Here is a 50,110-nt window from a genome sequence, read left to right on the forward strand (position 1 = left end):
TTCGTGAACTGAACCTGACCTGACAGACCACCGTCAGAAAAACCGGTAACTGTCAGATCAAGTCTGAACTACTACACCTCATACACTGTCGTGCTCAAACAGCACTAAATCCTTGCTAACGATATGGGCAGAAAGGATTTTAACTACTAGTGCCCTCCCCTGCTCCGACTTGAGGAAATCCACGACTGCACCCTGTAACTCCTGTTTGTCCATCCTTTTCTCGCCTGTATGAAAATTCAGTTATATGGGCGGCATAACCGACCTCTATCGGCTGTAATATCCCTGGGCAGGTGGCGCATTTACAGGTAATCTGCAAGTGCTAACCAATAGCTAACAAGGGAATAGTTATGTTCAACATCACATCCGCCGATAGCACTCTGTTTAAAACTCACAGACTCCGCCTTGAGCGCAATTCATCTGAAGTGGTTCGTATAGAAGTTCGCGAAACACTCCAAAATGGTAAGTCCGCCAACCCACCTAAATTTACGGCACACGTTATCGATGCAATGGGGCTCCCGAGCAAAAAATTCATGTCTATAGGGAATACCCTTAAGGAAGCTGTTAACCAATTACTTCCTCAGGCCCAGTCTCTACCTATTGACGTGTTATGCCCCCCAATAAAATAAGCGACTGATCTATATCTATCTAATTTAGCTATTCCAGGCGCTGCAAAATCAATCTGTCCATCAGCGCCTGGCCCTCTTTCGACTTGGCAAATTCCGTGACCTCGCCCTTCTCCCTTGCTTATTCACCTTCCCCCCCTGTATGGATGCCCACAACTGGTGGTTGATTGAGCGGCACTCTCCTTACCCCTATAATCAGCATCTCGGCTGGCAGTAAGCACTGTGGCTGCTGCATTCTTCTGCCCTTCCAGCAATGGACCAAAAATATTCGGGCGTAGGCCATACAAAGTTGAGGTTCCTATTTGTCACTTTATTCAGCTATTGCTTCAGCCAGCTTAAAAAGGCAAGGAACCATAAGACTGCTGCTGTTAGCTCGCTGAATAAGAGGTCGTGCCGCCGCTTTCATTGGCTTCAAGTTCTCTAATACTGGTTCGCATCAAATTTGCCTCCGGAAAGCGCAGCCAAGCATTCGGCATACTTTGTTTCACTGGTGTACTCAGTTCGTGACAGTCGCTCGTTGGTAACCCGCTCAACGGTTTCTCAAGTAAGGGGTTCCTCTTCGCGCAGTACACCCAGTGTCACCGCCTGGCAGTGCTAAGCTTAGTACACTGTGCTGTGTGGATCTATAATCACCGCGTACACATTCCACACTAAACCAAACATGGCGATAATCACTCCAAGCATCTGCAGCGTAACCGCTCATTCTACGGAGTCGTTGCCCTAGCCATAGATGTCTGATCGCAGAGGCTTACTGACAAACTTTTCTTTTCACATCCGCGGTGTCAGATCCGCAACTTCTTTGGCTGGGTACTGCCCAATGCGCAGCAATACATCCGTGAGATAGGTGTACGGATTGATATCATGCAGCTTGCAGGTGGTGATCAGTCTCTGGATGACGCCCACGTGTTCCACCCCCAGCTCTGTCCAGCAGAACGCGCTCCAGGTGATTGGTTTCCAGCGGTAAATCCGGGTCTTCCAGGAACACTCTGAGTTTGTGCTCCCAATGGAAAACTTAATCGAGTGCTTTGGCGAGCGGGTTGGAGGGAACCAGGTCTGTGCGCTGTAGTTGGGTTTGGCACCACTGGAAGAACTGATCCACTACCGGTTTGCTGTGGGCGAGTCGATAGGCGCATTTCTTGTCACCAGTGAGCTTTGATGCGCGGATCGCCTTAACTGTACTGACACGACTGCGCAGCACTGTAGTGCCCCAAATGCGCGCGCCAGCCGGTGGCGAGCGATGGCGGCCACGGTGCCGTATAAAGCCACTTTCCTCGATTCCCTCCGGTAAAACCCTCGGTCGCATTTTGTCTAGCCTTAAGGTGTATCCCGCTGAAACACCGGCTCTATGGCCAACCCTGACCTCGTGCTGATCCTCAATTGCGGCAGCTCTTCACTCAAATTTGCCGCACTCGACCCCGGTTCCGGGAAAGAATTCCTGTGCGGCCAGGCGAACGCCCTGGGGGGGGCTGCGGCGAAGCTTATCTGGCGCTACCGAGCGCAGAATGGTGCACAAAAACTATCTCGGGATGACGACGACACCACCGTGATCCGGGCACTTGTCGACCGGTTCGATGGACAGTGGTCGGAGTTGAAAAACCGGCTGATTGCCATAGGTCACCGGGTGGTCCATGGCGGAGAGCTTTTTGCCAGTTCCGTTCTGATTGACGAGGAGGTGTTATCCGCCATCCAATCCTGCTGCGAACTGGCCCCATTACACAACCCTGTCGCCTTGCAGGGCATTCAAGCAGCCCTTGCCGCCTTCCCCCAACTGCCACAGGTTGCCGTGTTCGATACCGCCTTCCATCAGAGTATGCCGGACTACGCTTACCTGTACGCGCTCCCCTACAGGCTTTACCAGGAGCACCATATCCGCCGCTACGGGATGCACGGCAGCAGCCATCGCTATATCAGTGAACGCAGTGCCCAACTGCTGGGCAGGCCCACCCCGGAGGTCAACATTATCTCGGCACACCTGGGCAACGGCGCCTCCATCGCTGCCATCAAAGGTGGCTACAGCGTGGATACCAGTATGGGGCTGACCCCGCTGGAAGGGTTGGTCATGGGCACGCGCTGCGGTGATCTGGACCCAGGCCTACTGCTGTATTTGGGGCGGACACTGAACTATTCCCTGGGCGAAATCGAGCAACTGCTGAATCGGGAAAGCGGCCTGATCGGCCTCTCCGGGCTCAGCAATGACTGCCGTGCGCTGGAGCAGGCCGCTGAAGACGGGCATACCGGCGCACGCCTGGCCCTGGAGGTATTTTGCTACCGGCTGGCAAAATACATTGCCGCCTACACCATTCCCCTGCACCGGGTCACTGCACTGGTATTTACCGGAGGTATCGGCGAGAACTCCGCCTGGGTGCGCGATCGAACCACCGCCTGGTTAAATGGCCTCGCCTATCAATTGGACCCGGCGCTGAATGAAAAAATACGCTTTGGTGCCGAGGGGCGGATTTCACGGCAAAATACCCCGGAAGTTCTGGTGATCCCCACCCGGGAAGACTGGGTTATCGCCAAAGATACCGCCCAATTGGCGCGAGGGGGAGACTAAGCATGCCGCACAATGCCCGTACCCTTATGCTGGTTCCTGTGGGTGCGGGCGTGGGCATGACCTCGGTCAGCCTCGGTCTAGTCCGCGCACTGGAACGCAACCGGGTGGAAGTGCAGTTTTTCAAGCCTGTCGCGGAACCCTCCCCGAACGGCACCACAGAGCGCACCACGAAAATACTGCGACACAATGCCAACCTGACCAGTCCCAGTCCCTTCAGCGCACAATATGCCGAGACCCGGGTATCCACCGGGAAAATGCCCGAGCTGTTGGAAGAGATACTGGCGCGCTACCGCAGTGGCAGCAGACACGCGGATGTGATTGTGATTGAAGGCATTCTACCCAGCAGCAATAGCCAATTCTCCAACCAGCTCAACTACCAGATTGCCAAAACCCTCGACGCAGAGGTGGTACTGGTGGCCTGCCCCCCAGGCGGCGCCACCAAACAGTTAAAAGAGCGGCTGGAGTTTGCGGTGCGCGCTTTCGGCGAAGGGGATTCCAACCGGGTGGCGGGCTGTATCATCAATAAACTCGGCGCCCCTTTCCGTTATTCGGATACTCCCGGCGCCCACGCCGGCATGACCGCCCAAGGGGAGGCCCCCGCGGAAAGCGCCGCCTCCATCACCAAAGAGGCCCTTTACCAGCAGGTCCCCCTGCGGATTGTGGGCTGCATTCCCTGGAATGCAGATCTGCTCGCACCGCGGGCTCTGGATCTGGCCCGACACTTCGATGCACAGATCATCAACCGCGGGGAACTGGAAACCCGGCGACTACGCAACGTGACCTTTTGCTCCCGCTCCCTGGCCAATATGCTCAGACGCTTTACACCGGGGGCCATGCTGGTGACCTCTGCGGACAGGCCCGATGTTGTTACTGGCGCTTGTCTGGCGGTGATGAATGGGGTGAAGATCGGCTGTCTCTTGCTCACCGGCGGTTACCAGCTGAATCGTGAATTGTTCAAAATCTGTACCCCAGCAATGGAAACCGGTTTACCGATCCTCCTCGTGGGCGCCAATACCTGGCGAACTGTGATGGATTTGCAGACCTTCAACCAGCGCACCCCGGCAGACGACCGGGAGCGGGTCAACCGGGTGCAGGATTTTTTTGCCAGCCACCTGGACGAAAACTGGGTACACTCCCTCAGCCAGGTTTCCAGCCGTCCCCGGCGTATGTCACCTTCTGCCTTTCGCTATCACCTCACCGAGCTGGCGCGCCGTTCGCTAAAACGCATTGCCCTGCCGGAAGGGGAGGAGCCGCGCACCATCAAAGCCGCACTGACCTGCAGCGAGCGGGGTATTGCCCAAACAATACTGCTGGGGAATGCCAAAACCATCCAGAGGGCTGCAGAGCAACAGGGGCTCAAGCTTTGTGACAAGGTGCAGATCATCAATCCGGCAGAGGTGCGGGACCGCTATGTGGAGCCCATGGTCACCCTGCGCAGGAAAAAGGGCTTGGCCCAGGTAGTGGCGCGGGAACAACTGCGGGATAATGTGGTACTGGGCACCATGATGCTGGCACTTGACGAGGTGGACGGCCTGGTGTCCGGGGCCATACACACCACCGCCAACACCATCCGCCCCGCCCTGCAGCTGATCAAGGCCGCCCCCGGCGAGCCACTGGTCTCATCCATATTTTTTATGCTGCTGCCGGATCAGGTGCTGGTATACGGGGACTGCGCCATCAATCCGGACCCCAACGCGCAACAGCTGGCCGCTATTGCCATCCAGTCCGCGGACTCGGCCGCAGCCTTTGGTATCGAGCCGCGTGTGGCCATGATCAGTTACTCCACCGGAACCTCGGGTAGCGGTTCGGATGTCGACAAGGTGCGCGAAGCCACCAAAATTGCCAGGCAACAGCGACCCAAGCTGGTTATCGATGGGCCCTTGCAATACGACGCCGCCCTCATCAAAACAGTAGCCGCACAAAAGGCACCGCACAGCCCGGTGGCCGGGCGCGCAACGGTATTTATTTTTCCCGACTTGAACACCGGCAATACAACCTACAAAGCTGTGCAGCGCAGTGCGGATCTGGTGAGCATTGGACCCATGCTGCAGGGATTGCGCAAGCCGGTCAATGACCTGTCGCGCGGCGCCCGGGTGGATGACATCGTCTACACCATCGCCCTCACGGCCATCCAGGCGCAGCAGCGGAATCAATAGCCGGCTACTCCCAGCACAGAGGCCGCCTCGTATCGACAAAATCCCGCAAAGCGGCAGCAACCACATAGGCTTCCAGGCGGTGTTCGTAAGTTTCGGTGTGATCGTAGCCCATGCGCGCCAGACAGCGTTGGATATACTCCGCACTCTCGGATTTGTCGTGCCAGACTCTCCGTCCCCGGATGACAGCCATCAACATGTGCCACCAACGCCGGTCCGCCGCTTTTAGCTGCTGCAATGCCACCGCGAGCAGGGCCTCTTCACTGGTAAAATCGGTACCCAGGGGGTAATAAGGCAGCATTGCCAGACATTTTTTATTTGTGAAAACTTTGGCGATATGCCCAGGCGTATTGTTGTTGTACTCTGCGGGAAGAAGAAATTCTTTTTCAATTTTACCTGCCTGCTTGGCCTGTTCCAGCAGCACTGCCTGGAAACGGACATCGCAGATACTGAGCATGGATACCATCACATCCCGATCCGTCTTGCCGCGCAGGTCCACAGCTCCGTACTCGGTGACCACCACATCGCGCAGGTGTCTGGGGATGGTGGTATGGGGATATTCCCACACGATATTGCTTACACAGATGCCATCGCGGTTTCGGGTGCTGGGCAAGGCGATAATCGAGCGTGCACCGGGCAGTTCAAACGCCTGGGCAACAAAGTTATACTGTCCCCCCACACCGCTCACCACCTGGTTGTCCACAAGGCCATCGGAGACAACCGCGCCACCCAATGTCACCATCATGGCCGAGTTCACGAAACGCGCCTGCCTGCGCTGGACCCGCTTCAATGTCCGCTGGTACTGCAAGTCATTGGTGAAATCGATTCCGGTCATATCAATGCCGGCCCGCTCCCTGGGGGGCAGGTCGCGAAGCTCTCGATACATCAATTCCGGCCCCAGATAGAATCCACCGTGCAACCAGGTTCCCCCCAACAGCTTCCTGTTGAGGCACTCTCCTATCAAGCGCCTGCGGCCGTGCTCACTGTGCAGATCACACTCTTCTTCCTCCCCGTCAGGGGTCAGCAACTTGTGCCCGCGCCAGCTGTAGCTGGCATCGACAATGCCAAAGCGCTGTAGGAACTCGGTATCTTCCGGGGTCAGGGGGGAAGAGATGCGGCCGCATTTCTTCAGCGCCAACAGGGTCTCCTCGTTCACCGTATGGGTAATTTCATCCCGATCCAGCAGGGCTTGCAGAGCGGCATCGGCATAGACTTCCCGGGTAAGAATACCGGCCCGGCGCAGGTGCAAAAATCCATGGGGAAGCATTTCGCTGACAGCGTAGAGCCCCTGTTGAAAGGGTTCCGCCATGGGTGTCAGTGCTTCGCCGCAGGCCGGGGACTTGTGGCGGTTCAGTTTTTCGATCAAGCGCCGATAATGTCCATTCTCTAAATGGCGCAAACGCAGGGCATGGCATACCGCATCTCCGAGCGCGCCAATACCCAGCTGCAGGGTGCCACCATCTGCGATCAGGCTGGCGATATGCATGCCAATACTGTGTTCAGTAAAACTCACCGGCATCGCCTGAGCCGCAAACAGCGGCGTATCAAAAGTGTCTCCCTCCAGCAAAAAATCAAACTCGATTGCATCCAGCTCGCTGGTGCCGGTGATATAGGGCAGCTGTGGGTTGACCTCGCCTACCAGAATCAATGGATGGTCATCGCAGGTGTTGCTCAGTTTCAAAAACGGCAGCGTCAGATCGGGGTTACAGCTCAAACTAAAACGCACACCATCCTCGACTGGCGACACCATCTGGGCAATCACATTCACACCGCTTCTCAAAAGCGCTTCGGGCACCTGAGTGTAATTAACACTGGCATAATGCTGCTGTGCATAGTCATTTCCCAGCAGTGCACCCGGTGCCATAAAAAACTCGATCACCTCGATATTGCTCGGCAACTGTTCCCTGCGGCGGGCGGAAGCGTAAGCGAGATCCTGATAGTGACCATAGAGGCGATCCAGTAAAGGCTGGATAAAACGACGCAATATATCGCTGTTCCCCTTGGGGCGCTCCAGGGTAAGGGCGGTGAATATGGTCAGGGAAATCGATGGATCGGCAACCGCACGAGCGTAGAGGGCATTGGCAAAGTGGTTCGCCTTGCCGATCCCCAGGGGCAGGCCCAATACGATTTCCTTGCCCACTTTTTCCAACAGCGCATCAATACAGGGCTCAACGGTGCTAAAACGCTGGGGGGTTTTTCTGGAAGGGGTTTGCATGGATATCTACAACCGTACACCTTTAGCCCGAGCGGCCGATATGCTCCCCCAAGTGCTCAAAGTGATCAACCTGAATCGCACTATCCACTGCATCCGCGGCTTCCCGCAGGGCACTTGCTTCCCCATCGCTGATCAGGTTGCGCTGTAAACCTTCCTCTACCGATTCCCTGCTCAACACGCGTATCCCGCCTTTTTTCAGCTTGGCACGTGCGTGCTCTGTAGCACAAACCTTAATGAAAGCCTGCTCGACAATATCAACTCCATCGCCGGGATTGCCGGGATAGACACCACAAGTCAGCCTGTCTCGGGTTGTCGACGGGGCCAGCAGGAGCTCGGCGCACGCGCGCGCCTGACGGTCCGAAGCCGTATGGACACTGTGGCCCCAGGGCATGACCAAAAACCGCATTAACTGTCCGAAGAATGGCCGCGGGAAATTCTGGAAAACTTCCAGCAAACTGACCTCAATTTTATGCAGGCCATCGCGCATGGCGAATTCCAGTAGGGGCAGGTCATCCTTGGGGTTATCATCGTCATAAAAACGCTTCAGGGTACAGCTCAATAAATAGAGTTGGCTGAGTACATCCCCGAGGCGGGAAGAGATCAACTCCTTTCTCTTCAGCTCCCCCCCCAGGGTCATCAGGGAGATTTCTGTAACCAGGGTAAGTACTGCAGAATACCGGTTCAGCTGTCGGTAGTACTTGGCAGCAACACCGACATCACGGGGGCTGCTGGCAAACAGGCCCACCGTCCAGCCGTGGAATACACCGCGAAACAGGGTTTTTATCTGGAACCAGAAGTGTTTTGGCAGAAGCGTATCAAGCTGGTCCAGCCCCTCGCCGGTATCGGGATTTTCTGCCGCGAGTATCTCATCCAGCAAATAAGGATGACAGCGTATGGCACCCTGACCGAATATCATCAAGCTGCGTGTCAGCAGATTGGCCCCTTCCACGGTAATCGCTACGGGGATAGCCCGGTAGACATTGCCAAGGTAATTGGAGGGTCCGTCCATAATGGCCTTGCCCGCATGGATATCCATGGCGTCGTTGATCGCCCGGCGCAATGCGGAGGTGGCATTGGCTTTCATAATTGCGGTAATGACCGCGGGCTTGCGGCCCTCATCCAAAGCCCGCGTTGTCGTCTTGTGGGCGCTATCCAGTACAAAGGCAATAGAGGCAATTTCTGCCAAGCGCCGTTGCACTCCCTCAAAGCGCCCCACGGGCACATTGAACTGCTCTCGCACGCGCGCATAGGCCCCGGTGGTCCGGGCAGCCATTTTCGCGCCCCCCATTGACAGCGAAGGAAGAGAGATGCCGCGCCCGGCGGCAAGCGCGCTCATCAACATTTCCCAGCCTTTGCCCACATTCTCCCTGCCGCCGATAATCCACTCCATGGGGATAAACACATCTTTGCCCCAGTTGGGGCCATTCTGAAAGGACTGCATGGCTGGCAGGTGGCGCTGACCGATGGTGATTCCCGGGGTATCGGTGGGGACCAGGGCAACGGTGATACCAAGCGCTTCCTTGTCCCCGAGGATATGCTCGGGGTCATAGAGTTTAAAGGCCAGACCCAGTACCGTGGCAATGGGGCCCAGGGTGATATAGCGTTTGTGCCAGTTGACGCGCATACCGAGGACTTTCTCGCCCTCGTGCTCCCCGTAACAGACCTCACCCCGATCCACCATGGAGGCAGCGTCGGAGCCCGCCTGGGGGCTGGTGAGAGCGAAACAGGGGATATCGGTGCCATCGGCCAGGCGGGGAAGATAGTGATCCTTCTGCACCTGGGTCCCGTGGGAGAGCAGCAGCTCTCCAGGCCCGAGGGAGTTGGGCACCATGACGGTCACTCCCACGCAGGTGCTGCGGGTAGAGATTTTAGTGACTATTTCTGCATGTGCCGAAGGAGAAAAGCCAAGGCCACCGTATTTCTTGGGAATAATAATGCCGAAAAAGCGGTGTTTGCGCAGGAAATCCCATACATGCTCGGGGATGTTGTAGTCCACGAAGCTGATTTGCCAATCGTTCACCATATGGCAGAGCTCTTCCACCGGGCCATCCAGAAAAGCCCTCTCTTCTGCATTCAATTCCGGGGGCCCCATGTCCAGCAGTTGATTCCAGTCCGGTTTTCCCGATAGTAACTGGGCGTCCCACCAAACTTCCCCGGCTTCCATCGCCTCGCGCTCAGTGGCGGAAATCGAGGGGAGAACCCGCTTGATGGTTTTCAAAAGCGGTGCCGTAAAGAATTTCTTGCGCAATTCGCCCATATTTACCTTCCATGGTGGTCGCGACAGCGAAATATCCTGCCATTTCCCCCGGGTCATTGAGTGGTATCACAGGACAATGATAGGTGACGATTTCTTCTACAGTTTGACTGCCGGAGGGAATGAGCGACTGGACCGGGTTGGCGCTACAAAGGCGGTATTGCGGACAGGGGAAGGTATTCTTGCGCTAAGAACCGCCTGCCGCGTTCTCCACCATAGAGGTTCAGACTCAGCCCGGAATGACAGTCTAGCCTGAGGCCAGTGGGGGGATCACAGCGAAGGTTCAGAGCAGCGACTGTGTGGCGACAATAATGCCATTGTTGTCCGCGTAGAGATAATGGCCTGGATAGAAAGTCACACCGCCAAATGCCACTGTGATCTCTCTCTCACCAACGCCCTTCTTTTCCGTTTTCATGGGGTGGCTGCCCAGAGCCTGCACCCCCAGATCCAGCGCCGATATTTCGTCCACATCGCGGATACACCCAAACACTACAATGCCTTCCCAGGCGTTGCCCACCGCCTGCGCAGCGAGTCTATCCCCCAGGCAGGCGCAGCGCATGGAACCACCGGCATCCACCACCAGTACTTTTCCCTGACCCGGCTCCGCCACCAGATCGCGCACCAGGGAGTTATCCTCAAAGCATTTGATGGTAACGATTTGTCCACCGAAGCGCTCGCGACCACCATAATTAACAAAAAAAGGCTCAACCACCTGCACATCTTCCCTGTGCGCATCGCACAGATCGGGCGTCGAAACTGACATAAAGTATCTCGTTACTATCAGATGAAAAATAATAGTAACCTGACTGGGACAACAGTAGCAGCGATGTCAACAAATACCGGGCATCACCTCTTTGGATAATGCCCGGTCAAACCTTCGCTGTCGCAAATCTTGTCATCGGGTGACACGAACCGGTGTGCCGACACGCACATGCCGGTAAAACTTTCTCGCCATATGCGGCGGCATACGCACGCAACCATGCGATGCTGGATAATTGGGCACATGGCCGGATGCGTGCATGCCGATACCGCCATTAAAACGAATATAGTTATTCATTCTGGCACCGCGATAAACGGCGCCGGCGGGGCGGCGATGCCTGCGGGTATTCACATTGGATCTCACCACTCTTCCGGTGCGCTTACTGACAAAGCTCCCATAAATGGTCGAGCGATGATACGGATGTTTTGAAAGTACGCGGAAAGACCCCGGGCGGGTACCGTAGCCACGCTTGCCGGAAGAGACTTTGGAAACCCCTACCAGCCTGCCACCTTTGTACAAATAGGCGCGCTGCTCGCTCAAATCAATTTTAATTGAGGGACCACCGCCTCTGGCTGCGGCCCGGTCATCGAACCAGTTGACACCCCGTGGTTTCGCCATTGCCGGGGGCACCGCCAAAAATACCATCAGGCACAACACCATAAAGAGGTGTAGTATGGGGATTTGTAGCTGTCTACTTGTGTGCATGGCTCACCTCACCAACTCTCTCCGCTTTGATCCAACGGGTGGACAGTCGAAAAGTCCAACCAAAACCGCTTGAAGTTCATCGGCGGCGGAGTCCTCTCTTTGCGATGACTCAGCTTCAGAGCAAAATGCGCAAACTCTTTCTCCAAATTACGCACAGCCCCAAGACCCTTTCGATTCTATTGAGGCCGCCGCTGACAGTTAGAATGAATTCTTCTCTAGGCAGGCGGTGATAGTGGAATGGATTTTATCGGTAGTGTGTGATGGCAAAGTCTCACACAAAAAATGCAGGAAAAATTCTGGCAATTTCAGCGCAAACTGCAACAACCTTCTAAATTATCAGCAGAACAGATCATTGTTTTGTGAAAAAAACTGTCGGGGAAATACGGTTCTCAGAACGAAAAAGCGGCCCAAAATGGCCGCATAAAAAAATTTTAATCTTTTTTATTGGCCAAATATAGCCAGGTGTCCACAGCGGTATCGGGGTTCAGGGAAATACTGTCTATCCCTTCGTCCACCAGCCAGCGTGCGAAGTCTTTGTGATCGGACGGGCCTTGCCCGCAAATTCCCACATATTTCCCGGCTTTCTTGCAAACCTGTATGGCGCGGGACAACAATACCTTGACCGCGGGGTTGCGTTCATCGAACAGGTCCGCCACCAGACCGGAATCCCGATCAATCCCCAATGTCAACTGGGTCAGATCATTGGAACCGATGGAGAAACCATCAAAGTGCTGTAGGAACTCCTCCGCCAACAGGGCATTGGAGGGCAATTCGCACATCATCATCACTCGCAGACCGCCTTCGCCACGGCGCAGGCCATTCTCCGCGAGTAGGCCGATGACCTCCTTTGCCTCCTCGGGCGTACGCACGAAAGGTACCATGATTTCCACATTGGTCAGGCCCATTTCGTCGCGGACTTTTTTCAGAGCACGACACTCCAGTGCAAAGCACTGGGAGAAGTCCTTGGAACGGTAGCGCGCAGCACCGCGAAAGCCCAGCATCGGGTTTTCTTCGCTGGGTTCATACAGCTGCCCTCCCACCAGGTGGGCGTATTCATTGGATTTGAAGTCCGACAGACGCACGATCACGCGATTGGGTGCAAAGGCCGCAGCCAGAGTGGCAATCCCTTCCACCAGTTTCTCCACGATAAAGTCCTTCGGGGATGGGTAGCCACCGATGCGCTCACGGATTTTTATTTGCAGATCCTGCGGCAGACTGTCCAGCTCCAGCAGCGCTTTCGGATGAATACCGATCATACGGTTCAGAATAAACTCAAGGCGCGCCAGACCGACACCCCGGTTGGGTACGCGACTGAAGGCAAAGGCACGATCCGGATTGCCCACGTTAAGCATAATTTTAAAGGGCAACTTGGGCATATCTCTGACTTCGGCCTCTTCACGCTCAAAGTCCAACTCACCGGACATGACAAAGCCGGTATCCCCCTCAGCACAAGACACAGTGACCGGAGTCCCGTTTTCTAAGATCTCAGTGGCATTGCGGCAGCCCACCACCGCTGGAATACCCAGCTCCCGCGCCAGAATCGCCGCGTGGCAGGTGCGGCCACCGCGATTGGTCACGATGGCACCCGCCTTTTTCAGTATCGGCTCCCAGTCCGGATCGGTCATATCGGTCACCAGGACTTCACCGTCCTGCATCTCCGCCATCGCCTTGGCAGAATTGAGTTTGCGCACGCGCCCGGTACCAATACGCTGGCCGATGGCACGGCCTTCGCACAGCACTTCACCGCGCTCTTGCAGGCTGTAGCGCTCAATGCTGGTGCCCTGGTCGCGGGAGCGCACTGTTTCCGGACGCGCCTGAAGGATAAACAGCTTGCCGCTATCCCCGTCTTTGGCCCACTCAATATCCATAGGGCGACCATAGTGCTGCTCAATCTTGCGGGCCTGCAGCGCCAGGCTGGTCAGCTCCTCATCATTGAGGGAGAAACGCTGGCAATCCTCTTGTGCCACCTGAACCGTCTGCACCGAATGGCCGAACTCACCACGCTCGCCATAGACCATTTTGATCGCCTTACTACCCCGGTTGCGGCGCAAAATCGCCGGACGACCCGCATCCAGTGCGGGCTTATAGAGATAGAATTCATCGGGGTTTACCGCACCCTGTACCACAGTTTCCCCCAGGCCAAATGCCGCGGTAATAAAAATTACATCGCGGAAACCACTCTCGGTATCCAGAGTAAACATAACACCAGCGGAGCCGGTTTCACTGCGCACCATATGCTGGATACCCGCACAAAGCGCCACCCCCACATTCCCATATCCGGTGTGCTCCCGATAGGCGATGGCGCGGTCGTTATACAGGGAGGCAAATACCCCTTTCACCGCCTGCAGCACCGACTCGACACCGCGGATATTCAGGAATGATTCCTGCTGACCGGCAAAAGAGGCGTCCGGCAGGTCCTCCGCAGTGGCCGAAGAGCGCACCGCAACGGCGGTCCCGCCACCGCCCAGGCCCTCATAGCCTGCGCGGATTTCCTTCTCCAGTTGCGCGGGGAGCGGCGTTTGCAAAATCCAGTTGCGGATCTCCTCACCAACCCGAGCAAGGGCAGTGACATCGCTGACATCCAGCCCCTTCAGGCGCTCGGCAATACGCTGTGCCAACTGCCCCTGGGCAAGGAAAGCCCGGTAAGCTTCCGCGCTAGTGGCAAAGCCCCCCGGTACACTGACACCGGCACCGGTGAGCGACGTAATCATCTCACCGAGCGATGCGTTTTTGCCGCCGACCTTGTCGACATCATCCATACCCAGTTTTGCGAAGTCGATGGTGAAGTTCGTCAAGTGAAGGCCCTCTAAAATCCGGTGTCAGTGGCGGCTGATTATAAGGATGCGGCTTGTAAAAAATAGCCCGGAAACAGCAGCGGACTTGTTGTAAAATTTCTACAGAAATATGTGCAACCTGAAAATAAAAGCCCCTTGGCAGCACGCCTCTCATTATACTAACGCCCCTGAACCTGAACCCCCGCAACAACCAGAGAAGAGATGTGGCAAAAGACAAGCGCACCGCCTTTTTTATGTCCGATGGAACCGGGCTCACCGTGGAGGCCATTGGCCACAGCCTGCTGGCGCAGTTTCAGGACCAGCATCTCGAACAGGTCACGCTGCCCTATATCGACTCCGCCGGTAAGGTACAGCAGGCTCTTCAGCGCATAGAAAAGGCCGCCAGCGAATCGGGTTTACAGCCCATCATCATCACCAGCATCGTATCCGACCAGATTCGCCAACAGCTACACCAGAGCCCGGCCCTGATGCTGGATATCTTCGAAAACTATCTGACGCCTCTTGCCGGTCTATTCAACCGGGACCCCGCCCAGACGGTCAACGTCTCGCGCGGAATCGCCGACAATCACCGCTACAGCGACCGTATCAATGCAGTACACTTTGCCATGGACAACGACGACGGGCGCCGCACCAGCGGATTCGAGCAGGCGGATGTGGTACTCCTCGGTGTCTCCCGCACCGGCAAGACCCCCACCTGCCTGTACCTGGCCCTGCAATTCGGCCTGCGTGCAGCCAACTACCCAATTACCGAAGAGGATATGGATTCCACCAATCTACCGCGAATACTACTCCCCTACCGCCACAAACTATTCGGACTGACCATAGATCCGACCCGGCTGATGCAGATTAGGCAGGAAAGACGCGCCAATAGCCGCTACGCTTCTAAGGAGCAGTGTGATTTTGAGGTGCGCCAGGTTGAACAGATGCTGAAGCGGGCCCAGGTGCCCTTCCTCGATGCCACACAACTCTCGGTGGAAGAGCTTGCCACCCGCCTCATGTCTCAGGCCGGCATTGAACGAAGAATTGACTAAAGTGCCGCCCGGCCTTTTCTAGCCGCCGCAAACTGTGTAGTGTGCGCCGTCTGACGGAAGGCCGTGTTGTAAAATGAAAATTGTCTCCCTGCCCTACTCGCTTAACTCCGCAGCCGCTTTCGGCGCAGTGGCCGATCTGCCGGCACCGGTCTGGCTCGACAGTGGCCGGCCACTCAGCTGCGGCGGTCGCTTTGATATTATCAGCGCCGACCCACTGAACACCCTGGTACTGAGTGCCGACAGCCCGAGGCCATTTACCCAGGTGGATGACCTGATACGCGAACTCTGCCCACAGGACAGAAGCTCGCAACTGCCGTTTTGTGGCGGAGCCATCGGCTACGCCGGCTATGAACTGGGGGTGGAGGGCAACTATCTGCCGGCAGATCCCCGCTCAACCGATCTGCCCGCAGGTTTTTTCGGACTTTACTGTTGGGCTTTTATTGCGGATCACCAGTTGGGCAGCAGCCACCTGATATTCCACCCCGCCTGCCCGCCCCGGCAGGTGCGAGAGTTGATCGGCCGGTTTGAATCCGTACAGTGGCAAAAGCCCCCGGCGCCCGGCGAATTCCGCCTGCTGGAACCCTTCGAACACGAACTCAGCGCCGCGGATTACCACGCGCGCATCGAACGGATTCTGGCGTATATCGCTGCCGGCGACGTGTATCAGGCGAATTTTACCCAACGTTTCTGCGCTCCCTACGAGGGCGACCTCTTCAGCGCTTACCTTGCCCTGCGCAAGCGGGCTGCAGGGCCTTTTTCAGCCTATATGGCGCTGCCCCAGGGCAGCCTGCTGAGCATGTCACCGGAGCGCTTTATTCGCGCCGATGGCTGCAGCCTGCGCAGCGAACCCATCAAAGGCACTGCCGCCAGGGCGGCCGATGCGCCCCGGGATCAGCAGGCGGCCTCAGCTCTGCAGAAGAGCCCGAAGGACCGCGCTGAGAACCTGATGATTGTGGACTTGCTGCGCAACGATTTCAGCAAGCGGTGCCGTAGTGGCAGCGTGCGCGTGCCCGAGCTGTTTCAGCTGGCCAGCTTCGCCAATGTGCACCACTTGGTCAGTGTTGTTACCGGAGAAATGCCTGAAGACACCGCTTACAGCGAGCTGCTGGCCGCCTGTTTTCCCGGTGGTTCCATCACCGGGGCGCCGAAACGGCGCTCTATGGAAGTGATCCGCGAACTGGAGTCAAGCCCGAGGGGTATCTACTGCGGCAGTATCGGTTATATCAGCAGCTGTGGTCGTGCCGACACCAACATTGCCATCCGCACCTTTAGCGCCAGCAAAGGCCGTATGACCTGCGCGGCAGGCGGTGGTATTGTTGCTGATTCCGAGCCGGCAGCCGAACACCGGGAGTGCCTCGCCAAGGTGCACCTGCTGCTGGAGACCACTGAGCAGTTTCTCAGCTGACACAGCGGGACCGCTTCGCGTTCGCGGCCAGGGCCTGCCTCTCCTTTGGACAACCCGCTTTTTTAGGATGCCGTCACAGCGTTTGGTTATAAAAATATCAGAGATTGATATTTCATTATTATTAAGCATGCTGATAAATTCCATGCCAATAGTGCCCTTTGGCCTTGAACTCACATCAGGGAATTTATCGTGAAAATCACACTGGTCAAAAAAGTGCTCGCCGACGGCTCTCTCTGCAGAAAATGCCGCGACGTACAGGCACGACTGGAAGAAAAAGGGCAGCTCAGTCGGATTGACCGGACGCTGATCGCAGATGTACGCGACCCCCAAAGTGCCGGCATTAAAATCGCCCGGCAGTACAAAGTGGAGCGCACCCCCTTCTTTATTGTGGAGCGGGAAGGTCGAGAGGCAGAGATCTATACGATTTACGCCAAGTTTGCCAAAGAGGTTTTGCAGCCAGCGGGCCAGATCGAGCCCTGCTAGGTTCCACTCTTTTCACCCCCCGATTGCGAGCCCACTCAATAGACCGGCAGTTCCAGGCTCGAAAAGAGGGCGTCCACCTCTGCGCGGGAAGTGGCGTGCGCGGCCTGCTCTACCAGCTCGCGGGTGAGATGCGGGGCAAACTGCTGAATAAAATCAAACATAAAGCCGCGCAGGAAAATCCCCTTGCGAAAACCGATTTTTGTCACACTGGGCTCGAAAAGCCTGCTCGCATCCAGCGCCACCAAATCCTCATCCTCACCGTCCACGGCCATATCCGCGACAATGCCTATACCCAGGCCAAGACGTACATAAGTCTTGATGACATCCGCATCTGCAGCGGTGAAAACCACTTTCGGGGACAACCCTTTTTCCATAAAGGCCTCATCCAATTTGGAGCGACCGGTAAAGCCAAAGACATAGGTCACAATAGGGTATTTGGCGACATCATCCAGTTCCAACTGGTCAACCTGGCACAGAGGGTGCCCTTTGGGCACCAGCACACAGCGATTCCAGCGGTATACCGGCATCATGACCAGGTCACTGAACAATTCCAGCGCTTCGGTAGCGATGGCAAAATCCGCCGTGCCGTCCGCGGCCATCTCTGAGATTTGCATCGGCGTACCCTGGTGCATGTGCAGTGACACCTCCGGATAGCGGGAGATAAACAACTTGATCACCGGTGGCAGTGCGTAACGGGCCTGGGTGTGGGTGGTGGCAACGGCAAGGTTGCCTTTTTTGTCGTTGTTGAACTCCTGGGCAACCTGCTTGATATTCTCCACCTTGCGCATAATCTCGCCGGCAGTCTTGAGGATGGCTTCACCAGCGGGTGTCACCCGTGTGAGGTGCTTGCCGCTCCGGGCGAATATTTCTACGCCAAGTTCATCTTCAAGTAAGCGGATTTGCTTACTGATTCCCGGTTGGGACGTGTAGAGGCTCTGCGCTGTAGCAGAAACATTGAGCTCATGATGCGCCACTTCCCAGATATATCGCAACTGCTGCAGCTTCATAGGTCCTCCCTGAGTGATCAATCACCCCGCCCCTAGGCGAGCGCCACGTTGACAGATAAATTGTTTGTTATAAAGAACATCAAAAATTATGCGCAAAAAGAATAGCAGTGAAACCCACCCCAGACCAACTGACGGATGAATATCCAGTGTAGAGAGGCGGGTGTCAATCGGATTTGGGAAATCCGTACCATTCTGTGGGGCTGCTGCGCTCAGGCTTCGATATTGGCAATGCCATGGGGGACATGGCCTGTAGCCACATGCTCAGCGGCTGAAGCACAGTGGGCGGGCTGGTCGTCAAAAAAGACATCAGCGCCAAAAGCGCGCAGAAACGCGCCCTTGGGTAACCCTCCTAGAAATACGGACTCATCCACACGTATGTCCCAGGCTCGCAGTGTGCGGATTACCCGCTCGTGCGCCGGTGCTGACCTCGCCGTGACAAGCGCGGTGCGGAGAGGGCAGGCATCGGGCTCGAACTCCGCCTGCAATTTGTGCAATGCTTCCAGAAACCCTTTGAAGGGGCCGCCACCCAGCGGTTTCTGTGCCGAAGCACGCTCCACCTCGGTGAAAGCAGCAAGCCCGTCGCGCTTGTAAACCTGCTCCGCTTCGTCAGAGAAAATGACCGCATCACCGTCAAAAGCAAACCGTAACACGTCTTCCTGCTGCTCATGGCCGCCGCCAGCCACCAGGGTGGCCGCAGCCACACCCTGCTCCAGAGCGCGCCTGACATCCAGCCCATCCGCAGACAGAAACAAATCACAGCCGAAAGGGCCAATATAGCGGTAGGGACTCTCGCCATTACAAAAAGCTGCGCGGGTAATGTCCAGTCCATAGTGTTCAATAGAGTTAAAAATACGCAGGCCGGTATCGGCACTGTTGCGCGAAAGCAGGATCACTTCCACACGGGGCTCGCCGCCTAGCAGCTTATTGATCTTGAGGAATTTCTGCACCAGTGGAAAAGCGTCGCCCTTTTCCAGGATGTCATTCTCTCGCTCAACCTGGTAACTGGAAAACGCATTCAATCCCTGCTCTTCAAACACCCGGTGGCTGTCGTTGAGGTTAAACAACGCCCGGGAAGAGATTGCAATGACCAGCTTGTCCGGCAGGGTGCTCATCTGTGCGCCCTCACAACAGACGGCGCCTCGGACCAGCGGCACATCGTCGCTGCCATTGGCGACAGCCCACACTGCACCAGGCACCCGGTCAACTGGGGGGCCGCCAACCTGGCAATGCTGGCAATGCTGGCAATGCTGGCAATGCTGGCAAGCCACGACCTGACAGAGGCACAGAAGTTGGGTTCACCATACGTCAAAGGCCGCCTGGCAATAGAGAAATTCTGCCGAAGTTCTCCGCGTGTGCGGGCCCACCCAGGTCCACACCGGGATATAGGCTGACTTTTGCGCTTTCGCCCGTTGATGTTGGACAAGATCGGTCCTCCGGTAATGGCTGGGGGTACTTTATCATCAAACTGCCCTCCCCTCTCATCGTGAGGGCGCGTTCACTGCAGACCGGGAGATTGACAAGCGAGGCCAGCCTGCACCGAAATTTCTGCCTTGGGCTGGCTCTGTCAGGCTGCGGCATCCAAGACTAACTTTGATGCTGTTTGCCAATCCAAAATACGGTGTAGCAATGGTCATATATTGGCATGATAGAGGCAGTCTCACCGGTCAATGTGCCACATTAAAGTGTTCACCGTCACTGGCTTCGGGCTGCGTGGGGTAGGCCCTAATATCCAAATAACCCTGCAAGGCCTGTTGGTATTTCAAAGATAAACGGCCTAACAGGTTGCTGAAAATTGTTTTTTCAACAGCCTACTAAAGGTTATGAAAGACCGCTTTGGCTTATTGGGCAACTTATTCGTATAAGCACCCGACTCCAAGCCCCATGGCACCCGAAAGCCCCTGGGGATCAACGGCCGAATCGATCCAGCAGGCTGTGATAGAGCATTCCCAGCACCAGGCAGGGCCAGCGCAGCAGCGTTCCCCCCGGAAAACTGTGCGCAGGTAAACTCGCTAGAATATCAAAGTGCTCTTCTGTGCCGGCGATCACATCCGCAAGCAGTTTTCCGGCAAAAGTCGCTGTGGGGACACCGTGGCCTGAATAGCCCTGACTGTAAAAAACATTTGGCGCTAGCCTGCCTAAATTGGGCAAACGATTCAGGGTGATGGCGAGGGTACCTCCCCAAGCGTAGTCAATCCGTATATTGGCTAACTGGGGATAGACGCGCAGCATATACTTGCGTACAAAGCCAGATATATCCTTGGGAAACTGAGTAGTGTAGTTTTCCCCCCCGCCAAAAATCAGGCGGTTATCACCGGATAATTTCCAGTAATTGATAACAAAGAGCGTGTCCTGCACAGCGTAATCATTGGTGATCAACGCTTTGCCCAATGACACCGGTAGTGGCTCTGTGGCAAGTATAAAATTATTTATCGGCATTATCCTGCCGGCCAGGCGCGGCTCAAGTTTGCCGAGATAGCCATTGCAGGCCAGCACAATATTGCGCGCTCTAACCCGCCCATTTACCGTTTCTACTTCGCAGGGGCTCCCGCCCCGATAACGCAATACCCGACTGTGCTCATAGAGGTCAACACCGTTAGCAGCACAGGCCCGTGCCAAGCCCAGGGCATAATTCAGGGGATGGAGGTGCAAAGAGCCACAATCCAGCTGTCCACCCAAATAGCGCTTAGACCCAATAAGAGCGCGAACTTCCTGCGCATTCGCATAGCGAATTCGAGTGTAACCGTAACGCTCCTGCAACAAATCCACGTCGCTGCGCAGATGATTGTCATGGCTGGGCTTGGCCGCCAGGTGCATAATACCGCGCTTCAGGTCACAGCGGATACTGTGCTTTTTGATCAGGTGTTCAACCAGCTGTACCGCCTCGACACTGAATTGCCACAATGTGTTTGCCATAGCCTTGCCGAGCATTTTCTCCAGGTCAGCCTGGCTTCGGCGCTGGCCCACACCGACATGGCCGCCATTGCGGCCTGAAGCCCCCCAGCCGACCTGCTGCGCCTCCACAACTGCAACCTTGTAGCCCCGCTCGGCCAGGTGCAACGCTGTGGAAAGCCCGGTGTACCCGGCGCCAACCACACAGATATCCACAGAAACAGCACCTGTCAACTGGGGAAAAGACGGTGCGACATTTGCGCTTGCCGCATAGTAGGAATCTGTGTGCCCCTGTAACCTTTTCATTTCCTGCCGAACTTTAAAAAGTACCAACGCGCCTATTCATGCCAAAATCGAATCATTGACCAAACAATATTGAATGGTGATACGCATTTTTACCTTCATCAAAATACGTATGTCGCCCTATACAGCTGGTGACAACCGCCGCCGCATTTACGCTTGGGCAACCTGCGAGGCAGCACCCACAGACCGGGACCCCAAAGTATACTAAAGCAATACCGCAGGCTGGAGCATGAACTCAAAGGAACTCCATGAACGAAATCAAGCGTTGGCTCGCCGAGCATAAAATTGTCGAAGTGGAGTGCCTGATACCGGACATGTCGGGCAATGCCAGAGGTAAATTCACTCCCACAGACAAGTTCCTGACCCAGGACAGCCGCCTGCCGGAAAGTATTCTGGTGCAAACCGTCACCGGTGGCTCCGTGGATGAGCACAATACACTGGTGGACCCGGCGGATAGCGATATGCTGTTGGTACCCGATCCCCATTCCGTCCGCCTTAACCCCTGGGCCAACGACCCTACTGCGCAAATTGTACATGACTGCTATACGCGTGATGGTCGACTGCATCCCATCAGCACGCGCAATATTCTCAAATTTATTTTAGAAAAATATCTGGCAAGGGGCTGGAAACCGGTCGTGGCACCGGAAGTGGAATTTTATCTGGTTAAGCGCAACCTGAACCCGGATGAAAAACTAACCGCCCCCGTTGGTCGCTCCGGACGCACTGAAAAAAACCGGCAGCCCTATAGCATTGATGCGGCGAATGAATATGAACCCATCATTGAGGATATGTACGTTTTCTGTGAAGCACAGGGTTTGGATGTGGACACACTGATCCACGAATCGGGTACCGCGCAGATGGAAATCAACTTCCTGCATGGTGACCCGCTAAAAATTGCCGACCAGGTTTTCACTTTTAAGCGCACCGTGCGTGAGACCGCTCTACGCCATGGCATTTACGCAACCTTTATGGCAAAACCCATGGAGGACGAACCCGGCAGCGCACTACACCTCCATCAAAGTGTTGTCAGCGTAAAAACCGGGGAGAATATTTTTGTCGATAATCTCGGAAAAGAAAATGATACTTTCCTGCATTTTATTGGCGGCATGCAAAAATATATCCCTGGATTTATCAGCTTTTTTGCCCCCAACGTCAATTCCTACCGACGCTTTATTCCGGAAATGGCAGCTCCGATCAGTTTACACTGGGGATATGACAACCGCACCACGGGCCTTCGTGTACCCGATAGCACACCACAAGGAAAAAGACTGGAAAATCGCTTCCCCGGTGCCGACTGCAATCCCTATCTCGCAATTGCGGCATCCCTTGCCTGCGGCTATCTGGGCATGATCAATAAAGTGGCACCGAGTGCACCGTATCAGGGCGACTGCTCAAGAGAGCCCATCACTCTCCCCCGCACACAAGAACACGCACTCAACCTCTTGTTGGAATGCAAGGAAGCCGCTGAAATTTTTGGCAGCAAGTTCGTAAAAGCATGGAGTGCCATTAAGCGCGACGAATATGAAGAATTCAATAGGGTTATCAGTTCCTGGGAGAGAGAGTTCCTCCTTCTTAACGTGTAAACGTCCCTAACGAATCATCTCGAACTTTTCTGAAAATAATTAATTAACTGGCGTACCGTTTAAACAATATCCGCCCCCACTCAACCAATAAATTACCCGGCAGGATATTAACTCCTGATTTGTGACTACTTGGGCAAAACTATCGAAAACAATTAAAATAAAAGGATTTGCCATGAATTTTTTGTTGCCAGCATATGTATGCAAGGTACTCTCTCTATACCCGAAAATATCGGGCACCCGGTTTGAGAAAGCGTGCGTCAATACCGCTCATGCGGCCCTACCCCCTTGACGCCCGGCCACCTTCTGACGTCTTACCAAACATGAAGACCGGACTGTACCTGCCGGATTTTCCACACATCCTCACAAGGGAGGATTTCCGGTGCCGGGCTTCCGGTTTCGTATAAGAAAGCAATTAAAGGGAAAGCTAGCAATGAAGCATTTAGTAGGAGTTACCTGCACTTTAGCCATGGCTATTAGTGCCCAGGCCGCCGAGCGCGTCCCCGCCACTGTGGATATGCTCTCGCCCCAGGCATTAACCGCCATTGCCGGGTCTGATATCGGGCTTAAAAAAGTGCGTGAACGCACTCTGAGCAATGGCAGAACTGTCGCCCGATATCAGCAGACTCACAAGGGAATTCCCATTTGGGGTCAAACAGTAACCAGCTCTGGACAGGGACTGATCACCGAAGTGCACGGCAATGTGCTCACTGGCCTGGCTCTGGAAGTCCCCAATGTTCGCGCTTCCATTGATAGCAACAATGCGCTTGAACGCGCAATGAACCACCAAATCACCATGCGCACCCAGCAGGGCCTGGTGCAGGGCGCACTTTCCCTGCCCGCGCTCAAGCTGGAAGCCAAGAACCCAAAGAAAGAACTCTATATCTATATCAATGAAGAAGATGAGGCCCGCTTGGCTTATCTGGTCAACTGGGTGGAGTACGGCGATAAGCCCACCCGCCCCTTCTACTTTATCGATGCCATGACCGGCGAAGTCATCCAGCACTGGGACGGCCTGAACTTCCAGCAGTACCAGGATGCCACTGGCCCCGGCGGCAACCAGAAAACCGGCCGCTACGAGTATGGTACTGACTTCCCGTCCTTTGTAGTGGACGGAAACTGCCGCATGAATAATCCCAATGTCGAAACGGTAGATATGAATCACGGGACCAGTGGCGGTGATATTCACCAGTTTGTCTGTCCTTACAATGACTATAAACCGATCAATGGCGCTTATGCACCGCTGAACGATGCCCATTTCTTTGGCGGCGTGGTCTTCGATCTGTACAGTGACTGGTACAACACCTCCCCTCTCACCCAGAAGCTGCGGATGCGGGTGCATTACGGCAACAACTTTGAAAACGCCTTCTGGGACGGCAGTCAAATGACCTTCGGCGATGGTCGCAATACCTTCTATCCCCTGGTCAGCCTGGATGTTTCCGCCCACGAAGTGAGCCACGGTTTCACCCAGCAAAATTCCGACCTCCGCTACAGTGGTCAGTCCGGCGGCATCAACGAGGCGTTTTCGGATATCGCCGGTGAAGCGGCTGAATTTTATTTGCGCGATAGTAACGATTGGTTGGTTGGTGCTGAGATTTTCAAATCCAATGGCGCACTGCGCTACTTTGAAGATCCAACCCGTGATGGCCGCTCTATCGGCCACGCCAGTGACTATGTCGATGGGATGGATGTCCACTTCAGCTCCGGTGTCTTTAACCGTGCCTTCTACCTGATTTCCAATACCAACGGCTGGACCACTCGTACCGCCTTTGACACTTTTGTGCTTGCCAACCAGATGTACTGGAACCAAAACTCAAATTTCGTTGATGGCGCCTGTGGCGTGGTCTCGGCAACCGAAGACCTCGGTTACGACGTATCGGCGGTCACGGCGGCCTTCGACACGGTGGGCGTCTCCACCAGCGACTGTAGTGGTACCGAACCCCCGACCGGTGGTGAGCTGGAGAACGGCGTCCCCGAAGAGAATTTGTCGGGCAACACCGGCCAGGAAATCCACTATACCCTGGCAGTCCCGGCAGGCGCGACCGACCTGAGTTTCGCCATGTCTGGCGGAACGGGTGATGCCGACCTGTATGTCCGCTTCGGCGCCGCCCCCACGACTTCCACCTACGACTGCCGCCCCTACACCCCTGGCAACAACGAAACCTGCCCCGTTTCCAATGTCCAGGAAGGCACCTACTATGTGATGGTCCGCGCTTACACCTCCTTCACCGGCGTCAACCTGGTAGGCAACTACGCCGGCAGCAGCGGAAGCGGCTGGGAGGAAACCGACCTGTCCGGCTCCCAGCGTGGCTGGCAGCACTTCACACTGGAGGTGGCCAGTGGCATGTCTTCTCTTACCGCGACAATGTCCGGCGGCAGCGGCGACAGTGACCTCTACGTGCGTTACGGCTCCGCCCCCACCCGCGACACCTGGGATTGCCGTCCCTACAAATGGGGTAACGATGAAAGCTGTAGTATCGACAATCCTCAGGCGGGTACCTGGCATGTCAGTATCCGGGGCTACTCCTCCTACTCAGACGTAACCTTGAGTGCTCAAGCGGAGTAAGCACAGGCACTGAACCAATGTATCGGCGACCGGCCCAGAGCAATTAACGGAGTACCCATCGCTACCCCCGCACTGGGGTTAGATTAAGGCTTGGGAACGGAAGCCGTACAGCGCCAATAAAAAGGGCGGCCTCTTGGCCGCCCTTTTTCACTTTCGAGGAACCTCTTCGGGATCAGCCAGTTACTTGTGCCTGGGATCTTTCCAATATTCCTTTACCGTATCCTTCATTTCTTTTGCCAGCACCGTAATACCGAACAGATTGGGCAGGGTCATAATAATGATCGCCACAGCGGACAGGTTCCAAATGATGGTTGTGTCCTCGATTGCCGCCCAGAAGAAGGCAACCACATACACAATTCTGTAGGGCATTACCGCTTTAGGCCCGAACAGGTAGATCATCGAGCGGTCGCCGTAGTAAGACCAGGCGATAGCCGTGGAGAAGGCAAACAGCAGAATCCCCAGGGTAACAATTAGCCCACCATATTCCCCAAAGAAACCGCGCTGAAACGCTTTGTTGGTCAATGCCACCGAGTGCACCAGGGATTTGCCCCAGATATCGACATCCTCATTGGCGAACTTACCATCCACTACAGTGAGAACACCGCTGAAGCTGTCATCGCCAACGCGAAAATCCAGATCCTCCGCGATAGAGCGCGCGTGAATCAGGGTAAAATCCTGGGTATTCTGCGCATGACCGTCGTCCACCACTACAGAGCCATTATAGGCTTTTACAGTACTTGGCTGGCTACTCAGGTAATTAAACAGCTGCTTCACATTATTAGCATTGTTCTCGTCAAAGCGGCCTTCCACCACATAGGTATCCGCCCCTTCAAACAGGTTCTCATGCTTTTCTGTCCAAACCCCGGAGGAGAGAATCACAAGGCCGGTCAGGGTACAGATAATGATCGTATCGATGAAAGGCTCCAGCAGGGAAACCATACCTTCGGAAACCGGTTCATCGGCGCGCGCTGCGGCGTGCGCAATCGGTGCGGAACCCTGCCCCGCTTCGTTGGAGAAGAGGCCCCGGTTTACCCCGCGGTTAAAGGCATAGGCAAAGCTGGCACCCAGAAAACCGCCCACTGCCGCACTGCCGGAAAAGGCATCGCGGAAAACGGCCCCAAAGGAAGGAATAATATTTTCGTAGTTGTATAAAATAACACCCAGGGCACCGATCACATAAATTAATGCCATGGTGGGAACAATGGTGGAAGTCACCTTGGCAATCCGCGTGATACCCCCAATGATCACCATCCCAAGCAAGATAGCGAGCACTCCGCCGGTCAACCCCTTATTGATACCAAAAGAATCATGCATGGCCTGGGCGATATTGTTGACTTGGGGAAGACTCCCTGTGCCAAATGAACAAATGACCGTGGCAATGGCAAACAGAACAGCCAGCCACTTCATGTTGAGGCGGCGCTCCATATAGAACATGGGGCCACCGGCAAAGTACCCGTCCGCTGCCTTGATACGGTATTTGTGGGACAGCGTCACCTCGACAAACTTGGTTGTCATACCGAGAAAAGCCGTCATCCACATCCAGAAAAGCGCAGCCGGCCCTCCCAAGTAGATGGCGAGACCCACACCACCGATATTACCGGTACCGACAGTACCGGAAAGCGCGGTCGCAAGGGCTTGAAAGTGCGAGGCATCACCGGGATCGCTGGGCTTGTCGTACTTGCCCTGTACAACTTTGATCGCATGCCTGAAGTAGCGAATCTGCGGGAACCCAAGATAAATGGTGAAAAAGAAACCGACTCCCAACAACACGTAGGGAAACCAGCGTGCTGAACCGAGCAAGCCGTCCAGTGACAGCAATAATTGATTAAAGGACTCCAAGCTAACCCCCACGGTTCTGACTGAGTTTTGATTATTTTATAGACAGCCAAAGCTGTAATACGTGGCGCAGATTAGCAGCTTCCACGGCGCTAGAACAGTAATGCCGGTCAATCCCCCAGAAATGAAAAGTTCTGCCGGTAGGGAAACAGAGCAAACAGCCCCCCGGTATGAACGAAAACCAGATTGTCAGCCCCTCCATAATTCCCCATTTTCAATTCCTGCAAAAGCCCATGGAAGGCTTTGCCGGTATAGACCGGGTCCAGTAAAAGTCCCTCAAGGCTCGCCACTTCAGCAATGGTTTGATAAACCGGTCTCTCTGCTTGGGCATATCCCGGCCCGATATAATTTTCATTGACACGAACTACAAGTGAGGCGGTATCCACTCTCGCTCCCGCTAACGCAGACCAATGACGAATATCCTCCCTTATCTTGGTCTGAAAATAGGCCGCGTTGTCACAGACAGCGTAGCCAGTGACTTTACACCCGGTCTTCAGCAGGTGGCAACCCAGCGCCAGGCCAGCCTGGGTTCCCCCACTTCCGGTAGCGCACACGATATGCTCTGGCTCGAAACCATACGCCAGGCAGTCAGTCATCAACTCCTGGGACGCCGCGATATACCCCCAGATACCAAGGCCGTCACTGGCACCCGTGGGAATACAGAATGGCCGGTGGTCCCGGGACCGATAGTCCTCAGCCCAGTATTTAAAGCGCTCAGCTAACGTATCCTGGTATTCCTCCGCTGGATACACTGCCACGGCTGTGCCAGCCAGGCGATCCAATAACAGATTTCCATCCATCTCCTCACTGGTCCCTCCCCGCAGTAACAGCTGTACCTGCAAACCGAGCCGGGCACCCACAAGTGCCGTGGTGCGGCAATGGTTGGATTGCAAGCCCCCACAGGTAATCAAGGTATCACAGCCCTGCCCGGTGGCAGCAGCGGTGACAAACTCGAGCTTGCGAAGCTTATTGCCCGACATCCCGGATTCAGTCAGGTCATCCCGCTTCACCCAGATTCGCGGCCCACCATAAGGGAAGGAAAAACGCTCGCTGATACGATTCAACGGCTGTAAAGGGGTTGGCAGATTGGCCAGCTTCAGACGGGCGGGCAACTCGATGGGCAGGTTTTTGCGCACGGCGGTTCCATCCCAGTTCATTGGATCAATGGCAAACGGTGGCCGAATTGGGAATCCCTTGCCCCTACAGATTAGTGCCTCTAGAACCCGTTTTTGCCAAGGCCAAGGCGACGAGAATGGCTTATACCACGGCGTAAGCCCATACAGGCAGCCCGGCAAATTTTCCTCATTGGCTCAGTCGCTTCCTCCGGCAGATTGGCCTGGATTCTGGATAGTCCCACTGATCAAAAAAGCCCGATTAAGGGCGGCTTGTGCAGAACAATTGACCTGAGAAAAGAAGCGGTTCCCCCCTTTCACAGGTAAGGTAAGCTGAGCTGAATCCCGGATTGTCATTACCTTCCAGACAATGTCTGTTATCAACCAATTACCTTTGTTTTAAGCACAGTCCTCGCATGATAGCGAATCCCCTACCAAACAGTACGCAGGGGATTCTCTTCAAAACTGAATCAGGCGCAATAAAAAAGCCCGGCGACTACCAGGCTTTTCTTGACTAAACAGCTAAAGGCGCAGGCCGTACAACTTGTCAGATCTTTTTGATCGTGCCTTTGGGCAATACAGCGTTCACTGCCACTTTCTGGAATTTCAGGGACATATTGTCCGCCACCTCCAAAACGATGTAGTCGTCATCGACTTTGTCGACCCGGCCCAGCATACCGCTGCTCATGACCACTTCATCGCCCTTTTTCAGAGCACCCACCAACGCCTGATGCTCTTTCTGGCGCTTGCGCTGAGGGCGGATAATAAAAAACCACATAAACGCGAACAGGCCCGCAAACATCAGCAGGGTAATCATTGAATTGCCCTGGGGTGCCGGCCCGGCTTGCTGTGCCATGGCAGAAGGGATAAAAAAGCTCATGCAAAACCTCAAAGAGTCAGCCTATAAAATTGCCGCCAACTCTAACGGGTTTACCCCGCCGAGGCAACGGATCGGACCGATCCGGGCTGAACCGGCCAAACCCATTTCCGCTTAAAACCGCTGACGGACCTGGCGCCGGTAGCCAGTTGGTGACATACCAGTCCAGCGTTTGAAGGCACTGGTGAAACTGGTTCTGTCCGAGAAGTCCAGAATTCTTGAGATACCGTCGACACTGAGCGCGGTATCCTTGAGAAAATGCACTGCATGGCGGAATCGCACGTGATCACGCAACGAGGCAAAGCTCAAGCTGTGCTCCTGCAATCGGCGCTGTAAAGTCCGGGTAGACATGCTTAAATCGGAAGCGACCGGGCGAATCGCGAGAGAGGCCTTGCCAATGCGCTGTTCCAGCACATCGATCACCCGAGCGGCAATACCAAAGCTAGTTGCCTCGGGGGGGGCCAGGAGCTGGTCGAGAATATTCGGGTCTCCGGATATCCTGGCCTGCTGAAGGGATTTGTCTTCAGATAGCGAAGTCTGGTCGGGCTGAGTATGGTTCATCGAGCTGCTCCTTTTGAGTTCCGTGAGCCGCAGTTATTTTTCTATGTCCGCTTCCAGCGAATCCCGGTTACCACTGCCCGCTCCTGCATACCAACCATCTTTTCGGGCTACCACTTGATGCGGGATGCATCGAAAACTGACATCGAATCCTTCACAGAGATGTACAATTTTTAAACTAACCGCTCCGGCAATACCCCACAGAGAAACACTCTCTCGCCGGCGCACCTTTCCTTTACAACAGCCAGTATAGACCAAGATTTGAGAAAGCAAGGGACGACAGCGCTTTTTTTCATTGTCTTTTGCTGCAGGTGCAATATCCACTCCCTGAACCAGGGCTCAAAGCGCAGGAAACCGCGCCCCAGGGCGACCAATGGACACACGCCCTGCCGAAACCCACCCTACACGACGGTCAATCCAGGTTCTCATCGATCCAGTTGAGCACATCGGTATGGTGGGTCTTGGTTTTAACCTTGTCAATGACATGCCTGAGACGACCGCTCCTGTCGATGATAAAGGTGGTCCGTATCAAGCCCAGGTACTCCCGGCCCATAAACTTTTTCAAGCCCCAACAACCATATTTTTGGGCGATTTTATGCTCTTCATCGGACAGGAGATCAAAGTTGAGTCCCTGTTTCTCAATAAACCGCTGTAACTTCCCCACCCCATCTGGGCTGACCCCCAACACTACGGTACCGCGTTTCTTGAACGCCTCGGCACTATCCCTGATACTGCAGGCCTGCGTGGTGCAGCCCGGCGTCAGCGCTTTGGGGTAGAAATAGAGCACCAGATGATTTTTGCCACGAAAATCCTTAAGAGAAACTTTCTCACCATTTTGGTTGGTCAAGGTAAAAGCCGGTGCCAAATTACCAATTTTGGGAAAGGCCATATGAAATCCCCTGGGGAGCTGGAGTAAACAATACAGGGATTATAACGAAAGGAGGCTATAGAAACGCCAGTTCGGCGCAAAAATCAAAACTGGTGCAGTTGCAATGCCCTGTCTTTACGCGCGCAGATACCTATACGCCCCAACCTCTTAACCAACTCCGCCTTTTCCGCATCGGTCAGGAATTCCCCCACTTCCAGGCACCCCTCAGGGCCACTAAAGCTCACCGAGGCGGGTTCTGCTGTCCCGCTGCCCATGCGCACCAGGACCGCCAGGCTGTCCCTGGTGAACTCCCGGTGGTAAACGCTCTGTTGACGAAACCCCCTGCAGCAATCGAACACGACCTGCTCATCATCAATACGAATCACTTCGCGGCGGGTTCCCTCCAGGCAGACATAGGCAAACAGCACCGCCAATAACAGCATCTCCAGGCCCGCAAACGGCAGAATCATCCAGGCACCGGCAAAGGCGAAAGCCAGGCTGATACCGAGGGAAACAGCGACCAGGGAGAAAAACACCCACAGGTTTGCAGAGACAGACAGGGATTGATTTGGTTGAAGAAGAATACAGGCGCAGCGGGGAGAGTAACGGCCGACTTCAGTAACCATGGCAGACGGTTCCGGCAAGTACTTACTCTCAGTGTAGTGTCGCTGCCGGCAGCCCACATTGGCAGAACAGCCCGGTAAATCCTCCCAAATGCGGCTCCAGAACAAACACAGCCAAAAACCCGCTGGACCGGGCGGGTTTGTTGGCGAGTGACCAGACGCAATGGCTGGTCGATCAACCGGATTATGGCAGCAGGTGCGCTACTGCATCGCGCTCTTCCACCAACTCCTGCTCGGTGGCAGCCATCTTCTCACGGGAGAAAGTGTTGTTTTCAACACCCTGAACAATTTCCCAGTGGCCATCCTTGCAGGTGCAGGGGAAAGAGTAAATCAGGCCTTTCTGAATACCATAGGAACCATCACTGTACACTGCCATGCTGGTCCAGTCGCCTTCAGCAGTACCCAGTGCCCAATCATGCATGTGGTCGATCGCCGCATTGGCAGCAGATGCCGCGGAGGAGGCACCTCGAGCCTTGATGATTGCCGCACCACGCTGCTGAACAGTGGGAATAAAGTCATTCTCGTACCAGTCCTGCGCGACCATGTCCATAGCGGCACCGCCGGAAACTTTCACCTGGTACAGATCCGGATACTGGGTGGAGGAGTGATTGCCCCAGATCGTCAGATGGGTAATATCGTTCACGCTGGTCGCTGTTTTGTTGGCCAGTTGGGACAGAGCGCGATTGTGGTCCAGCCGGGTCATCGCGGTGAAGTTGCGCGGGTCCAGATCCGGGGCATTGCGCTGGGCGATCAGCGCATTGGTATTCGCCGGATTGCCAACTACCAGTACTTTTACCGTGCGCGAAGCAACGTCGTTTAAGGCCTTACCCTGTGCAGAGAATATTGCGGCATTGGCTTCCAGCAGATCCTTGCGTTCCATACCCGGCCCGCGGGGGCGCGCACCGACTAGCAGTGCGTAATCGGCATCTTTAAAGGCAATAGTGGCAACATCGGACTGAACGATACCCGCGAGCAGCGGAAAAGCACAGTCTTCAAGCTCCATGGCGACCCCTTTCAGCGCCTCCAATGCCGGTGTAATTTCCAGCAACTGCAGAATAACCGGTTGATCTTTACCCAGCATCTCGCCGGAAGCGATACGGAACAACAACGAATAGCTAATCTGGCCGGCAGCGCCGGTAACAGCAACACGAACAGGTGCTTTCACGATAATTCTCCCTCATTGGTAAGCGGCCGCATTATAGGGCCTCGCAGGTAAAATTCATCTCATTCAAGCGAATAAGCGAGCCAATTTAAGAGTGAAAACGCCCTGCTTGCGCCAACACCGCACAAGGCCCCTCAAGCCCGCACAAGTTCCCGGTAACGCGTTTGCAAAGCGCGATAAACCTGGTCGCTGTAGTCGGCATCGGCAGAATCGAGCTGGTCGGCAATCTCGGCCAGGTGCTCATTGTCTTCACGCCCGCACCAGTGCTTCAGATAGGTACCCTGCTTATAACCATTGTCCTGGCGAAAGCGATTAAGCACATTTTTACCGACATAACGCCGATAAAGCTCCGCAAATGACATTGTGGTATCGGCGAGCAATTGGGCAAATCCCACCAGATCAAACTGCTTGCTGGCCAGCGTGTTCAGGGTGAAAGACTCCAGGTTCTCACGGAAATCTCCCGGCGCGCGCCGCTCGCTCTCAAGTTCCTGCAGCATAGTCACCGCCACCCGTTCCGGAGCGCCCTGCTGTAACTCCAGGCTGAGCCCGAAATGCCAGATATCCACCAGCTCCAGTTTTACCTGATCCATATCCGGCTGCTGTTTTTTCCACCACTTCCAGCCAAAGTGATCCAACAACTCGGCACTTTCCACCCAAATCGCCCGATACCAGGCAAAATTTTGTGTGCGCCAGTTGTCATTGACCAAGGTATTAATCTCGTCTTGCAGTGTCAGCATGACCTGCAATTGCTGTTTCATCATTGGGGTACTTCCTATAGACCGAATCAAGCGGCTCGGGAGAATAATCGGAAAAAGTTTTCAGTGGTCATCTCGGCCAGTCGCCCGTAGGGAATTCCCCGTAAGTCGGCGATAAACTCGGCAACTTCCCGTACATAGGCGGGAATATTTGGCTTGCCACGATAGGGAACCGGGGCCAAATAAGGGGAATCCGTCTCCACTAGCAGACGATCCAGAGGCAGCTTGCGCGCTATGTCACGCAGTGCTTGCGCATTTTTAAAAGTCACAATGCCGGACAGGGAAATATAATAGTTGAGATCCAGTGCAGACTTTGCCATCTCCCAGTTCTCAGTGAAACAGTGCAGAACCCCTGCCGTTTCCAGGTTACCGTATGCGCGAATCAGGTTGATGGTGTCCTCGCGGGCATCGCGGGTATGCACAATCACCGGCAGCACCGCTCGGCCGGCAGCCTCCAGATGTGCAGCAAAACTCTGCTGCTGAATGCTCTTGGTTCCTGTACTGTAGTAGTAATCGAGACCGGTCTCCCCCAGTGCAACCACCTTGGGGCGCTCGGCCATTTTTATCAGTGTATCGACATCGGCCAGCCCCGATTCCACATCCAGAGGGTGTACTCCGACCGAGCAGACAACATCCCGGTAGCGGGAAGCAATCTCCACTACCGTATCCGCATTTTCCAGGCTGACCCCGACACACAGGAACCTGCCAACCCCGCGACTGCGGGCGAGCTCCAGCACCGCATCGAGATCACCATCCAATTGATCGAGTTTCAACCTGTCCAAATGACAATGGGAGTCTACAAGCATAAAGGTATCTACAACGTGTGTGTGGGCCGGCTCGATTCCAGCGTGCCTGCCAGGTAGGTCTCGATCTTATTCTGGGCGATATTATCCTTGTCTCCAAACTGAACGCCGATACCCGGCGTGCGGTTACCCTGTGCCCCGCTCGGAGTTATCCAGATGACCTTGCCGGCCACCGGGATTTTTTCCGGCTCATCCATCAGACTCAGCAGCAGGAAAACTTCATCGCCGAGGCTGTAGGATTTTTCAGTACTGATAAACAGACCCCCATTCTTTACGAAGGGCATATAGGCCGCATAGAGAACAGACTTATCCTGAATCTTCAGCGAAAGGATACCGTTGCGGGCACCGCCTCCCATGGCTTTCATGCTCAATCCCACTGTTTTTACTATCGTACTAACTTATCCGAGCCCACCGGCCCTGTCCAGAATTCACACTTTCTCTGACCCTGAATGGGCCCTGGCGGCAATCTCAAATCCCGTTTCGGGGCAGGTTTCTAGATAAACAGCCTCGCCCAGCGGATCATAAGCTCTTCGAGAAGCAAACGGCGGTTGGGGTTTGCTCCTCCCATCAATCCCCTGCGCGCCTGCGCAAGGTGATCGTAGCATCCAAACAGCGGTCGCAGGCTTTCCTCCCCGGCGCCAGGCAGTCTTTGCAACAGGGCCATCATCTGGGCATCCCCACTTAAATCACAGCTGCGCATTTGCACCATCTGCGCAAGCCATTGCTGCCAGAACTGTAAAAACTGGTCCAGCGCTGTGTGCCCGGGGGGCGTCTCCCAGCGAGCGGCCGCGATGACTGCACTGACATTCCCCTGAGCGAGGGCGGTCAACGCCTGCAGAAACTGTTCACGCTCTGCCCTGGCTTCCACTCCAGCCAGAGTCGCAGCCATGAGTGGTGCCCCGCCGGACAGAGCCAGGGATCGCCGCGCCACGGTGTCTTCGAGGCCGGCGTTTTCCAGCCACTGCAAGGCCATTTCCTCCGATGGCGGCGGAAAAACAATCGACTGGCAACGGCTGCGTATGGTCGGCAACAAGCTCGAGGGCGAATCTGTAATCAGCAGGAAGATGACCGACGGCGCCGGCTCCTCCAGATTCTTCAGGAGCGCATTGGCCGCATTGATATTCATCGCTTCCGCCGGCGCCAGCCATACCAGCCTCGCGCCTCCACGCCCGCTGGTACGTGCAACAAAGTTACCCAGTTGACGAACCTGCTCCACTTTGATGGCCACCCCTGTCTTCTCAGGCTCCAGTCGCAGAAAATCCGGATGAGAGCCCGCCTGCCAGAGCCGGCAATCCCGACAACTGCCACAGGCCTGCCCGTTCTGCGGCTGTTCACACAGCACCAGAGCGGCAAAAGCCTCGGCAAAGCGTCGTTTGCCAAGCCCCATCTGGCCCGTCAGCAGCAGTGCGTGCGGACAGCGTCCTGCCCGCCACTGAACCCCGAGGCGCTGCCACTGCTGAATCTGCCAGGGTAGCAGGGCGGGAATGGAAGTCTGTTCAAGTGTTTCAGATACGGACATTTGCCAAGTTCATGTTAAAGGAAAACCGCCATCTGCAGGCCGCACTTTTTGAGGAGAGCCTGACTCACGGCTACAACAAGCGCTCCAGCTCCTGCACCAGCGCTCTCTGCACCTGTTCCAGGGGTTGGCTGGCATCGACAATGGCATACCGCCCCGGGAAGGTCAGTGCGCGCTCATGATAAGCGGCGCGCACTCGATGGAAGAAAGCCAGGTGCTCGCTCTCAAAACGATCTGCCGCCCCCTTTCGGCCTGCGCGTTGCAAACCGGTTTCCGGGTCCAGGTCCAGCAGCAGTACTTTGTCCGGACGCAAGTCCCCCTGCACAGCCTGCTCCAGCTGCTCAATCCGTGCTCTATCGAGCTGGCGACCACCGCCCTGATACGCGTAAGTAGCATCCGTAAAACGATCACAGACAACCCAATCGCCACGTTTCAGCGCCGGCACAATCACCTGGGCCAGGTGCTGGGCCCGTGCGGCAAATACCATTAACAGTTCAGCCGTCGGGTTCACTACTTCCTCGCGCCTGGTGAGCAGCAGGGCGCGCAACTGTTCCGCCAGAGGCGTACCCCCAGGCTCTCGGGTCTGAATAAACGGGATGTTACGATCTTTCAACCACTGGGTAATAAACTGCAGGTTGGTGGACTTACCAACGCCTTCCACTCCCTCCAGGGTTATGAATTTTCCGTGCGACACAATTTAATTTCCTTCTGCCGGGCTGGAGCGATAGTCCGCTCGCCGCTTCAGCTGATACTCCCGCACTGCACGGTTATGCTCTGTCAGAGTCGCTGAAAAATGGTGGGAGCCATCACCCTTACCTACAAAATAAAGACTTTTGCCCGGCTCGGGATTGAGGGCTGCGCGAATGGCTGCGCGCCCTGGCAGGGCTATAGGCGTCGGGGGAAGTCCACGGATGACATAAGTATTATAGGGGGTTGGCTGGCGCAAATGCGCGCGGGTAAGATTTCCGTTGTAACCCTCACCCAAACCATAGATCACCGCAGGATCTGTCTGCAGCCGCATACCCCTGTTCAGGCGGCGCACAAAAACCCCGGCAATTTGACTGCGCTCGGAAGGCTGCCCGGTCTCTTTCTCGATTAGAGAGGCCATGATCAGCGCCTCATAAGGGGATTTGTAGGGAAGCCTGTCTCCCTTCGCCAGCCACTCCTCGCCCAACACCTGCTGCATACGTTCATAGGCCTGCTGCAGCAACTCGATATCGGTGGTGCCGGAGCGATACACATAAGTGTCGGGGAAAATCCAGCCCTCGACTGCGCCGCCTTCCAAGCCGAGCGCCCGGGCAGCGGCATGCACAGTGCTGCCCGCTGCGGATTTTACGATCTTCTGCTCAGACCTGATCTTCTGCAGTGCCTGGCGGAACGTCCAGCCCTCCACAAGCGTAACCCGGTAGCGCATAACCTCGCCGCGGTGCAGACGGGAGACCAGGTCTACTGCGCTGCTGCCCCGGGGCAGCAGGTATTCTCCGGAATGGATATCGGTCTTGCCCGCCCAATAGGCATAGGCGAGCACAAGACGGGGCCAGTGGATAATGCCATCGCGCTCCAGGTGTCTGAGCGCTCCGGATAAGCTGCTGCCCTTTTCTACCTGGAACTGCCACCCGCTTTCCCCTAGTGGCAGTGCAGCCGTCAAAGTGGTCTTCACCACCCACAGTGATAGTGCCGCCAGTAGGCACACCAGGAAGAACCCACCAAATGCGGCCTTACAAAGCTTTCCTGAGGCACTGGGCCGCTTTTTCTTCACCACAACTCTTCCCCAATCAACTGCTGCAACCTTCGCGCACCCGCTCCTATTGACCAGCTCTTAAAACCAATAATCTCTACCACGGGCAACACCCCCCGGACACTGTTGCACAGCACCACCTCATCGGCACCGCACAGTATGTGTATATCCATGTCCCGCTCCTGCCACCCGATCCAATCAGACAACCATGCACGCATGACTCCCCGGACACCACAGCGCTGCAGGTTCGGGGTCACCCAGGTCTCGCCGAAGCGTGCCAGCAGGTTACAGCGCAGGCTTTCTATTACCCTGCCGGCACTATCGAGCATCAGACCATCCAGGCGCTCGCCATCTGGCAGTTCGGCTTTTGCTGCATTATATCGGCTGCGACACAAAAATTTGCAGCCCGAATTCATCAATTCAGGAATTGGCAGGTGCGTGTTGCAGGGAAATAAGTGAACACCAAGTTCTGCCTCCATTGAGTGCATCATTGGAAAAAAGGACAGATCCCAGCATTTGTGGCCGTCAACAAGGCCGATACGTAATCGGGCGGTCGCCTCCCCCCGGATAGACTGGGTCGCCAGGTGTGAGATGGAACGATCTATTTCAGCGAGGAGATCCTGTTCCAAAGAGGCGCTTCGGATCAGGCGGGTCCTGTGCAGCGGCCACAACCGCAGGCTGCCGTTACGGCAACGCATGGTTTCGAGGATGCCATCTGTATAGTCACTGTCGGGGACCAACCGGGGCACAGCCTGCCCCCGCAGGAAGAATTGTGGTAACTGAAACATCCTCCCCCCAAAACAGCGCGCTCACCCCTGTATGGGCGAGCGGATCAGACTCGCTTGAAGATCAGTGACCCGTTAGTACCACCAAACCCGAAGGAGTTTGAGAGCACTGCGCCTATCGCCATGGACTGGGGTTCATGGGGGACAAGGTTTATACCGCGACAGGCATCGTCCGGGTCATACAGGTTGATGGTAGGCGGTGCTACCTGGTCGCGCAGCGACAAAACGGAGAAAGCCGCTTCTATTGCACCCGCTGCCCCGAGCAAATGACCAGTCATTGACTTGGTGGAACTCACGGCCAATTTTCTGTTAGTGTCCGCAAAGATACTATGCACCGCCTGAATTTCTGCCCTGTCACCCAGTGGCGTTGAGGTACCGTGGGCATTGATGTACTGGATGGCATCCGCATTGAGTCCGGCATCGCTGAGCGCATTTTGCATTGACAATGCTGCACCTGCGCCGTCCTCGGGGGGGGAGGTCATATGGAAAGCATCGCTACTCATACCAAAACCGACTGCTTCCGCATAGATTTTTGCCCCTCGCGCCCTGGCCCGCTCGTATTCTTCCAGAACAAGCACCGCAGCCCCCTCTCCCAACACAAAACCGTCGCGGTCCTTGTCCCAGGGTCTGCTGGCGACCTGCGGGTCTTCATTGCGGGTGGAAAGTGCCCTCGCTGCGCAGAATCCGCCGAGCCCAACGGGTGTCGTAACCATTTCGGCACCGCCACATACCATGACATCTGCGTCGCCATATTGGATTGTGCGCATACCCAGGCCCAGCGCATGCGTGCCGGTTGTACAGGCCGTGGTCACAGCGAGGTTCGGCCCCCTTAGACCATACTTAATCGACAAATTACCCGCGACCATATTGATAATGGCGCCCGGCACAAAGAAGGGTGACACCCTGCGCGGCCCTTTTTCCGCAATCAGCATCCCATTATTTTCAATGGCCAGGATGCCCCCCATGCCGGAACCGATACAGGTGCCCATGCGCGGAGCGTCGCACTCGCCTACTTCCAGGCCACTGTCTTCCATCGCCTGGATACCCGCAATCAGGCCATACTGCAAAAAGGGATCCATTTTGCGCGCGTCTTTAGCCAACATGTAAGGGGTGGGATCAAACGCTTTGACTGTGGCCGCAAAGCGGGTGGAAAAAGCGGAAACATCAAATGTCTCTATCGGAGCTGCGCCACTGGTCCCAGTGAGAATGCCGGACCAAGTCTCTCCAATGGTGTTACCCAGCGGGCTGACAACCCCCATTCCGGTTACTACAACTCTTCTGTGCGACACTCTGGTTCCCCCGAAGCTCTTGCTGCCGCCGTAGATTCCAACCCAGTGGAGAGAACAACCCCCGGTCAGCAGTCATAATTCCATGGTGCGAATAAAAAGAGAGCCGCGCTATGAAAAACATAGAACGGCTCCCAGAGTCGCTTGGCCAAGTATCGGAATGATACTGCCAGCGCCTAAACTACCCAGCAGAAATTAACCAAGGTTGTTCTTGATGTAATCCATTGCCAGCTGAACAGTAGTGATTTTCTCAGCTTCTTCATCGGGAATTTCGGTCTCGAATTCCTCCTCCAAAGCCATTACCAGCTCAACTGTGTCGAGCGAGTCCGCGCCCAGATCTTCAACAAAAGAGGCTTCAGGCTTAACGTCTTCTTCCTTCACGCCCAGTTGTTCAGCAACGATCTTTTTAACGCGCTCTTCAATGCTGCTCATGATTCAATTTAACTCCTAGTGGGTAAAAATCTGTTTTGGTCGCTATTGTTATTCCACCAAATTCAATCTTTGGCGATAACGACCGGCTCACACAGCTTTTGGCTAATTCAGAGGCCATTGTACCCCAAGTTTTTGGGGATGTAATGTACGGCCCTGCACCACCGCCAGCAAACTAACATATACTTTAAAAATCAATAAGTTAAAGAATAAATTTCAATTGCTCATCAGGTCATGTACATGCCGCCATTGACCTGGATTGTCTCACCGGTGATATAGCCACCGGCATCACTCGCCAGGAATGCTACCACAGAGGCAATCTCCTCAGGCTGACCGAGTCGGCCGAGAGGGATCTTTCCCAGAAGTGCCTGGCGCTGTGCTTCAGGCAGCACTTTGGTCATATCAGTATCAATAAACCCGGGCGCAACGGTATTGACCGTGATGCCGCGAGAGCCGATTTCCGCCGCCAGTGAGCGCGCAAATCCTGCCACGCCAGCCTTGGTAGCAGCGTAATTACTCTGGCCCGCATTTCCCATACTGCCTACAACAGAGCTGATATTGACAACACGCCCCCAGCGCGCCTTGGTCATATCGCGCAAGCAGGCCTTGGTTACACGGTATACGGCGGACAGATTTGTTTCAATGACCGAGTCCCACTCGTCATCCTTCATGCGCATCAGCAGGTTGTCCCTGGTGATTCCCGCATTATTGACCAAAATAGTGGGTGCACCGAAATCACTTTTCACGGCAGCGTGCAATTGCGCAATGCTCTCCAACTCGGTGACATCGAGAACCATGCCGACACCGTTGATGCCTTTTTCGGCAAAACGCAGAGTGATTTTCTCGGCGCCGCCAGCACTCGTGGCAGTGCCGATGACCGTGGCACCCAGACCGCCCAACATATCTGCCGTCCCCGCGCCAATACCGCGGCTGGCTCCGGTAACCAGGGCTACTTTGCCCTCAAGGGAAATCTGAAACGTCATAGTAGCTTTGTCCTTGTGAAAAGTCGCACTCGGCTTTTTGTAGGTTGTAGGGCCTATGCCGCAGTGGATCTCAGCGCTTCATTAAAGCTGCATGGATTATCAACAGCGTGGCAGGCAATGTTGCGATCGACTCGCTTTACCAGTCCGGCCAACACCTTGCCGGGCCCGCATTCAATCAACTGCGCTATACCATCGGCGATGATCTTTTGCGTACAGGCAGTCCAGCGCACGGGGTGATAGATTTGCTTGATCATCAGGGCCTTTATTGCCGCCGGATCTGATTCTGTTTGTGCATGTACATTGTGCACAATGGGGATTTCAGGCGTATCAAACTGCGCCGCTTCAATCTGGGGCGCAAGCTTCTCAGCAGCCGGTCGCATCAGCTCGGTGTGGAAAGGGGCACTGACCGACAGAGGCATGACCCTCTTGGCACCCGCCGCCTTACAGGCCTCTATGGCTCTCTCCACTGCAGCGCTATTGCCAGCGATCACGACCTGACCGGGAGCGTTATAATTCACGGCAGTAACCACTTCGCCCTTTGCCGAACCAGCACAAGCAATTTCCACTGCCTCGTCATCGAGGCCAATTACTGCCGCCATGCCTCCGCTGCCCAAAGGTACAGCCTCCTGCATCAGGCGGCCGCGCTCGCGCACCAGATGTACCGCTTCTTTAAAGGCCAGAACACCGGAACAGACCAGGGCGGACCACTCCCCTAGACTGTGGCCTGCCATACGGGCCGGCAAGGCGCCACCGCGCGCGCGCCAGAGGCGATACAGGGCGACGCTTGACGTCAAGAGAAGGGGCTGGGTGCGCTGGGTGAGATTGATATCCTCCTGCTCGCCATTCTGACAGAGATCCCAGAGGTCGTACCCCAGAACTTCCGAAGCTTCGGCAAAAGTAGCCGGGATTTCGGGGGCTTCCAAGGCAATCTCGGCAAGCATCCCTATCTTCTGAGATCCCTGCCCCGGAAAGACAAATGCAAGTGCAGCATTGGTCATAAGATATCCTTAAACCTAAATTGGCAATTATCAGCAGAGGGTATTTCCTATCCTGCTCCCCTCGGGTTGCGCGCCCCGGATCGTGCCATGGCAGCACCAACTCTGGCGGCAAGATTGGCATCGGCACACTCTTTGGCCGTCACCAATGCCCGGTAGAACGCCTCGCTGCTGGCCCCGCCGTGACTCTTGATCACGTTGCCCTTCACCCCTACAAAACTGGCGCCATTATAGCGGGCAGGTTCCAGCTGTGTACGCCATTTTCGCAACAGCTTAATGGCCAATTGGCCAAAAAAACGCTTGAAATATCCCTTTTTCTCAATGGTGAACACTTTTTGACCCATTAGTCGAATCACACCCTCAGCGGACTTCATCGCCACATTGCCCATCAAACCATCGCAGACAACCACATCCACCGCGCCGGTAAAGATATCGTGCCCCTCCACAAAGCCCACATAGTTAATCTGGGGATCTGCCTCGAGCAGATTTGCGGCTTTTCGTATCTCGGCTGTCCCCTTGTACGCCTCCGCGCCGATATTCAGCAGGGCCACCCTGATGTCCTCGCGGGCAATCGCCGTGTGGATATGCTGCGCCTCTATACCCATCCGCGCAAATTGCAGCAGGTCTTTTGCACTGCAGTCGACATTCGCTCCGAGATCCAGAAGATAGCAGGAGCCTTTGCCCGAGGGCACCGATTTGCCCAGCGCCGGCTTTCTAACCCCGTCAATATTACCGAGAATACTGCGACTTAAAGCTAAAAGCGCGCCGGTATTGCCGGAAGTGACCACGGCCTGGGCATCGCCACGGGCAACCGCCTGCAAGGCCAGGGCCATTGTGGACTCACGCCTGTGGCGCACAGCCTGAAGGGGATTGCATTCCTGGGTAATGATTTGCTCGCAATGAATGATCTCAAATCGGTTTGGAGATTCCAGACGGTACTGCTTCGATAGTTGAGTTCCGAGCACCTTGCGTGGACCAAAAAGCGTTAAGTGCGCCTCGGGGTAGTTCTGAAGAAATCTGGTGCAGGCCGGAACGACAGAGCGGGGACCTAAGTCCCCGCCCATCGTATCCACGGCCAATCGCAATTGGCTGATCAAGACTTACTCTTCTTCGGTGCCGCCGGTTGCGATCACCTTGCGGCCACGGTAGAAGCCATCTTTAGTCACGTGATGGCGACGGTGCTTCTCACCAGTTGTCGGGTCCACCGAGAGGGTTGTATCGACACCCAAAGCGTCGTGAGAGCGACGCATACCGCGACGGGAACGAGTCTTCTTGTTTTGTTGAACAGCCATTGCCAGCTCCTAAAATAAGCAAATTTCGCTGGAACCGGGGCGCCTACCGGCGAGCCCTAACTCATCGAGCCAATCTATGACTTACCCGATGAACCCTTCAATCGTTCCAGCACTTTAAAGGGGTTTTCCTGTTGCCCACCCCCCTCGACACCACTCTCACCAAAATGGAAGCGTCTTTTGGAGACACACTCCTCCTGATGATAAGCCACTATCGGCAGATTGAGCAGAATTTCATCTTCGAGAATCTGGTGCAAATTCAGCGCATCGCCACCCTGTATCACCGGATCCAGATCCTTGGGAAGAGACTTGCCCTGCGCCTCAGACCACACAATACCCCAGCAAAATGGCGCTTCAAACTGCTCGCGCACCGGGTATAGACAGCGCTGGCAAAGCAGCTCAACAGTACCAGTGACTTTACCGCGCACGGTGAGATGCCCTTGCAGGTCCCGCCTAAATCGCAATTCGGCCGAAATCGCACCATCAACAGACTCTACAGCACTACTTAGCCGCTCGAGCGAAGCCAGCGGCAAAATACCGTCGAGACACTGCTCGCGCTGCACCAACTTTCGTGCATCAACGCACTTCGGCAATACTGGTTTAGAGGGGTCTGTCGGCATAAGCGCGCAATTCTATGGACTCGCCCCACCCTTGTCAAAGCAATTGAGGCCCTGCAGTATCCCCCGAGCTTAAACCGCAACCGCACAGAAGTGGAGACACTGTAAGCATGACCCAGCCCCTGATACTCGCCTCAAGCTCCCCCTATCGAAGAGCCCTGCTCAGGCAGCTGCAACTTCCCTTCCGGTACGCCGACCCCCGTACTGATGAAAAGGCAAAACCTGGGGAGGATGCCGACGCCCGAGCTCTGAGACTCGCCGGAGAGAAAGCCCGCGCCTTGGCCTCGACTTACCCGCAAGCCCTGATTATTGGGGCGGACCAAGTGGCCGAATGCTGCGGTCACATCCTCCACAAACCGGGCTCCCAAGCGCGCGCCATAGCGCAACTGAACATCTGTGCGGGCAAGCGGGCCACCTTCCATACCGCCTTGACTGTCCTTGACAGCACGAGCGGCAGACAATCGACGGGCCTTGAAACCTATACCGTCTATTTTCGCCCACTCAGCAAAGCGCAAATTGAACGCTACGTGGAATTGGAGAAGCCCTACGACTGCGTGGGCGCGTTCAAGGTGGAGGGACTGGGGATTGCACTATTCGAAAAGCTGGAGGGCACCGACATCAATACTCTGGTAGGCCTACCGCTGATCCGCCTCACAGATCTGTTGCGCGAACATGGCATCGACCCACTGGCAACGCCCCTCAAGGCACCAGGGGCGGCCAGCTGAGTAACTCGGCAAACCGGTTGATAATGACTTTGGGGCCACATTCCTGCAAGCGCGCCGGACAATGCACACCGTAACTGACCCCAACGGAGGGCATACCAATTGCCGCAGCCATCTCCAGGTCATATACCGTATCTCCCACCATGACCGCCTGACCGGCGGAGCGGCCTGTTTCCCGCAGCAGCTCTCGCAGCATCCTCGGATCAGGCTTGGAGGCCGTCTCGCCTGCACAGCGGCTCGCGGTAAACAGGTGTCCCAGCTCATGCTGCTCTAATTCGCGATTGAGACCGCGGCGGCTTTTACCCGTGGCCACCGCGAGCAGATGCCCAGCACAACACAAGCGATCCAAGGTATCCAAAACCCCGTCAAACAGTGGCAGGGGCTCGGCCCAGGCTAACAACCACTCCTCGGAATAAAATTGACGCAGCGCCTGTTTTTCCTCACTGCCAACATCGGGCAGCAACGTCTCCAGCGCCTCGGGCAACCCGAGCCCGATAATATTGCTCACCGCCTCTGCAGCAAGCAGTGGAAGCCCCACACGCTCAGCGGCACGCTGCATGCACGCCACGATACGCGACTCGGAATTACAGACAGTGCCGTCCCAGTCAAGAATAACCAGCATCAGCCCACTTCCTCGCGCAACCTCTTCAACAATGCACCCAGTTCATCGGGTAACGGCGCCGCCACACGTACCTTTTCCCCACCCGGAAGTCGACAAGCCACAGAGGCGGAATGCAGAAAAAGACGCTTGAGTCCCCGGTTGCGAAACTCCCGGTTTACATCATCCGGTGTGTACTTGCCATCACCCGCCAATGGACAACCGACAAACTGCGCATGCACCCGGATCTGATGCGTGCGCCCCGTCACCGGTTCCACCCCAAGAAGCGTCGCCGTCCGAAAGCGCTCCAGCACCTGAAACCGGCTCTCCGAGGGCTTACCGTCGGGATGAACGGATACCATTCGCTCGCCGCTCTTGAGGGTATTTTTGCGCAGACAGGCCTCTATTACCCGCCGGCCGCGCGGCCATTTGCCCGCAGCCAGCGCCAAATAGGATTTATCCACGCGGCTACAGCGCAGATCGGCCTGTACATGCTGCAGCACGGCGCGCTTGCGCGCCACCATAATTGCGCCGCTGGTATCCCGGTCCAGCCGGTGCACCAGCTCAATAAATGGGCTCTGCGGATACATCTGGCGCAGCACCTCGATCAGCCCGAGCCGTACACCGCTGCCACCGTGCACCGCCAAACCCGCAGGCTTGTTGACAATCAGCAGTCCATTGTCATCGTAGAGAATGGATGCTTCCACCAGTTGGCGCAGAGACGCCCCGGCCAGCGGAGCGGGTGTCGTGCTGGCCGCGCGTATGGGCGGCACGCGCACCACATCGCCCGCCCTCAGCTTGTATTCCGCCTTCACACGCCCTTTGTTTACCCTGACCTCGCCCTTGCGCAGGATTCGATAGATCCTTGAACGGGGCACACCCTTGAGGCGCGCCAGAAGAAAGTTATCAATCCTCTGCCCTGCCAGCTCAAGCGGCACAGTCAAAAATTGCACGCCGCCAGAGGGGGTCCAGATACTAGAGGAATTGTCGGTTCGTGCCGGCTTAATAAGAGAGGGGGTACTTCGCATGGCAGGCATCATAGCGTTGCAACCGGGACAATTGAAGCACTCTTCTGTCCATGCTATATTCAGGCAGACCGGATTCGGCTGGTTTTCAACCATTGGCACCTTGCCAAGGTTAAAGACAGCTATGTTTTCAAAGAAAATATCACCGTTCGACCGGTGCGCGGGAATGCCGCGTTATCGATTACAACCCAGCCGGTGAGGCGTTACCAGCAATGCAAATCCCTGGGAGCCTCATCGGTAGTAACAACCCGCGGTTGTGCGGGTAACTATCGCGAAGGTAAGACGGGCCGTGACCCGCAGCGCTTGAAAGGACGACTCATTGACTTGCGTCCCATTCTGTAGCAGATAACGCCAGCGACCGCACTGGCGAACCGGGTTTTACCGCTTCCACAAACCCGGTGGACAAAATATAGAACTGCTGGTCTCGGTCAAAAGCCGCGCTACACAACCAGCAATGTTGACGCAAACCTTGTCACCCAGCTTGAAATTGACCGACGGGTGGCTCCCGACCCAGTCATGGAAGCCCATAGCACTGGTACCGGGCAGTACTACAAAAGGTACTGAAGGAAAAATGGTACTGTTGAAGGTACCAATGGATAACGTGGCAGCAGCGCGTATCCAGAGTTTTTGCAGTGTCAGAAAGGGGTGGGCATTTGTTTCAATAGGCCGCATAGATCGAATGAGCGGCAGAGCATAGTGCCACCCTTTTCCCTGCCCCGCCATCTGGTCCTCTCCTTTTGGCGGCCCAAAAGCAAGCCTGTGAACCGCGGTTGTCCTCCTTCGTGTAACGCAAGGAAAACGACACGCATGAAGAGAATGTTAATCAACGCAACCCAGCCAGAGGAGTTGCGTGTTGCCCTGGTGGACGGCCAGTGGCTCTATGATCTGGATATTGAAAACCGTACCCGCCAGCAGAAAAAAGCCAATATCTACAAAGGCAAGATCACCCGTGTGGAACCGTCCCTGGAAGCTGCCTTTGTTGACTACGGCGAAGATCGCCACGGCTTCCTCCCGCTAAAGGAAATTTCCCGCGAATACTTCCTCAAGCACGAAGGCCGCATCAAGATCAAGGATGTGGTTAAGGAGGGCATGGAAGTCATCGTACAGGTGGACAAAGAAGAGCGCGGCAACAAGGGCGCAGCACTGACCACCTTTATCAGCCTTGCCGGGCGCTACCTGGTACTTATGCCAAACAACCCCCGCGCCGGGGGTATTTCCCGGCGCATTGAAGGTGATGAGCGCTCTGAACTACGCGATGCCCTGGCCAGCGTAGAAGTCCCCTCGAGCATGGGCATCATCGTACGCACCGCTGGTGTGGGCCGCAGCAGTGACGAACTGCAGTGGGACTTGAATTACCTCCTGAAGCTGTGGGCCGCTATCAAGGAGGAAGCCGATTCCTCCAAGGCGCCACACTTCCTATTCCAGGAGAGCAACGTCATTATTCGCGCAATCCGTGACTATATGCGCGATGATATCGGCGAAGTGATTGTCGACGACAAAGGCGCTTACCAACTGGCAGCAGAATTCGCCCGCCAGGTCATGCCCCACTCTACCAACAAGGTAAAGTATTACGAAGACGCCATCCCGCTGTTCAACCGTTACCAAATCGAAAGCCAGATAGAAACCGCCTTTGAGCGTGAAGTGAAACTCCCCTCTGGTGGCTCCATCGTGATCGACGTCACAGAGGCGCTCGTATCTATCGATATCAATTCCTCCCGCGCGACCAAGGGTGGGGATATTGAAGAGACTGCACGCAATATCAATCTGGAAGCGGCTGATGAAATTGCCCGCCAGTTGCGCCTGCGCGATATGGGGGGCCTGGTTGTTATCGACTTTATCGATATGCAGAGTAAATCCAACCAGCGCGAAGTTGAAAAGCGCATGGAGAAGGCCCTAAGCATGGACCGCGCCCGTGTCCAGGTTGGCCGCATCTCCCGCTTTGGCCTGCTTGAAATGTCCCGCCAGCGCCTGCGCCCCTCTCTGGGAGAAACCACTTTTCGGATCTGCCCCCGCTGTAGCGGCCAGGGCACCATTCGCGGCACCAAATCCCTGGCGCTCTCTATCTTGCGCCTGGTGGAAGAAGAGGCCAAAAAAGAGCGCAGCGCGGAGATTCGTGCGATCACCCCGGTGAATGTCGCCACTTATCTGCTCAACGAAAAGCGCAAAACCATTTCGCAGATCGAATCTCGAAACAATACCCGCGTCGTTGTCGTACCCAGTGCGGAGCTCGAGACTCCACACTTTGAAGTGCAGCGCCTGCGCGATGACGATACGGCCACCCCGGAGACCTCCTATAAAATTTCCGGCACTGTCGAAGAGGCCGCTACCAGGAAAGAGGAGAAGCCCCAGCGCACAGCGATTCAACCGGCTGTGCAGCAGATCGCACATACCGCTCCAGCCCCCACACCGGAAAAAAAGCCCGAGCCCGGTTTGTTCATCCGCCTGATTAACGCCATTGCCTCCCTCTTCTCAACCGGGGAAAAAGAATCAGACACACACAAAAAATCCAAGCATCGCAGCAAGGGATACCAGCGCAATCGCAATCAGCGCGGTGGCCGCAGTAACCGCAATGGGCGCCCCGCACGCCGCAAGGATGACCGCCGCGAGGAGGCCAAACAGGAAGATAAGCATCAGGGGAAACAAACTGTAGAGCACAAAGCCGGTACTGAACGGGGTGATGGCCAACGCCGCCGCCGTCGCCGTCGAAGCCACGACAGTCGTGATCAAGACGACAATCGCTCTGCGGTTACTGACAGCAAAACGGCTGAACAGGCCGGTGAAGCCGCAGGGCAACAGCAGCGACCTGCGCGCCGCCCAAGCAATGTCCGTGGACGCCCGCAGGCTCGCCGCCGCGGCCGCCGTGGAGAAAATACCGCAACCGTAGCCCAAGGCCAGGAAGAACTGAACCGCGAGATTAATGAAGCCATTGACGAAGCGGAAAGTGAAGCCAGAAAGTCTCAAGCCATTGGCAATAAAAGTTCCGGTGCATCGCCTGCAGCCCAGGAAACCAGACCCAGGAGCCGGCACCAGGGCCAGCCCAAACCATCTAAGCCCGCATCTCAGACAGAGCAAATTGCGCAGATGCCAGAGGCTCCAACAAGCAATCACTTGATGGAACAACCTGAAGCCCCGGCAACCCAAAGTGATGCGGCCAGGCACATTAGATCTGAGACCAAAAAGGTATCTACACCCGCACAACCGGCAACCACGACTGATACTGAAGAGCAACCTCTCCCGGCAGCAACTGGAGAGCAGCTGATTTCATCCCCGCTGGCAGGAGAGCAAGCTCCTGCCAGGGTGGAAATAGAAGCTGCTGCTAAGAAATCAACTGCCGGAACACCAGTAGCAGAGCCCTCACCGCTGGATAATACTTCCGTTGTTGAGCCGGAGAATGCCGAAGAGGTCGCCCTGAAAGAAGCCAATGACGCCGCTTTGCGGGAACGGCGCGATGCGAGAGTCGGTGCCCAGGAAGCCGTATTGGCCACGGAAGCTGCAGCATCGGAAAAAGCAACTACCTCTGCACTCCAAGGCCGCGCCGGCAATGATCCCCGGATCAACCCCAAGCCGCTGCGCGAGCTTTCGATTGTCACAGAGCACCGGAAAGTGGGCCTTCAGCAACCGCTGGACACAGACCAACCCGCCGCAGTCGAGCACAGCCCACGCACCCTGTCCCGCCCCACCAACGACCCCCGTGTGGCCCACGGGCAAGCACAGAGTAATGTCGATGCCGGCATCGGCCGCAATTCAGCGGAGGCCAGCTAGAGCATACCGGATCAAAGCCGCCTGCCCCGGAGGTGGCAAGTGGCTTTGACCCGTGCGACGATGCGGCCAAAACTGGTCAATAAACGGTCTAACTTATTGAACTTCTTGAAAAATTTACAATGATGCTTGTATCCATTAAGGGGCTAGGTATAATCCCAGGCACAAATTGGTGGGGTGGCTGAGTGGTCGAAAGCGGCGGTCTTGAAAACCGTTGACTGTAACAGGTCCCAGGGTTCGAATCCCTGCCCCACCGCCATATAAAGTCTTGTAAATCATAGACTTACAAGCATCGAAGGGCGGCATCAATTTCATTGGTGCCGCCCTTTTTCGTTGAGGTCTCAACAAAGTCTCAACGCAAAAAGATTTTTGTTGCTAGGGGCTGTTCCCGTTTGGATGTAGCCTATTGATTTGTAAGAGCAAGCTCGCATTGTTGAGGTTCTAACACAAC

Annotated in this window: 42 protein-coding genes, 1 tRNA gene and 1 pseudogene; 11 read left to right on the forward strand and 33 right to left on the reverse strand. The window is 55.6% G+C overall.

Annotated features, from left to right (window positions below; translation table 11 throughout):
- The first annotated feature begins 347 nt into the window (after window positions 1-347).
- Window positions 348-626, forward strand: a complete 279-nt coding sequence (locus Q1A48_RS12250) for a hypothetical protein (protein ID WP_299945175.1) — start codon at window positions 348-350, stop codon at window positions 624-626.
- A gap of 765 nt (window positions 627-1,391) precedes the next feature.
- Here Q1A48_RS12250 and Q1A48_RS12255 read toward each other — a convergent pair.
- Window positions 1,392-1,794: pseudogene (locus Q1A48_RS12255) on the reverse strand (transposase); the annotation flags it as partial.
- 174 nt (window positions 1,795-1,968) lie between these two features.
- Between Q1A48_RS12255 and Q1A48_RS12260 the strand changes: the two are divergent.
- Window positions 1,969-3,177, forward strand: a complete 1,209-nt coding sequence (locus tag Q1A48_RS12260) for an acetate kinase (protein ID WP_299945178.1) — start codon at window positions 1,969-1,971, stop codon at window positions 3,175-3,177.
- Between the two features lie 2 nt (window positions 3,178-3,179).
- The gene (pta, locus tag Q1A48_RS12265) at window positions 3,180-5,333 is read left to right on the forward strand and encodes a phosphate acetyltransferase (protein ID WP_299945179.1); all 2,154 of its coding nucleotides are present in this window, start codon (window positions 3,180-3,182) and stop codon (window positions 5,331-5,333) included.
- Window positions 5,334-5,337: 4 nt separating this feature from the next.
- On the opposite strand, the gene Q1A48_RS12270 is transcribed toward pta, so the two are convergent.
- The 5 genes from Q1A48_RS12270 to ppsA all read right to left on the reverse strand — a co-directional run bounded on the left by Q1A48_RS12270 (window position 5,338) and on the right by ppsA (window position 14,059).
- Window positions 5,338-7,545: an acetyl-CoA hydrolase/transferase C-terminal domain-containing protein gene (locus Q1A48_RS12270; RefSeq protein ID WP_299945182.1), complete on the reverse strand. Its 2,208-nt coding sequence runs from the start codon at window positions 7,543-7,545 to the stop codon at window positions 5,338-5,340.
- 22 nt (window positions 7,546-7,567) lie between these two features.
- The gene (locus Q1A48_RS12275) at window positions 7,568-9,802 is read right to left on the reverse strand and encodes an acyl-CoA dehydrogenase (protein WP_299945184.1); all 2,235 of its coding nucleotides are present in this window, start codon (window positions 9,800-9,802) and stop codon (window positions 7,568-7,570) included.
- Between the two features lie 280 nt (window positions 9,803-10,082).
- The gene (rraA, locus tag Q1A48_RS12280; RefSeq protein WP_299945186.1) at window positions 10,083-10,562 is read right to left on the reverse strand and encodes a ribonuclease E activity regulator RraA; all 480 of its coding nucleotides are present in this window, start codon (window positions 10,560-10,562) and stop codon (window positions 10,083-10,085) included.
- A gap of 132 nt (window positions 10,563-10,694) precedes the next feature.
- Window positions 10,695-11,264 carry a L,D-transpeptidase family protein gene (locus Q1A48_RS12285; protein ID WP_299945188.1) on the reverse strand — a complete coding sequence of 190 codons (570 nt, stop codon included), beginning with the start codon at window positions 11,262-11,264 and terminating at the stop codon, window positions 10,695-10,697.
- 431 nt (window positions 11,265-11,695) lie between these two features.
- A complete protein-coding gene (ppsA, locus tag Q1A48_RS12290; RefSeq protein ID WP_299945190.1) occupies window positions 11,696-14,059 on the reverse strand; it encodes a phosphoenolpyruvate synthase in 2,364 nt (787 codons plus the stop codon).
- Window positions 14,060-14,262: 203 nt separating this feature from the next.
- Between ppsA and Q1A48_RS12295 the strand changes: the two genes are divergently transcribed.
- The 3 genes from Q1A48_RS12295 to Q1A48_RS12305 all read left to right on the forward strand — a co-directional run bounded on the left by Q1A48_RS12295 (window position 14,263) and on the right by Q1A48_RS12305 (window position 16,978).
- Window positions 14,263-15,090, forward strand: a complete 828-nt coding sequence (locus tag Q1A48_RS12295; protein WP_299945193.1) for a pyruvate, water dikinase regulatory protein — start codon at window positions 14,263-14,265, stop codon at window positions 15,088-15,090.
- Window positions 15,091-15,163: 73 nt separating this feature from the next.
- Window positions 15,164-16,495 (forward strand): aminodeoxychorismate synthase component I, encoded by a 1,332-nt coding sequence (gene pabB, locus Q1A48_RS12300; RefSeq protein WP_299945195.1) that lies wholly within the window; start codon window positions 15,164-15,166, stop codon window positions 16,493-16,495.
- A gap of 189 nt (window positions 16,496-16,684) precedes the next feature.
- On the forward strand, window positions 16,685-16,978 hold the full coding sequence (locus tag Q1A48_RS12305) for a hypothetical protein (RefSeq protein WP_299945197.1): 294 nt from the start codon (window positions 16,685-16,687) through the stop codon (window positions 16,976-16,978).
- A gap of 35 nt (window positions 16,979-17,013) precedes the next feature.
- Here Q1A48_RS12305 and cysB read toward each other — a convergent pair whose 3' ends face one another.
- The 3 genes from cysB to Q1A48_RS12320 all read right to left on the reverse strand — a co-directional run bounded on the left by cysB (window position 17,014) and on the right by Q1A48_RS12320 (window position 21,180).
- The gene (gene cysB, locus Q1A48_RS12310) at window positions 17,014-17,985 is read right to left on the reverse strand and encodes an HTH-type transcriptional regulator CysB (RefSeq protein WP_299945199.1); all 972 of its coding nucleotides are present in this window, start codon (window positions 17,983-17,985) and stop codon (window positions 17,014-17,016) included.
- Between the two features lie 209 nt (window positions 17,986-18,194).
- Window positions 18,195-19,097, reverse strand: a complete 903-nt coding sequence (locus Q1A48_RS12315; protein ID WP_299945271.1) for a 5'-nucleotidase — start codon at window positions 19,095-19,097, stop codon at window positions 18,195-18,197.
- 793 nt (window positions 19,098-19,890) lie between these two features.
- Window positions 19,891-21,180 (reverse strand): FAD-binding oxidoreductase, encoded by a 1,290-nt coding sequence (locus tag Q1A48_RS12320; RefSeq protein WP_299945202.1) that lies wholly within the window; start codon window positions 21,178-21,180, stop codon window positions 19,891-19,893.
- Window positions 21,181-21,425: 245 nt separating this feature from the next.
- Here Q1A48_RS12320 and Q1A48_RS12325 point away from each other — a divergent pair, with 245 nt between their 5' ends.
- Both Q1A48_RS12325 and Q1A48_RS12330 read left to right on the forward strand, forming a co-directional pair.
- A complete protein-coding gene (locus Q1A48_RS12325) occupies window positions 21,426-22,760 on the forward strand; it encodes a glutamine synthetase family protein (RefSeq protein ID WP_299945204.1) in 1,335 nt (444 codons plus the stop codon).
- Window positions 22,761-23,190: 430 nt separating this feature from the next.
- The gene (locus Q1A48_RS12330) at window positions 23,191-25,323 is read left to right on the forward strand and encodes a M4 family metallopeptidase (protein ID WP_299945207.1); all 2,133 of its coding nucleotides are present in this window, start codon (window positions 23,191-23,193) and stop codon (window positions 25,321-25,323) included.
- Between the two features lie 180 nt (window positions 25,324-25,503).
- Here Q1A48_RS12330 and Q1A48_RS12335 read toward each other — a convergent pair whose 3' ends face one another.
- From Q1A48_RS12335 to Q1A48_RS12440, 22 genes are all read right to left on the reverse strand, one after another.
- Window positions 25,504-27,162, reverse strand: a complete 1,659-nt coding sequence (locus Q1A48_RS12335; RefSeq protein ID WP_299945210.1) for an AGCS family amino acid carrier protein — start codon at window positions 27,160-27,162, stop codon at window positions 25,504-25,506.
- 107 nt (window positions 27,163-27,269) lie between these two features.
- Window positions 27,270-28,316, reverse strand: a complete 1,047-nt coding sequence (locus Q1A48_RS12340) for a D-cysteine desulfhydrase family protein (RefSeq protein ID WP_299945212.1) — start codon at window positions 28,314-28,316, stop codon at window positions 27,270-27,272.
- A 502-nt stretch (window positions 28,317-28,818) separates the two neighbouring features.
- On the reverse strand, window positions 28,819-29,151 hold the full coding sequence (gene yajC, locus Q1A48_RS12345; RefSeq protein ID WP_299945215.1) for a preprotein translocase subunit YajC: 333 nt from the start codon (window positions 29,149-29,151) through the stop codon (window positions 28,819-28,821).
- Window positions 29,152-29,262: 111 nt separating this feature from the next.
- Window positions 29,263-29,709 carry a helix-turn-helix domain-containing protein gene (locus Q1A48_RS12350; protein WP_299945218.1) on the reverse strand — a complete coding sequence of 149 codons (447 nt, stop codon included), beginning with the start codon at window positions 29,707-29,709 and terminating at the stop codon, window positions 29,263-29,265.
- 33 nt (window positions 29,710-29,742) lie between these two features.
- Window positions 29,743-30,030, reverse strand: coding sequence for a hypothetical protein (locus Q1A48_RS12355; protein WP_299945219.1), 288 nt, complete (start codon window positions 30,028-30,030; stop codon window positions 29,743-29,745).
- Window positions 30,031-30,118: 88 nt separating this feature from the next.
- Window positions 30,119-30,595 (reverse strand): thioredoxin-dependent thiol peroxidase, encoded by a 477-nt coding sequence (bcp, locus tag Q1A48_RS12360; protein WP_299945222.1) that lies wholly within the window; start codon window positions 30,593-30,595, stop codon window positions 30,119-30,121.
- An 83-nt stretch (window positions 30,596-30,678) separates the two neighbouring features.
- Window positions 30,679-31,200, reverse strand: a complete 522-nt coding sequence (locus tag Q1A48_RS12365; RefSeq protein ID WP_299945224.1) for a DUF2244 domain-containing protein — start codon at window positions 31,198-31,200, stop codon at window positions 30,679-30,681.
- 181 nt (window positions 31,201-31,381) lie between these two features.
- Window positions 31,382-32,362 (reverse strand): malate dehydrogenase, encoded by a 981-nt coding sequence (locus tag Q1A48_RS12370; RefSeq protein WP_299945226.1) that lies wholly within the window; start codon window positions 32,360-32,362, stop codon window positions 31,382-31,384.
- A 131-nt stretch (window positions 32,363-32,493) separates the two neighbouring features.
- Entirely contained in the window at window positions 32,494-33,120 is a 627-nt protein-coding gene (locus tag Q1A48_RS12375; protein WP_299945229.1) for a dUTP diphosphatase, read from the reverse strand.
- A 23-nt stretch (window positions 33,121-33,143) separates the two neighbouring features.
- Window positions 33,144-33,920: a TatD family hydrolase gene (locus Q1A48_RS12380; protein ID WP_299945232.1), complete on the reverse strand. Its 777-nt coding sequence runs from the start codon at window positions 33,918-33,920 to the stop codon at window positions 33,144-33,146.
- Window positions 33,921-33,928: 8 nt separating this feature from the next.
- Window positions 33,929-34,282 (reverse strand): PilZ domain-containing protein, encoded by a 354-nt coding sequence (locus Q1A48_RS12385; RefSeq protein WP_299945234.1) that lies wholly within the window; start codon window positions 34,280-34,282, stop codon window positions 33,929-33,931.
- Between the two features lie 128 nt (window positions 34,283-34,410).
- Window positions 34,411-35,436, reverse strand: coding sequence for a DNA polymerase III subunit delta' (locus tag Q1A48_RS12390; protein WP_299945237.1), 1,026 nt, complete (start codon window positions 35,434-35,436; stop codon window positions 34,411-34,413).
- 70 nt (window positions 35,437-35,506) lie between these two features.
- Window positions 35,507-36,127 (reverse strand): dTMP kinase, encoded by a 621-nt coding sequence (gene tmk, locus Q1A48_RS12395; RefSeq protein ID WP_299945240.1) that lies wholly within the window; start codon window positions 36,125-36,127, stop codon window positions 35,507-35,509.
- Between the two features lie 3 nt (window positions 36,128-36,130).
- Window positions 36,131-37,192: an endolytic transglycosylase MltG gene (mltG, locus tag Q1A48_RS12400; RefSeq protein WP_299945242.1), complete on the reverse strand. Its 1,062-nt coding sequence runs from the start codon at window positions 37,190-37,192 to the stop codon at window positions 36,131-36,133.
- On the reverse strand, window positions 37,189-37,959 hold the full coding sequence (locus tag Q1A48_RS12405) for an aminotransferase class IV (protein WP_299945245.1): 771 nt from the start codon (window positions 37,957-37,959) through the stop codon (window positions 37,189-37,191). The genes mltG and Q1A48_RS12405 overlap by 4 nt, the downstream gene beginning before the upstream one ends.
- A 44-nt stretch (window positions 37,960-38,003) precedes the next feature.
- Window positions 38,004-39,245, reverse strand: coding sequence for a beta-ketoacyl-ACP synthase II (gene fabF / locus Q1A48_RS12410; protein WP_299945248.1), 1,242 nt, complete (start codon window positions 39,243-39,245; stop codon window positions 38,004-38,006).
- A gap of 192 nt (window positions 39,246-39,437) precedes the next feature.
- A complete protein-coding gene (gene acpP, locus Q1A48_RS12415; protein ID WP_299945251.1) occupies window positions 39,438-39,674 on the reverse strand; it encodes an acyl carrier protein in 237 nt (78 codons plus the stop codon).
- Window positions 39,675-39,898: 224 nt separating this feature from the next.
- Window positions 39,899-40,654 carry a 3-oxoacyl-ACP reductase FabG gene (gene fabG, locus Q1A48_RS12420; RefSeq protein WP_366523409.1) on the reverse strand — a complete coding sequence of 252 codons (756 nt, stop codon included), beginning with the start codon at window positions 40,652-40,654 and terminating at the stop codon, window positions 39,899-39,901.
- 53 nt (window positions 40,655-40,707) lie between these two features.
- Window positions 40,708-41,652, reverse strand: a complete 945-nt coding sequence (gene fabD / locus Q1A48_RS12425; RefSeq protein ID WP_299945253.1) for an ACP S-malonyltransferase — start codon at window positions 41,650-41,652, stop codon at window positions 40,708-40,710.
- A gap of 47 nt (window positions 41,653-41,699) precedes the next feature.
- Window positions 41,700-42,746, reverse strand: a complete 1,047-nt coding sequence (plsX, locus tag Q1A48_RS12430; RefSeq protein WP_299945255.1) for a phosphate acyltransferase PlsX — start codon at window positions 42,744-42,746, stop codon at window positions 41,700-41,702.
- Window positions 42,747-42,749: 3 nt separating this feature from the next.
- On the reverse strand, window positions 42,750-42,941 hold the full coding sequence (rpmF, locus tag Q1A48_RS12435; protein WP_299945258.1) for a 50S ribosomal protein L32: 192 nt from the start codon (window positions 42,939-42,941) through the stop codon (window positions 42,750-42,752).
- A gap of 74 nt (window positions 42,942-43,015) precedes the next feature.
- Window positions 43,016-43,558, reverse strand: coding sequence for a YceD family protein (locus tag Q1A48_RS12440; RefSeq protein ID WP_299945261.1), 543 nt, complete (start codon window positions 43,556-43,558; stop codon window positions 43,016-43,018).
- A gap of 107 nt (window positions 43,559-43,665) precedes the next feature.
- Here Q1A48_RS12440 and Q1A48_RS12445 point away from each other — a divergent pair, with 107 nt between their 5' ends.
- Window positions 43,666-44,280, forward strand: a complete 615-nt coding sequence (locus tag Q1A48_RS12445) for a Maf family protein (protein WP_299945263.1) — start codon at window positions 43,666-43,668, stop codon at window positions 44,278-44,280.
- Here Q1A48_RS12445 and Q1A48_RS12450 read toward each other — a convergent pair.
- Together Q1A48_RS12450 and rluC are read right to left on the reverse strand one after the other, a co-directional pair.
- A complete protein-coding gene (locus Q1A48_RS12450; RefSeq protein ID WP_299945265.1) occupies window positions 44,255-44,899 on the reverse strand; it encodes an HAD-IA family hydrolase in 645 nt (214 codons plus the stop codon). The two genes, Q1A48_RS12445 and Q1A48_RS12450, sit on opposite strands and share 26 nt — an antisense overlap.
- Complete coding sequence (gene rluC, locus Q1A48_RS12455; protein WP_299945267.1) at window positions 44,899-45,903, reverse strand: 23S rRNA pseudouridine(955/2504/2580) synthase RluC; 1,005 nt, start codon at window positions 45,901-45,903, stop codon at window positions 44,899-44,901. Before rluC ends, Q1A48_RS12450 begins: the two co-directional genes overlap by 1 nt.
- Before the next feature lie 804 nt (window positions 45,904-46,707).
- Here rluC and Q1A48_RS12460 point away from each other — a divergent pair.
- Together Q1A48_RS12460 and Q1A48_RS12465 are read left to right on the forward strand one after the other, a co-directional pair.
- Window positions 46,708-49,662 (forward strand): Rne/Rng family ribonuclease, encoded by a 2,955-nt coding sequence (locus Q1A48_RS12460; protein WP_299945269.1) that lies wholly within the window; start codon window positions 46,708-46,710, stop codon window positions 49,660-49,662.
- Between the two features lie 168 nt (window positions 49,663-49,830).
- A tRNA-Ser gene (locus Q1A48_RS12465) sits at window positions 49,831-49,918 on the forward strand.
- The last annotated feature ends 192 nt before the right edge of the window (window positions 49,919-50,110 follow it).

Source organism: uncultured Microbulbifer sp., from assembly GCF_947489355.1.
GTDB lineage: Bacteria > Pseudomonadota > Gammaproteobacteria > Pseudomonadales > Cellvibrionaceae > Microbulbifer.

What these genes read in the sequence shown, in the direction of transcription:
- rraA (WP_299945186.1), bottom strand. Translation starts at nt 10,562, where the DNA reads ATGTCAGTTTCGACGCCCGATCTGTGCGATGCGCACAGGGAAGATGTG.
- Q1A48_RS12445 (WP_299945263.1), top strand. Translation starts at nt 43,666, where the DNA reads ATGACCCAGCCCCTGATACTCGCCTCAAGCTCCCCCTATCGAAGAGCC.
- Q1A48_RS12365 (WP_299945224.1), bottom strand. Translation starts at nt 31,200, where the DNA reads ATGGTTACTGAAGTCGGCCGTTACTCTCCCCGCTGCGCCTGTATTCTT.
- Q1A48_RS12270 (WP_299945182.1), bottom strand. Translation starts at nt 7,545, where the DNA reads ATGCAAACCCCTTCCAGAAAAACCCCCCAGCGTTTTAGCACCGTTGAG.
- Q1A48_RS12380 (WP_299945232.1), bottom strand. Translation starts at nt 33,920, where the DNA reads ATGCTTGTAGACTCCCATTGTCATTTGGACAGGTTGAAACTCGATCAA.
- Q1A48_RS12405 (WP_299945245.1), bottom strand. Translation starts at nt 37,959, where the DNA reads ATGTTTCAGTTACCACAATTCTTCCTGCGGGGGCAGGCTGTGCCCCGG.
- Q1A48_RS12440 (WP_299945261.1), bottom strand. Translation starts at nt 43,558, where the DNA reads ATGCCGACAGACCCCTCTAAACCAGTATTGCCGAAGTGCGTTGATGCA.
- Q1A48_RS12450 (WP_299945265.1), bottom strand. Translation starts at nt 44,899, where the DNA reads ATGCTGGTTATTCTTGACTGGGACGGCACTGTCTGTAATTCCGAGTCG.
- fabG (WP_366523409.1), bottom strand. Translation starts at nt 40,654, where the DNA reads ATGACGTTTCAGATTTCCCTTGAGGGCAAAGTAGCCCTGGTTACCGGA.
- pta (WP_299945179.1), top strand. Translation starts at nt 3,180, where the DNA reads ATGCCGCACAATGCCCGTACCCTTATGCTGGTTCCTGTGGGTGCGGGC.
- cysB (WP_299945199.1), bottom strand. Translation starts at nt 17,985, where the DNA reads ATGAAGCTGCAGCAGTTGCGATATATCTGGGAAGTGGCGCATCATGAG.
- Q1A48_RS12350 (WP_299945218.1), bottom strand. Translation starts at nt 29,709, where the DNA reads ATGAACCATACTCAGCCCGACCAGACTTCGCTATCTGAAGACAAATCC.
- rpmF (WP_299945258.1), bottom strand. Translation starts at nt 42,941, where the DNA reads ATGGCTGTTCAACAAAACAAGAAGACTCGTTCCCGTCGCGGTATGCGT.
- Q1A48_RS12390 (WP_299945237.1), bottom strand. Translation starts at nt 35,436, where the DNA reads ATGTCCGTATCTGAAACACTTGAACAGACTTCCATTCCCGCCCTGCTA.
- Q1A48_RS12260 (WP_299945178.1), top strand. Translation starts at nt 1,969, where the DNA reads ATGGCCAACCCTGACCTCGTGCTGATCCTCAATTGCGGCAGCTCTTCA.
- Q1A48_RS12330 (WP_299945207.1), top strand. Translation starts at nt 23,191, where the DNA reads ATGAAGCATTTAGTAGGAGTTACCTGCACTTTAGCCATGGCTATTAGT.
- Q1A48_RS12385 (WP_299945234.1), bottom strand. Translation starts at nt 34,282, where the DNA reads ATGAAAGCCATGGGAGGCGGTGCCCGCAACGGTATCCTTTCGCTGAAG.
- fabD (WP_299945253.1), bottom strand. Translation starts at nt 41,652, where the DNA reads ATGACCAATGCTGCACTTGCATTTGTCTTTCCGGGGCAGGGATCTCAG.
- Q1A48_RS12250 (WP_299945175.1), top strand. Translation starts at nt 348, where the DNA reads ATGTTCAACATCACATCCGCCGATAGCACTCTGTTTAAAACTCACAGA.
- pabB (WP_299945195.1), top strand. Translation starts at nt 15,164, where the DNA reads ATGAAAATTGTCTCCCTGCCCTACTCGCTTAACTCCGCAGCCGCTTTC.
- Q1A48_RS12325 (WP_299945204.1), top strand. Translation starts at nt 21,426, where the DNA reads ATGAACGAAATCAAGCGTTGGCTCGCCGAGCATAAAATTGTCGAAGTG.
- Q1A48_RS12375 (WP_299945229.1), bottom strand. Translation starts at nt 33,120, where the DNA reads ATGATGAAACAGCAATTGCAGGTCATGCTGACACTGCAAGACGAGATT.
- Q1A48_RS12315 (WP_299945271.1), bottom strand. Translation starts at nt 19,097, where the DNA reads ATGAGCACCCTGCCGGACAAGCTGGTCATTGCAATCTCTTCCCGGGCG.
- yajC (WP_299945215.1), bottom strand. Translation starts at nt 29,151, where the DNA reads ATGAGCTTTTTTATCCCTTCTGCCATGGCACAGCAAGCCGGGCCGGCA.
- Q1A48_RS12285 (WP_299945188.1), bottom strand. Translation starts at nt 11,264, where the DNA reads ATGCACACAAGTAGACAGCTACAAATCCCCATACTACACCTCTTTATG.
- Q1A48_RS12460 (WP_299945269.1), top strand. Translation starts at nt 46,708, where the DNA reads ATGAAGAGAATGTTAATCAACGCAACCCAGCCAGAGGAGTTGCGTGTT.
- Q1A48_RS12340 (WP_299945212.1), bottom strand. Translation starts at nt 28,316, where the DNA reads ATGAACTGGGATGGAACCGCCGTGCGCAAAAACCTGCCCATCGAGTTG.
- Q1A48_RS12320 (WP_299945202.1), bottom strand. Translation starts at nt 21,180, where the DNA reads ATGAAAAGGTTACAGGGGCACACAGATTCCTACTATGCGGCAAGCGCA.
- rluC (WP_299945267.1), bottom strand. Translation starts at nt 45,903, where the DNA reads ATGCGAAGTACCCCCTCTCTTATTAAGCCGGCACGAACCGACAATTCC.
- acpP (WP_299945251.1), bottom strand. Translation starts at nt 39,674, where the DNA reads ATGAGCAGCATTGAAGAGCGCGTTAAAAAGATCGTTGCTGAACAACTG.
- Q1A48_RS12275 (WP_299945184.1), bottom strand. Translation starts at nt 9,802, where the DNA reads ATGGGCGAATTGCGCAAGAAATTCTTTACGGCACCGCTTTTGAAAACC.
- bcp (WP_299945222.1), bottom strand. Translation starts at nt 30,595, where the DNA reads ATGGCCTTTCCCAAAATTGGTAATTTGGCACCGGCTTTTACCTTGACC.